This is a genomic window from bacterium, from assembly GCA_040755755.1.
In the GTDB taxonomy this organism is placed as follows: Bacteria; SZUA-182; SZUA-182; order DTGQ01; family DTGQ01; genus DTGQ01.
This window is the reverse complement of the sequence record JBFLZW010000002.1, coordinates 1-57,671: the sequence shown is the minus strand read 5'-3', so window position 1 is coordinate 57,671 and position 57,671 is coordinate 1. Positions and strand designations below refer to the sequence as shown.

The window sequence follows — 57,671 nt, the reverse complement described above, 5'->3', positions numbered from 1 at the left end:
TGAATTCGGAGTAAGGGTTGCTGTCGGGTATCCGGGCACACCGAGCACGGAGATCCTGGAAAATATCGTCCAGTATCCGGAAATTTACGCTCAGTGGTCGCCAAATGAAAAAGTGGCTCTGGAGATGGGCATCGGAGCGAGTCTGGCCGGGGCCAGAACCCTGGTGACCATGAAGCATGTAGGGTTGAATGTGGCTGCCGATCCCCTGATGACTTTGGCTTACACGGGAGTGAATGGCGGGCTGGTTATCATCACGGCTGATGATCCGGGGATGCACAGCTCGCAGAACGAGCAGGATAACCGCTTTTTCGCCAAATTTGCCCAGATTCCCCTTCTTGAGCCTGCGGACAGCCATGAGGCCAAGGAGATGGTCGGGTTTGGCATGGTGATCAGCGAGAGTTTTGACACCCCTGTCCTGCTGCGTCTCACTACCCGGATTTCCCATTCCAAATCCCTGACCTGGGTGGAGGAGGATTTCAGGGCAGACCTCCACCGCAAGCCTTTTGCCAGAGATCCGCAAAAATATGTGATGATACCGGCCTACAGCCGCAAGCGGCGGGCGTTAATCAATAAGCGGACCGAAACGATCAGGGACGAAATTTCAGAGACCACCATATGGAACAGCAGCCAGATCAATGACACTTCGATCGGCATCATTACCGGAGGTGTCGCCTACCAGTATGCCCGCGAAGTGCTGCCGCATGCCTCCTTTTTGAAGCTTGGCATGAGCTATCCCCTGCCGGAAAAGCGCATCAGGAAATTTGCCGCCCAGGTCGAGAAGCTGTATGTGGTTGAAGAGCTGACCCCCTTTATCGAGGATCAGGTCCGGCTTATGGGCCTTGCTGTCGAAGGGGGGCGATCGATCCTTCCGGATACCGGAGAGTTGTCGCCGGATATCGTCGCCAGAGCCTTTGGCAAAGAGTCTTCGCGGGATGTATTTAACCCCGGGGTGGCCATTCCTCCCCGGCCCCCGGCCATGTGTCCGGGCTGTCCTCACCGGGGCCTGTTCTATACCCTGAACCGGAAAAAGATCAGAGCCATGGGTGATATCGGCTGCTATACCCTGTCCGTGATGCCGCCTCTTGAGGCCATGGACATGTGCATCTGCATGGGTGCCAGTATCGGGGCTGCGCACGGGTTTAACAAAGCCATCGAGGGATCGGACACCCGGCCGGTAGTCGGCGTGATCGGCGATTCAACCTTTTGCCACTCCGGAATAACCGGCCTTTTGGATATCGCTTATAATCAGGGGACCACGACGGTCATCATTCTCGATAACCGGACCACGGCCATGACCGGGTTTCAGCAGCATCCCGGCACAGGCCGCACGCTCAAGGGTCGGGAAACACGGGCGGTGGACCTGGTCGCCCTGGCAAAAGCCATGGGTATCAGCCGGGTGGAAGTGGTTGACCCATATGACCTTGCTCAATTAGGGCAGGTAATAGATCAGGAAACAGCAACCGCCGAGCCCTCCCTGATCATCTCCCGCAGGCCCTGTGTGCTGCTGGAAAGAAATGCCAAACGCATTCAGCGCCAGGTGGATCCTCGAGCTTGTACCGGATGCAGGATGTGCCTGAAATTAGGATGCCCGGCCATGAGTTCGGGCAGTGAAGGAAAAGCGCAGATCGACCCGCTCCTGTGCAATGGCTGTCCGGTCTGCGAGCAGGTCTGCAAGGCTCAGGCCATCAAACCGGCTTGCGCGTAATTATTTGCGCTCATATGGGATACATGGCATACATCCGAAGGGCTGTGCTATTTAAGGATGGAAGAACGATTTCCCGCAGAGACGCAGAGGCGCAGAGAATAACCGAAAATGATATCCTCTGCGTCTCAGCGTCTCTGCGGGAGAAATACAACACTGCCGTGTCGTCTTTCCCATAAGAGCGATTATTTGAACCTAACTATTAGGTAGTAGAGCAGGCGTATATGGATCACGCTGGTAGTTCAAATCTATTCCCCTTCTTGGTGCCTATCCGAAAAGCAGGTACAACTATTCTCCTCCAGCAGGGTGGAGAACTCTATATAAGGTGCAACATACCATGAACGAGAACATGAGCGGCAAAAAAGACATTTTGATCGTTGGTGTAGGTGGTCAGGGGATTATCCTGGCCAGTAAAATTCTGGCCAATGCGGGAAAGGAGGCGGGATTTGAGGTTAAACAGAGTGAAGTTCACGGTATGTCTCAGCGGGGTGGAAGTGTTTCCACGCACGTTCGCTTTGGCCGCCAGGTTGCATCTCCCCTGATCAGGGAGGGTGAGGCTGACTTTTTGCTTTCTTTCGAGCTGCTGGAAGCGCTGCGATGGGTGAATTCCGTCCGGCCTCAAGGGCATATCCTGGTAAACAACCTGAAAATCAATCCCGCTCCGGTCAGCGCCGGCCTTGCGGAGTACCCTGCTGACATCGAGCTGATTTTATCAAAGAGCGGGCGCCAGGTCCGCCTGATCGAGGGTGTCGGGCTGGCTGAGCAGGCAGGAAGCAGGAAAGCCATGAACATGGTTCTCCTCGGTGCTCTGTCCGGGCTTTTGCCGGATATTGGCGAGGATATATGGCTTGGGACAATTCGGGCGCAGGTTCCGGCCACAACCCGGCAGATTAATGAACAGGCCTTTCAGTTGGGACGAAAAAGTATGGAGAAAAATATATGAAAGGTGATATAGCTCAAGGATTTTGGGATGAAAAATATGAGTGTATGGATCGAAAGGAGATGGAAGCGCTTCAGACGGAGCGGCTGCGCAATCTGGTTCACCGGGTCCATGCAGCCGTTCCCTTTCATCAGAAACGGTTTGCCGAGCATGGCGTGAAGCCGGAGGATATCAAGAGTCTGAAGGATTTAAGCCGCCTGCCCTTCATGACCAAGCAGGACCTTCGGGATACTTATCCCTTCGGCCTGTTCAGCAAGCCCATGCATGAGGTGGTGGAGATTCACTCCTCGTCCGGAACCACAGGGAAGCCGGTTGTCGTGGGCTACACCCGAAACGACCTGGACCTTTGGGCTACGGTCATGGCCCGGACGCTTCGCTGCGGCGGTGTGACCGAAAAGGATGTGGTTCAGAACGCCTATGGCTATGGACTGTTCACCGGCGGTTTGGGCGTGCACTATGGCGCGCAGAAGGTGGGTGCCTCGGTCGTGCCCATTTCCGGGGGAAATTCCAAACGGCAGATCATGATCATGCAGGACTTTGGAACCGATGCCCTCGGCTGCACTCCCTCCTACAGCCTCTGTCTGGCTGAGGTGGCCGAAGAGATGGGGGTGGATGTCAAGTCACTGAACCTGAGAGTGGGATTTTTCGGGGCCGAGCCCTGGTCCGACAGCATGCGCCTTGAGATCGAGAAAAAGCTGGACATCCTGGCCCTTGACATTTACGGCCTGACCGAGATCATCGGCCCCGGAGTGGCCAGCGAGTGCCCGCACAAAAACGGCCTGCACATCAATGAGGACTTTTTCCTGCCGGAGGTGATCGATTCCGAGACCGGCGAGGTACTGCCGTACGGAGAAGAGGGCGAACTGGTGATCACCACCCTGACCAAGGAGGCCTTTCCGGTCATCAGGTTCAGAACCCGCGATATTACGGTTCTCAATCCTGAACCCTGTGAATGCGGACGGACCCTGGTCCGGATGCGAAGAGTTACCGGCAGGACCGACGACATGCTGATCATCCGGGGAGTGAACGTCTTCCCCTCGCAGATCGAGGATGTTCTGGTCAGGATCGAAGGGGTATCTCCCCATTACCTGATAGTGGTTGACCGCAAAGGAACCCTGGACGACATCGAAATCCGGGTCGAGGTTGCGGAGGGGAACCTGTTCGACGAGATCAAGAAGTTTGAGGAGATGGAACGAAAGATCAAGAATGAGCTGGAAAGTGTCCTGGGCATCAATACCAGGATTAAACTGATGGAGCCGCACGCCATCGAGCGAAGCATGGGCAAGGCGGTGCGGGTTCAGGACAGAAGGAACCTGAAGGAAGACTAGAGAGAGGGGGGAAGATTATGATCGTCAAGCAAATCTCCATTTTCCTGGAAAACAGAAGGGGCCGTCTGGCCGAAGTAACCCAGTTGCTCGGAGAGCAGAAGATCAACATCCGGGCTATTTCCCTGGCCGACACCTCGGACTTTGGCATTGTCCGCCTGATCGTCAATGATACGGAAAAAGCCTACAGGGTGCTGAAAGGCGCCGGTCTGACCGTCAACAAAAACGAGGTCATCGCGGTAGAAATTCCCGACGAACCCGGAGGGCTCTCCTCGGTGCTCAATGTTCTGAAATCCGCAGGACTCAATGTGGAATATCTCTACGGATTTCTGGAGAAAAAGACGGACAAGGCCATTATGATCTTTCGCTTCGATGACATGAACGAAGCCCTGCGGGTGTTGCAGCAAAGCGGCATATCAACTATTACCGATGAGGAATTGAGCAATCTGTAATAAACAGTTCGTATGAACTGGCAACATCTAACACTTTAAGGGAGGTTCTGAAATGAAACAAAGAATGACCAGGTTTTTGGTAGTTCTGGCAGTTTTCGTATGTGCAGGTTTACTCTTGGCCAAGACCGTTTTTTCCGCTGAAAGTGCCAAACCGTACAAGATCGGGGCCATTTTCGATATTTCGGGCAAGGCTTCCGCCCTTGGCACTCCGGAAAAACAGACAGCCGAGATGGTGGTGGAGGAGGTCAACAAGGCTGGCGGAATCAACGGCCATCCGGTGGAACTGGTTTTCTACGATACGGCCATGGACAATCAACGGGCACTTGAGAGCGTGAACAAGCTGGTCAAAAAGGACAAGGTCCTGGCCATCATCGGCCCCAGCACCAGCGGAGAGAGCATGGCCATCATCGAAACTATTCAAAACAGTGAAGTCCCCAATATTTCCTGTGCGGCCCGGATTGAAATCACCGATCCTCCGAAGAAATGGGTCTTCAAGACTCCCCAGACCGACCGGCAGGCCATGACCAAGATCCTGGGCTATCTGAAGAAACAGGACATCAAGAAGATCGCCTTTATGTCGGTTGAAGGGGGATTTGGCTCCGGCGGGCTGGTCCAGGTTGACTCCCTGGCTCCGGAATTCGGGATCGAGATTGTAGCCAGGGAAAAATTCTCCGAGGATGACACCAATATGACCACCCAGCTCACCAAGATCCGGGGGACCGATGCCAAGGCCCTGATCGTCTGGTGCACGGACAAGGGGTCGGCCAAGGTGGCTGCCAACATCCGTCAGCTCGGCATGACGATTCCCATCTTCATGAGCCACGGCATCGCCAGCATGAAATTCATCGAACAGGCCAAAGAGGCAGCCGAGGGAATAATCTTTCCGGCAGGCCGTCTCCTGGTGGTCGATTCTCTGCCGGAGACTGATCCGCAGAAAAAGATACTGGCCAAGTATGCCGCTGATTTTAAGGCCAAATATAACGCTACGGCTGATACCTTCGGCGGTCATGCCTGGGATGCCATCAATCTGGTGATCCAGGCTATCAAGAAGGCGGGCGACGATATAGACCGCATCCGGGATGAGATTGAAAAGACCAAAAATTTTGCCGGTATCGGCGGTGTATTCAACTTCTCGGACAAGGACCACCACGGCCTTGGCCCCGAATCGCTGGTCATGATCAAGATCGTCAATGGAAAATGGACTTATCTGGAGTAATGGAAAAAGGAGTCAGAATTCAGGAGTCAGAATTCAGAAGAGAGCAGGCTTGCTCATTCTGAATTCTGACTCCTCTAAAAACGAAAGCTGGTTGACTCATGAACTTCACTGATCAACTCCTTCAGTATCTGGTTAACGGCATTACCAACGGCGGGATTTACGCCCTCATTGCCCTTGGCTTCACCATCATCTACAAATCGACCGACATCATCAATTTCGCGCAGGGTGAATTCGTGATGCTGGGTGCGGTTTTCATGTCCACGTTGTACCACCATGTCCACCTGAATCTGGCAATTTCCTTTGGACTGAGTGTTCTGGCTGTGGCCATCATCGGCATCCTGATGGAGGTGCTCATGATTCGCCCTCTCCGGGAAAGCAGCGTGGTCAGCCAGATTATGGCTACGATCGGTGCCTCGATCTTTCTGCGGGGCGCTGTCATGTTAATCTGGGGACGAAACGATCTGTTCGTCCCCTTTTTTTCTTCCGGCCAGCCGTACCGGTTCTTCAGTGCCATTTTCGACCGGCAGTATGTATGGATTCTGGCCATCGCCCTCCTGGCCATGAGCGGATTGCATCTGTTTTACGAAAAGACGATCCACGGCAAGGCCATGACCGCCTGTGCAGCCAATAAAAAGGCCTCCATGCTGGTCGGTATCAATGTCGAGACCATGGTCATCCTCTCCTTTGGACTCAGTGCGGCCCTGGGTGCTCTGGCTGGCGGCGTTCTGGCACCCTTCGGGATGAAATACGACACCGGCGTCACCTTCGGGCTCAAAGGGTTTTGCGCGGCCATTGTCGGCGGGCTGGGCAACAATGTCGGGGCCATTGTCGGGGGATTTGTGCTGGGCGTGGTCGAAGAGCTTGGAGCCGGTCTGATCTCATCGAGCTATAAAAATGCCATTTCCTTCTGTATCCTGCTGGCGGTCCTGCTGATCCGTCCGCAGGGAATTCTCTTCATCAGGAGCGGGGAGCGGGTTTAATGGTCAAGAGTATCTGGAAACGAATCGAGCAGGCCCACTTTTTCCTGTTTTGCCTTGTGGTACTGGCAGCGCCCCTGGCCCTGCGCCGGTTCGATGCGGGCGATTATTATCTCAGCGTGCTGGTGCTGGCTGGAATCAACAGCATCGTGGTCATTGGCCTGAATCTGCTCATGGGCTATGCCGGCCAGATATCGCTGGGGCACGCTGCCTTTTTCGGCCTGGGTGCCTATTCATCGGGAATCGTCACCACCCGGTTCGGCCTTTCCCCCTGGCTCGGATTTGCCCTCTCCATCGGCCTGAACGCTGCCGTAGCCTACCTTCTGGCTGAACCCATTTTGAAGCTGAAGGGTCATTATCTGGCCATGGCCACGCTTGGCATGGGGATGATCTTTTCGAGCCTGTTCGCCAACCTTGGGATTACCGGAGGCTCGGAGGGGATTGGTGTGGCCAAACTGAGCATCCTGGGCTATGTTATGAACAGCCGTGACCTGAAAGAGGTCAACTATTACTACTTCACCTGGATCGTGGCCCTGGTGCTGGTTTACCTGGCCGTCAATCTGGTTAATTCGCGGGTGGGCAGGGCCTTGCGGGCCATCCATTCCAGTGAAGTGGCAGCTCATTCCATTGGCGTGGATATTGCAAAATTCAAAACACAGGTTTTTGTTATCAGTGCCATGTATGCCGGAATTGCGGGCAGTATCTTCGCTCATTACTCCACCTTTCTCTGCCCGCCGGACTTTGGGTTGACCCAGTCGATCCGGCTTTTGACCATGGGCGTTATCGGCGGGATGAGCAGTATCTGGGGCGGATTGCTGGGAGCGTCGATCCTGACCATGCTGCCGCAGGTCCTGGATGTGTTCGCCGAGTACGATATTCTGGTCTATGGGCTGCTCCTGATCCTGGCGATCGTCTTCATGCCGCAGGGCATGAGCCGGAAGATCGCCCTGGGATGGAAAAAATTGACAAGGCAGGAATCGTAAGGTATGCCGGATAAGCCTCTCCTTGAAGTCAAGGGCCTCGGAAAAGACTTTGGCGGCGTTAAGGCCATTCAGAATCTGAGCTTTAGTGTCAAGCCAAAGAGCATCAAAGGGTTCATCGGACCCAATGGGGCCGGTAAGACTACGGTCTACAATGTGATCAGCGGGATTCTCCCTCCCTCCTGCGGGGAGATTCACTTTCAGGGGCAGAGGATTACCGGCTCAAAGCCGTATCGCATTGCCGAGCTGGGGCTGGTGCGGACTTTTCAGAATATCCAGTTGTTCACCAACATGACGGTTCTGGAAAATGTCATGATGGGCCGTCATATCAGGTCAATCAGCGGTATTTTCGCCTCTTCCCTGCGGCTTCCCGGCATGCGGGCAGAAGAAAAGAACATCCGTGAGCAGGCTCTGCAAACCCTGGCCTTCGTGGGGCTTGCGGACAAGGCCCAGGCAGCCGCAGGCAGCCTCCCCTTCGGGCACCAGCGGCTTCTGGAGATTGCCAGGGCACTGGCCACCGAGCCAAAGCTGATCCTGCTCGATGAGCCTGCCGCCGGTCTGAACACCAAAGAAACCGGCCAACTGGCCGAGCTGATTTTCCGGATCCGCAAGCGGGGAATCGCCATGATGGTGGTCGAACATGACATGGAGCTGGTCATGGAGGTCTCGGATGAGATCATGGTTTTAGAGTACGGCCAGAAGATTGCCGAGGATATCCCCAGGAATATTCAGGCCAATCCGAAGGTAATTGCCGCCTACCTGGGCGAGATGGAGACCCAAAGCAATGCTGAGGCTCAAGAGTATTAATGCCTGCTACGGGCAGGTGCATGTTCTGAAAAATGTCTCTCTCCACGTCGCACCGGGAGAAATCGTCACCCTCCTTGGGGCCAACGGTGCGGGCAAGACCACCCTGTTAAACCTGATTTGCGGTCTGATGAAGAACCGGGAAGGTGAGGTCTCTTTTGAAAAGCAGGACATCACCCGCCTTACTCCCCACAGGATCGTTCAGTGCGGAATCAGCCACGTCCCGGAGGGGCGGCAGGTTTTTAATCCCCTGACGGTTATCGATAATCTCAAACTGGGGGCCTATCACCGGCTCGGCAGGATAAAGAAAAAAACCATCGAGCAGGACATAGAGGTCATTTTTTCCCTGTTTCCTTCCCTGGATCGGCGCAGGCACCTGCCAGCCGGTAATCTGAGCGGAGGAGAGGCCCAGATGCTGGCCATTGGCCGGGCGCTCATGTCATCGCCAAAGCTTTTGCTCCTGGACGAGCCCTCCATGGGGCTGGCCCCGAAAGTCGTCAATGAGATCATGCAGGTAATCGAAAAGCTGCGCCAGCGGGGCACCACGATCCTTCTGGTAGAGCAGAACGCCATGCGGGCCCTGAAGATCGCTGACCGGGCTTATGTGATGGAAACGGGCAAAGTTGTTTTGGAGGAAAAGGCAGCCACTATCCTGGGGAATCAGGAGATTGTCCGGGCATATCTGGGAAAATCCAAAAAAGAGGTTTGGGAATAACGAGTAAGGAGCATGCCTATGTGGGAGAAAGACTATGAATCCATGGATCGGACGGATCTGGAACAACTGCAGCTTGAGAGATTGCAGGCAACGCTGAACCGGGCTTACCGGAGCGTGCGCTTCTATAACCGGCTCTTTGATGAGGCTGGCATCATCCCTGAAGAAATAAAAACCATGGATGATCTGGCCCGGATACCCTTTACCCGAAAATCAGCCCTGCGGGACAATTACCCTTACGGCATGTTCGCCGTACCACTGCGGGAAGTGGTGCGCATCCATTCTTCTTCCGGAACATCGGGCAAACCCACGGTGGTCGGCTATACCCGAAACGACCTGCTGCACTGGAGCAATCTTGTGGCCCGTATTCTGGTTTCCGCCGGGGTAACCTCGGAAGACGTCATCCAGATCGCTTTCGGCTACGGGCTTTTCACTGGAGCCTTCGGCCTCCACTACGGTGCGGAGCGGCTCGGTGCCTCGGTCATCCCCGTTTCCAGCGGCAATACGGAAAAGCAGGTCATGATCATGAAGGATTACAAGACCACGGTCCTGGTCTGCACCCCCTCCTATGCCCTGCATATCGGCGAGGTCATGAAGGAAATGAATGTCCATCCCAACGAGCTGTCCTTAAAAATCGGCTGCTTCGGCGCGGAAGTATGGTCGGAAGGCATCCGGAAGAAAATCGAGGAAAATCTCTATATCAGCGCCACCGATAATTATGGCCTGAGTGAAATCGTCGGCCCCGGTGTGGCTGGAGAGTGCCACCATAAGTGCGGCCTGCATATCCAGGAAGACCACTTCATTCCGGAGATCATCAATCCGGAGACCGGCGAGCGGCTGCCGGTGGGCGAGATGGGAGAGCTGGTGCTGACCACCATCACCAAAGAGGCCCTGCCCATGATCCGCTACCGGACCGGCGACATCACCCGCCTTATCAAAGAGCCCTGCCCCTGCGGACGGACCCTCATGCGCATGGAGCGGGTCACGGGCCGTTCCGACGATATGCTGATCATCCGGGGAGTAAATGTTTTCCCCTCCCAGATCGAATATGTCCTGCTGGAAGAAGAAGGGGCCGAGCCTCACTATCAGTTGATCGTGGACCGGGAAGGCGCTCTCGATACCCTGGAAGTGCGGCTGGAAGTGTCCGACAAGATATTCTACGATGAAATGAAGCTTCAGCAGGAATTCCAAAAGCGCGTCCAGAAGAAAATCTCCTCCCTGCTGGGCCTCAATGTCAGGATCACCCTGGTCGAGCCCCGCTCCCTGGAGCGAACCACGGGCAAGGCCAGGAGGGTTGTCGATAACCGGAAGCTGTAAGGGTACGCGCCTGGAGGCGGAAGGCAGGGGAAGGATATCCCTCATAGCGATAGCCGCAGAAAGCGGGAGCATTATCTTGAGGGTGTGATAGCAACAGTGCTCTAGCGTTGAGTTGTAACACTGTGTAGAGTTTTGCATACTTGTCTTCATATAGGCAATATTATGCATAGTATGCATAATATTGCCTATATGACACCCTTCACTACGATAAAATAGCGAAGTCTTTTAATCCCTTATCTCTCCCACAACTTGGGTACAGTTATTGCAACCTTCAAGCAGAGAAATATTTTCCTGGAAGCAGCAAGAGCTTTGTACCATTTCCCCAATGGAGAGATAATGACCAGACTGATCAGGCTTGTGATCATCACCCTCATACTCTTTGGAGCACTCTGTGCTTTTGCCGGAACAGCTCAATCCCAGTGGACTGTTCTGCCTCCCGCCGCCGTACTGCCTCCAGTAATTGCCAGCCCTTTTCCGGATCCCTTCGGGTATCCGGGATTGTTATCCCTGGGATTGGAGGGGTATGGGCAGGCATGGCCGGTATCTGCGATTCCCTATTCTTCTCTTGCGGGCCTTGCTTCTCCCGCTCTGACCAATCTGCCTCCTCAAAGCATCTACCCGAATGGAGTTATCCCCTTTGCCCCCTCCTGGCAGCCTGCAAATCCGGTTTATGGTTCCGGATGGAATGCTCCTTACCTGCCGTCACAGGGCCAGGCAGGAATAATTCCGCCATATGCAGTGTATGGCAATCCTCTGCCAGGGTATACAAACCCCGCTCCCCCGTCAGTTTATTATCCTCCTGTTTCCGGCTATCCATCGGCTTCTTCCGGTTACCCGCCGGTTTCTTCCGGCTATCCTGTTCAGGGAGGGCTCATCCCCGGGATTTCTTATCTCCCCGGCTCTACTCTGGCTCCTTACCCGTATTCCTATTATCCTGATTATTCCGGCTATTACAACCCGGCACCATCAGGCCAGCAGAGTGATCCCAATACTGCTTCCTCAACTTCCACCAGTCAGGACCCTCCTGCACAGGTGGGTGGAGTATGGATCGGTACCTGGACATCGAGCTTTAACTCACAGCAGAACCAGACCAGCGGTTCCGCTTCGATTAACCTGGCTCAGGAAGGGACAGCAGCCAGTGGAGTTTTTCTTTTTGTAGATCATCCTACTATCAACGCCCTCAGCGCGACCGGTCTTATCCAGGGGGATCAGATTCAGGTGAGCACTGTCACCGGAGAGGGGAATTCCACACTGACCATTTCGTTTGAGGGAAAGGTCAAAGGTGATACCTGGAGCGGAGAGTACCTGATCATCAACAAGGCAGGCGCAGCCATAGAGGCGGGAGAATTTGTGGTCAGCAGGATATGGTAGCCTGATTGCCGGAGGATTTCTCTTGTATTTATGCTGTTTTTCGGTCACAGTGCAGGATAACGCCGTGCACCACACTGGTCACTGATCACTGGCCACTGGCCACTGACCACTGACCTCCTTGCGCTGATTCATGGGAAAAGGCCGAACTATAGGTAAGTTGGACGACACTCCGGCATCATGGATGAGCTTTATAGTTTGAAGATGCTTGCAGGAGCGGTCAGCCTGACTTGACGAAGCACGTGGAAGTATGATTTAATAATATTTTCAAGTTGAATCCTTATCTTTTAGCAAACGAAGGGGGGTATGAAATTGCCAAAAAAATTTATCCTTATCCTCGCCCTGGGCGGCGTGATTCCGGTCCTTACGATACTTACCTTCTTTATCTTCTATTTCAATGCCCGTTCCCGAGTCGCACAAAGAGAGGGTATCCAGAATCCTTCTGCGATCCAGAACCTCTCCTCCTCTCCGGATTGGGTCCAGAGGTCACAATCGGCCTTGCGGCAGTTGGCTGAAGACCCTCAGCTCGTGCAGTACCTCCAGCAGACAGACTGGTTCCTGGCCGGCGAAAGAAATCCCCGGAGGCAGGGAGAGCGGCATATTGTCTTTCAGTACCTTGAACGGTTTCAGGATCAGCATCCGGAATTTGAAGAGATTATGCTGAAAAATCCGCAAACGGGAGAAAAGTACCTCACTGTTCCGAAAGGGGCCCTGGGAGAGCAGTTCATCGGGGTCCGCCTGCTGATTACTATTCCTGTCAAGTCCAATGGCCAGGGCACGCTTGCCCTGCTGCAGGGGTTTGTCAATCTCAGCAGGCCCGGCATGCCTAACCGGCTTAATCAGCCCAGCCAGTTCCTGCCGCCATCAGGTGGGAAAGTTGCGGAGCGTACGGTCAGACCGACTGCCGATCGGACTGTTACCAGAAAAATTGCCGGAGTTTTTGTCCTGGTCCTTACCTTTATCGTTATTTCCATCCCTACCGCCATGTTTTTCCTGTATCGAAAAATGAAAAAAACGGTCAATCCCCCCGCCCCGCCGCCATCCTATTCCTCAATGGCTTATCAAAACCGGCGGAATCCGGCCTCGCGAAGAGGAAGAAGACAGTGACTCAAAACCCTTCGATTATTGCCCTGTGCGGAAGCCCCCGGCTCGGGGGGAACACTGATTCGCTGGTTGACGTCTGTCTGCAGAGCGCTCAGGAGGCCGGCCTTGCGGGGAAAAAGTTTCAGCTCAACCAATTGCGGATTAAACCCTGCCAGGAATGTGGAGGGTGTTTGAAGACCGGCGAATGTGTAATCCGGGATGATATGCAAAATATTTATTCTCACCTTCGGCAGGCAGCCGGAATTATCCTCGCTTCCCCCGTGTTCTTCGGGAGTCTGACGGCTCAAACCAAGGCCCTCGTTGACCGGGGCCAGTGCTGCTGGGTATCCAAATACCTGCTGAAGACACCCTTTTTCCCATCAGAATCAAAGATCCCGGGAGTGTTCTTATGTGTGGGAGGAATGAACAAATATCAATTCTTTCAAAATGCCCAGCAGATTGTCAAAATCTGGTTCACCATCATGAACATCCGCTATATTTCCGAACTTTTTTATCCGGGTGTTGAGCACAAAGGGGAAATTCTCCAGCATCCACTGGCTGTGCAGCAAGCCTCCCGCCTGGGGAAATATCTGGCTCAAACAATTCTGGAGAAATGATGTAATGCGAGTCAGGGTGTTTTTCGTATCATTCTCTATGCTCCTGTTTCTTCTCGTGCCTGCCCTGTTTCCTGCCAGGGGGAACCTTGACGCCGATACTCGGCTTCGGGCTGGAAAGAAAATTCCCGCTATTCCCCTGCTGAACACTTTGACTCAGGAGGAGCGCCGATATCTTGGCCTTCGTCGTGGGTTTTTCAGTTTTCGTGAAGAAAGTTTTTTTTCTCTCGATGATATTCAGGCCGATTACATCGTCCTGGAATTCCTCAACCGGTACTGTGTTTCCTGTCTGGCGCAGGCCCCTCTCCTGAATACTCTCTATCAGAAAATATCCCGGGATAGCAGCTTACAGGGCCGGATCAAGTTTCTGGCTGTTGGTGCCGGGAATAATAAACGGGAGACTCAGCGGTTTCGGGCGGAAAAAAAAGTCCCTTTTCCAATTATCCCTGATCCGGAATTTGAGGCTTATGAAGCCCTGGGAAATCCCGGCGGTACCCCCTACCTCCTCATCCTGCGGCAATCGCCGGAGGGAGTGCTGCTGGCCAAATCGCACCTTGGGCTCATTCAAAATGCTGATACCCTGTTTGCCGAATTAAAAGAGCTCGTCTCACTTGACCTGGCCTCGTTCCAGAGAAAAATTCAGGAACATCGGCATCTCGAAGTTGTCCAGGCACGACCTCGATCTATCCAACTATCCTGGTCGGAAAAAGAAATCCGGGGAAAGATCCAACAGGCCATCCTTCACGGCGATACAAAGCAGCGGTTATCCTTCCAGAAAAAAAACTTGCCGGAGTACCAGGATATCTATATTGTCGATTCTCTCCCTCTGGCAGGAAGAAAGCGATGGGTTGCCAAAGTGTATACCCGCCCTCCCCTCTGCGACGTCTGCCACCCCATCTATTTTCTGCTCATTTTTAATGGTCAGGGCGTGGTCACAAACTTTATTCCTCTGCATATTACCAAGTATGATAATCTTTCCATAACTGCAGCAGATGCCGAGAATTTGGAAAAGCGGATCGTGGGCAGGCATCTGACGAAAAATTATCAGTTTCGTCCGGAGTACGATTCTATCAGCGGGGCTACCATGAGCATTTCGCTCATCTTCGACAGCCTGAATAAAGCCGGTGGATTATACCGCAAGTTGCAGCAGGCAGGGTACCTTCCCGACTAGGGCGGGTGGGGAGTCTGGGAGGCTGTCGCAGTAAGGTGCACCTCCTCCATGCCTTTTGGGATTCCGGGATATTTCTTGTTCTTGACAATTGGGGGGAATTCTTGTAAATTCAATCCACAACCTGATATTTTATCAATTCCTTGCGCTTTAACGGCAGGGAAATAGAGAAAAAGCGAACAGCCTGGAGAAAATAGCGGTGGATTTGGAGAGTTTACGAAAAAAAATCGATGAAATTGATAATCAGATCCTGGATCTGCTAAATGCCCGCGCCGAAGTGGTCAAGGAAGTCGGCAGATCCAAAGCCAAAAGCAGCAGGGCTTATTACGATCCCAGCCGGGAAGAGCAGATTTTAAGCAGGCTCCAGAGGATCAATAAAGGCCCCTTTCCTGCATCGTCCGTCAAGTCGGTATTCCGGGAGATTATTTCCGCCTCCCTGTCCCTGGAAAAGCCCATGAGAATCGCCTACCTGGGGCCGGAGGCTACCTTTACCCATATCGCGGCCCTGAAAAAGTTCGGCCTCTCGGCCTCTTTGATTCCAATGACAAGCCTTGGCCGGGTGTTTTCCGCTGTGGAACGGGACCAGGCTGATTACGGGGTGCTTCCGCTGGAAAATTCCACCGAAGGGCTGGCCAGTCATACCCTGGATCTTTTTATCGATTCGGAGCTCAAAACCTGCACGGAAATTATCCTCAATATCCGGCACGATCTCCTGGGGCATCATACGGAGCTTGATAAAATCGAAAAGGTTTATGCGCACCCACAGTCCATTGCTCAGTGCAGCGAGTGGCTGCGGGAGAATATGTCGGGCAAGCCGGTAATCGAGGTCCCCAGCACCTACCGGGCCGTCGAACTGGTCCGCGAGGATGCTTCTGCCGCTCTCATTGCCGAAGAAACCATCCGTGGATTGTACCAGCTTCACACGATATGCAAGAGGATTGAAGATAATACCCATAACTTTGCCCGGTTCCTGGTCTTATGGAAGGGAATGAGTGCGCCGAGCGGAGATGATCAGACTTCGATTCTGTTTTCCATGAAAGACCAGATCGGAGCGCTTTCGTTACTTCTCCAGCCCTTTGTCCACCACCAGATCAGCCTGCACCGGATCGAATCCCGCCCCATTCCGAATCGTCCCTGGGAGTCGGTATTCCTGGTAGACTTCGATGGCCATGTCCAGGAGGAGCGGGTAGTCCGGCTGCTCGATGACCTCAAGGTTCACTGTGATTTTTTCAAGATTCTGGGATCATACCCAAAAAGTAAACTCAACACAGGGTAGGGCACGCACACAATAAAACACGCTTTCAATACACCCAAAATGCAACCCCAGGCTTTGCCCTCACGGCTCATTACTGCTCTTTATTCATAAGGACAAACACAATGAAAGATCTAGCCCAAAAACATATCCATCAGCTTCAACCATACTTGCCCGGCAAGCCCATTTCAGAAGTGCAGCGGGAATTGGGTCTGTGCGAAGTGATCAAACTGGCCTCCAACGAAACTCCCTGCGGACCATCACCCAGGGCTGTTCAGGCCATGCAGGGGGCGCTGTCCGAGATTCACCGCTACCCCGACGGGAGCGGATTCTATCTCAAGAAAGCGCTGGCCGGAAAACTCGGAGTTTCCAGCGATCAGATTATTCTGGGCAACGGCACCAATGAAATCCTGGAACTGGTTGTCCGCACCTTTCTTGCTCCCGGCGAAGAGGCTGTCAGCGGCCATCCGGCCTTCATTATCTACAGCCTGCTGGTTCAGGCCGCCAATGGGAAAAATGTCCTGGTGCCGATGAAAGAGTATACCCATGACCTTCGGAGCATGGCTGACGCGATAACTCCGAAAACCAAACTGATTTTCATCGCCAACCCCAATAATCCCACGGGAACTATGGTCACTGCCGACGAATTGGCCTGGTTCCTCGATCAGGTGCCGAAAACCGCGATTGTAGTTATCGATGAGGCCTATTATGAGTACGTGGAAGATGCGGCTTTTCCCGATTCCCTTGCCTGGCTGCGAGCCCATCCTGACCATCCGGTTCTGATCGCCCGGACCTTTTCGAAAATCTATGGCCTGGCCGGATTGCGCGTCGGCTATGGGATCGGCTCTCCTGATCTGATATCGCTGATGAACCGCGTCCGCCAACCCTTCAACGTGAATTCCCTGGCCCTGGTGGCTGCCGAGGCAGCCTTGCAGGATGATGAATTCCTGAACCGGAACCGGGAGGTAAACCGCCGTGGCTATGAGTACCTGTGCCGGGAATTCGACCGGCTGCAGGTGCCCCATGTTCCCTCGGTGGCTAACTTTATCCTCGTGGATGTGGGCCGGGACGGAAAAGCCTTCAGCGACCGGATGCTGGGCGAAGGAGTAATCGTGCGCCCGGTGAAGGAATATGGCCTGCCGAACTCGGTGCGGATCACCATCGGGCTGGAAGAGGAGAACCGGAAACTGATCCAGGCGATGGAGAAGGTTCTGTATTTGTAGTTGATAGGATGGTTAATACAGAAAATTGGATTCAAATATAGGGATCACGAATGGACTCGAATGAACACAAGCTGAGAGCTTTAAAAATTTAGTTGGCACCATCCGGCAGGTTCATGATGAACTGGCCGCCCGGCTGGGCGGGCCGTTAATATTAGCCTTACGCTACGCAACTGGCTGATCGGCTTGTATATCCGAGAATATGAACAAAATGGCGCGGATAGAGCGCAATATGGCGAGGTTTTGCTGGAGAAACTTGCTGAGGAGCTTGGAAAGGCAGGAATCTCAAGAGTTGATGTCCGTGAATTGCGGCGTTATCGATTGTTTTACACCACATACCCCCGAATTCGGGATGCCCTGACTCCCGAATTCGGAAATCGAATCTTCAATGTCCTGTATAGGAGCGTCTAATACACTCCTCCCCCCTTGAGGGGCAATGGTATTAAGTTAAGAACAGGCGTGGGGCTCAAGGGCAGTGTTTTTCTCCCTCGCCCCTGAAGGGGAGAGGGTCGGGGTGAGGGGCGTTGGTCGCGGTTAATCCTTAAGTTAATGACATTGCCCCTTGAGGGGGGAGGCTGGGTGGGGGTGATGGTTATTGCCACCTTTCCTCTCGAGAAAAGGAAAATGGGGAACATCTGTTTGAAATAAAGATAAGTCTTTATCTCTTGACCTTTATGCTCACTCGGCATTATATTGAAGAGTATGAGAATGTACAGTTACTCTACAAGGTGCACCAAGATTAGAGAGGAGGTGATTTACATGCCAACAACAAAGGATGCGGTTATTTCCTTAGTGAAACAATTGCCTGATGATTCTACCTTGGAAGATATTATGGAACATCTCTATGTAAAGCAAAAGATATTAAAGGGACAGAGGCAATTAGAAACAGGGCAGTTTTATACTCATGAGGAAGCAAAGGAAATCATGAAAGAATGGCTAAAATAAGGTGGTCAGAGGATGCGATTGAAGATTTAAAAGAAATATGCAAGTTTATCGCCTCAGATTCTCCCTACTACGCCAAGATATTCAACGATAGAGTTTTTGAGATGGTCGAACATTTGGAGTCATTTCCTGAAATAGGCCGGCGAGTTCCCGAAGCGGATAACCCCAAGGTAAGGGAGCTGATCTATAAGGGCTATAGGATTATTTACCAAATTAAAGATGATTATTTGGAAATCATTACCGTCATTCATGGGAGTAAGCTATTGAAGTTGGAGAGCTAACCTCCTGCTCTTAATAATATCTGTCTGATGCAGAGTGGAGTATGGAGATATTCCTCAGCATACATGCGCGAAAACAGATGAAAAGGAAATAAAGAGGAAAATGCCTTGAAAATTGAATACGATAGAGAGGTAGATGCACTCTATATTGGTCTCCCATACCCAGGAAGTAGAAGAAGGAGTTACTCTGGACTTTGACAAAGAGGGCAAAGTCATTGGCCTTGAAATCATCGGTGCTACTGAAAGGTATAGCCTGAAAGATATATTTAATCTGTCAACCGAAAACCTGGTGTTGGAAACGACGCCTTGAGCTGAAGGTCGATAGTCCGTATGATGATAGAAAATTTTTTGACTTCTTTGCGGGCAATTCAGAATGAGGATGAGTTAGTAGACTTTTGTCGAAAAAAAGTACTCCATGGTACCCCATTTATTTTTGCCTCCAAAGAAGATGATTACTATGAGTTTAGAAAAAGAATCGCAAATAACTTCAATATTGATTTCCATGAAATTTTCATCACCGGTTCCGCTAAACTCGGTTTTAGCCCATATAAGAGCAAGGATTTCGATTATGACTCAGATATCGATGTAGCCATTGTTTCAGAGAGACTTTTTAGCCGTATAATGGAAGCGGTACATAATTACCAAATGAACCTGAGAAACTATAGCTAATAAAAACAATTCTAAATCAGAATTCAGTCAATATTATTCATACATGTATCAAGCGACGCATGGTCGCACCGCTAGGGTTACACGATCTGAATTTTTCAAAAAATATGTGTTAGAAGATACAACCGCTCGACGTAACTTATGCGTTGCAGATGCCAAACCCTGAAAAGAGGCTAAAGGAGGCACTCAACTTTGTTAACCCGCAGTAAACTGGATGAAATTCTCCCCCGGATCAGCCAGCAGAATATCCTGGTTGTAGGAGATGTCATGCTCGATGAATATCTCTGGGGAGAGGTGGAGCGGATCTCTCCGGAGGCCCCGGTGCAGGTGGTGGATGTGCAGCGGGAGTTCACGACCCTGGGAGGTGCGGGCAATGTTGTGGCCAACATCATCAGCCTGGGGGGACAGGTGCGCATGTGCAGTGTTATCGGCCAGGATGCAGGCGGTGAGGCACTGCTTTCGGAATTTGCCCGCAAGGGAGTTTCCACCGATGGCATCTTTCAGGACCCGGCCCGGCCAACCACCAGAAAAAGCCGGGTGCTGGCAGGCAATCAGCAGGTTCTGCGCATCGACCGGGAGGTCCGCCGTCCCATCGATCCGGTGTGGGAAGAAAAAATCGTGGATTATCTCCGGCAGCACCTTCCGGAAAGTGCGGCCATTATCCTGTCCGATTATCAGAAAGGGGTCCTGACCGAGGGGCTGCTCCCAAAAATCATCAGCCTGGGACGGGACCAGGGAAAGCCGGTGTTTGTCGATCCCAAGGGGATGTCCTACCGGAAATACCGCAAGGCCCATTATATCACCCCCAACCAGAAGGAGGCTGGCCAGGCCACGGGCATGGTGATCCGCACCGAAGAAGATGTCCGCACAGCCGGAGAAAAGCTCCTGCGGGAGCTGGAGCTTGATGGTGTCATTATAACCAGGGGAAAGGACGGGATTTCCCTTTTCCGGCTGGGGCATGAGCCGGTGACGTTACCTACCCGTGCCAGAGAAGTGTTTGATGTTTCGGGGGCCGGAGATACCGCTTTAGCTGCCCTGACGCTTGGGTACCTTGCCGGGCTGCCATTGGATGAGGCTGCGGAACTGGCCAACCTGGCTGCCGGTGTGGTGGTCGGCAAGGTCGGGACAGCCACCGTGACCGCTGCGGAGATTCTGGCTGCCTGCGGGGGCGGCCAGTATTCGACCGATCAGAAGGTCAAAACCTTTTTGGAATTGCAGGACCTTGTTTCCCGCCACAGGCTGAAAGGGCAGCGGATTGTCTTTACCAACGGATGCTTTGACCTTCTCCATATCGGCCATATCAAGCTGCTCCATGAAGCCAGAGGCTTTGGAGACGTGCTCGTTGTGGCCATCAACGACGATGATTCGGTACGGCGGCTGAAAGGCCCCAACCGCCCCTGCATGACTCAAGGGGAGCGGGCCAGGCTGCTTTCAGCTTTGAATTGTGTGGATTATGTCGTGATTTTTCCGGAAGATACCCCGCACAATCTTATCGCCGCTTTACAGCCGGAAGTGCTGGTCAAGGGTGGAGACTACCGCAAGACCGAGGTCGTGGGCTGGCAAATCGTGGAAGGCTATGGAGGCTCGGTCAAACTGGTGGATCTTGAGCAGGATATTTCCACCAGCAGCCTGATTGCCAGAATCCTCAGCAATCACCGGCAGGAGAGAGTGGTCAGTGGTCAGTAAAGAGAGTGGTCAGTGGTCAGGAGATACAGTGGCCACCTGGTGTTTTTCTCTGTGCCTCAGTGTCTCTGTGGTGTCCTTTGTCTTTGTTTTTTTGCCTCTGTCTTTGTATTTCACTTGGGGACAGCCCCTTAAGGATGATTAGCCGTGGAAATGTATAGACGTCTTCTCAGATTCGTACGACCGTACTGGAAAAAAATGGCCATTGCCATGGTGTGCATGACACTGACCGCTGGTCTTAATTCCTCGATTGCGTATATGGTCAAGCCGGTATTGGATGATATTTTTATCAACAAGCGATGGATCATGCTCAAGCTGCTGCCGATAGCCCTGCTCATTCTTTATTTACTGAAAGGTACGTTCACCTATATCCAGGGCTATCTGATGATGTATATTGGAGAGAAGGTGGTCATGAGCCTGCGGGGCGAGCTTTTTGCCCATGTTCACTCACTATCCATGGATTTTTTCACCAAGCGGTCTACGGGTCTGATTATGGCCCGGATTAACAATGACGTAGGGCTGGTTCAGCGGGCCATTACCCATTCCCTTGCGGATCTGTTGCGGGAGCCGCTCGACATTATCGGTTTTCTGGCGGTGATGTTTTACTGCAACTGGTTCTGGGCTATCCTGTCCGTCTTGGTGCTGCCCTTTGTGGCCCTTCTGATCTCGAAGATGGGATTGAAGCTCCGGCGCATCAGCGGCAAGGTCCAGCAAAAGGTCGCTGACCTGAATGTCATCCTGCACGAGACCCTGTCCGGGGCACTGATTGTCAAAGCCTTTCATATGGAAGAGCGGGAAGTCGAACGTTACCGGCGGGAAAATCAGCGGTTCTTCAACGAGCAGATGCGGGCCGGCCGGGTGGCGATACTTTCTACCCCCTTGATGGAGCTGCTGGCATCTTTCGGTATTGCCTTTATCGTCTGGTTTGGCGGGGCACAGGTCATTGCCGGAAAATCCACGCCGGGCAATTTTTTCTCCTTTATGACCGCCCTGCTGATGATGTACAGTCCGATCAAAAAGCTGACCCATGTTAATAACGATATTCAGCATGGGATTGCCGCCTCACAGCGGATCTTCGAGTTTCTCGATGCTCAGCCGAGTGTCCGGGAGGCCGAAGATGCGGTGGAGATGCCTCCCCTTCGCCAGAGTATCGAGTATCGGGATGTCAGTTTTCGATATGAGAAACAGCCTGTACTGCAGAATATCAACCTCCGGGTATCCCGCGGAGAGATTATAGCTATCGTCGGAACCAGCGGTGCGGGCAAGACCACGCTGGTCAGCCTGCTTCCCCGGTTTTACGAGGCCACCTCAGGGGACATCCTCATTGACGGCCAGGACATCAAAAAGGCTACCCTGCGCTCCCTGAGACAGCAAATCGGCATTGTTACCCAGGAAACGATCCTCTTTAATGATACGGTACGGAATAATATCCTGTATGGAAGGCCGGACGCCGGTGATGCTGAAGTGATCGAGGCGGCTAAGGCAGCCCTGGCCCATGATTTCATCAGCCAGATGCCGGATGGGTATGATGCGCGAATCGGTGAGCGGGGAGTTAAACTTTCGGGCGGGCAGAAACAGCGGATAGCCATTGCCCGTGCAATTCTCAAGAATCCCGCCATTTTGATCCTCGACGAGGCCACCTCGTCACTGGACTCCAAGTCCGAAGCCCTGGTCCAGCAGGCCCTGGATAACCTGATGCAGGACCGGACCACGTTTATTATCGCCCATCGCCTGTCTACCGTGCGCGGGGCCCACAGGATCGTGGTTCTGAATCAAGGCAGGATTCAGGAAATCGGGGACCATGTCACCCTCCTGGCCCAAAAAGGTATCTATGCTCATCTGTACCAGACACAATTTGCCACCCAGGAGCCGCTGCCGCTGCCGTCGGTTGCCCAGGATATGGCTGCCTGTGATGAAATAATATCATGAGCAGGAGAGTACGTGGATTACTTCTGCCCGATGCCCTTCTTTTCTTCGGGCTGGCCTTTGGGCTCAGCCTGATCTTCTTCGGGCTGTTTCGCCTGTTCTTTTTGCTCCGCTACCTGAAGCTCACATCAGGTATCCCTGCCGGAGAGATTGTGCAGGCCTTTCTGGTTGGACTGCGGTTTGACATGGTGATTACCTCCTATATCCTGATCCTGTTCTTTCTGCCCGCCCCGTTTCTTCCCCTGTCCCGGAGTCGGGGCATCCGCACGGTCTTCCTTCTGACATTGGGCGCGGTTTTCGGGTTTTTCTTTCTCTTGTCCACGATCGACCTGGAATTTTTCGGCGCTTACAATTCCCGGCTCAACCTGCTGGCTGTTCAGTATCTGGAAACTATGGGGCCGGCCCTCCGGACTGTCTGGCAGGAGTATCCGGTGATCCCCTATCTCCTGGGGTGGGCTTTCCTGGCCGCCCTGTTCGGCTGGGTGATTTTCCAGTCCGGGCAGGCGCTCCTCAGCCGGGCGAAGGAGCGGTCCTTTCGGCACCAGGCCCTTTCACTCCTGGCCGGTATTGGCATGCTGGTTCTTGGTGCACGGGGAACTTTAGCCTCATCACCGATAAACTGGGGACATGCCTATTTCAGCAAACATAACTTTTCAAACCAAATGGCTTTGAATGGTATCTTCACTCTGGGCCGGTCCCTGTACCAGGAGCTTCTGGAAGATAACCGCTCCCTGGAAAAAAAACTGCGCATCACCTCACCCGAAGAGGCCATTCGTCTGGTTCAGCGATCCGTGGCCCATCAGGGAGAAACCTTTCTGTCACCAAAGGAGTATCCTCTGGTCCGGCGGCGGGACTTTCCTCCTGACTCTGTTCCCCGGCGGCCCAATATCGTGGTTTTCATGATGGAAAGCTTCAGCGGAGCCTATGTCGGGGCCCTGGGCGGCCCGTATCAGGTGACTCCGGAATTCGACCGCCTGTGCCGTGAAGGCATCCTCTTTGACCGCTTCTACGCCAATGGATGCCGCACCAACCGGGGGCTGACCGCCATCCTGTGCTCATATCCCTGTCTGATCGGCCTTTCGATGATGCAAAAAGTAGAGAGTCAGCAGCCCATGCTCAATCTGGCCAGTGTGTTAAAGCCGCTCGGCTATCAGAACTGCTTTATCTATGGTGGCGATCTGAACTTTGACAATATGGAAGGCTATTTCCGCCGCCACGGTTTTGACCGCTTTGTCGGCCACAAGGACTTTCCGAAAGAGGATTTTCAGACCGAGTGGGGCATATCGGATGAGGCGGTCTTCAGCCGCGCCAATCAGGAATTTTCCCGGCTGCCGCAGCCCTTTACCGGCGTGGTGCTTACCGTAAGCAATCACGAACCCTATCGCATTCCCAAACCGTATGCCTACTATCCCCCTGACCATGTCCAGAGCAAGTATCTCAATTCCTTTAAATATTCCGACTATGCCCTGGGGAAGTTTTTTCAGGAGGCCAGAAAGCAGCCCTATTTCAATAATACGATCTTTGTGATCGTGGCTGATCATGGGAAAAACCTTGACTACAGGACTGATCTCAGTCTCAGCCAGTTTCATATCCCCTGCCTCCTGTATGCACCAAAGATCCTGGGCAGTACGCCGCGCAGAATTCATACCATCGGCGCACAAATCGACATCCTTCCTACCCTGCTGGGAATTCTGAAGCAGCCGGTCGTTCATCACTGCTGGGGGAGAGATCTTCTTGGCATCCCCGAAGATGCGGGGTACGCCATGCTTACTGCAAATGATGAGAAGCTGGGCTTTGTACAGGGAGGCTATTATCTGGTTGCCCGGTTAAACGCCCCATCATCTCTCTATCTTGTGGGTCAGCCTGACAGGGACCGGGCCGATGAATTTCCCGAAGTCGTGAGCCGCCTGGAGCGCCAGGTGAAAATCATTGCTCATGCAGGCTCGTATATCTTCAGCCATCAGCGATGCTTCAACCCTGAGCTCACTGCGCACACAGAGGAGCGGCTGTTGCACGGTGCAGCAACAGGGAGTGGTGATTGAGGGAAGATGGACCAGGCCAGGAGGTTTTCGAGGCATATCTATTGAACAGGGCTATCAAAGGCCCGGCATCAATAATGACCATCTTTCTCATGTAATTTCGCTCTCAGGTATTTTCCCCTGTTGCAGGATAAATCCTCTTGGCCGCTTTCATATTTGCCAAACAAATCTTTGCCGGTCCGTCTTGGCTATCTGTTTCCATTTCCTTATCTGTCCTGGATGCACTTGGTACTCTCCAGCCAACTCTGCTGAGGTCTTCTCCTCACTTGAGTGCTTCCAGGGCCACTTTCGCTTTAAATACTGGGGTATGTTTGGTTCGTAAACCCATCTGCGGACCTCCTTATCTTTCAGCTCCAGTATAGCTCAATTCCGCCTCCAGTGTAACTTAATCCGCTGTCCGAATTTCCGAATCCATTATAATTGGTTGTTTTCATTCAAAACCAGACACCACAGTTGTACTTGACCAGTTGCTGGCGGTGCGTTTCGAGTAAATGGTAAGGTGGATTTCGCATCATCTGGAACTCATACCGAAAGAACCCGCCCCAGTCGCTATATATAACTACTGAAACGCGGACTCGATCATCCTCAAAATGCACTTTTGGCATACAATCAATGAGTCTTGCCCGCAACTGCACCCCAATTGGAAGGAAACATTCGTTGATACGCCTGGAAAAAAGTAAACGTTCAAGTGCAAATCTATCGCATAGAATAGTTATGTAATTATAGTATGCATGCCAATCCAGATAGAACTGATCTCCCAGCAGCCGAAGGACGACCAGCTCAAAGAAGCCTTCAGCGGTTCCGTCTGTACTGACCTTATCGAGATAATCATATTGAGCGTTAAAAGCTTCTTTAAACCCGCCATGCAAGTCTGCGAACCTTTTGAATGTTTTGATCGGCTGCTGATGCTCACTCCTTGCATAGAGAATCGGATACCCGCTGAACCCATTGTATGCATAGACATAATCGAGTGCAGTTTCAGGAGCCATCTTAAGGTGTCTTAGTATACGGAAATACTCATTGACATCTAATTTTCCTGCCTCTGGGCCAGACCTGCTGAGTTCATCAGGGGAAACATGATTTGGTAAGGATTGGACATCAAGCAGATTTTGCATTCGATCTACTACTCGCTGCTGATCGCTGCCAGTCATATGTACTATCACAGGATATATTACAATGATAAACAGCATTATGGCAGCGATGCGATAGAACCATTGCCATTTTTCCTTAATAATCTTCATTTTTCTTTCCTTAATCCCATTGCCCGCAATGATTTTGGACAAAGAAAAGGGCAAGGTCATTGTTAACCTTGCACTTGATACTACCTCACTCGATTTGAGCAATCACGGTTTTAACCTTCAGATATCTTGCGTATCAAGTCGAGACCTGACACCATCTTTTCATTTTGTTTTCTCCGGGAAAGGTTTTTAAGAAGTTCAGATACTTCTTTCATATCCTTACCCCAAAATGCTCCGTCCAAAAAGTGCAAAAGTATAAAAGGATTCATGCTGGCCTTCATGCTCCTTGGAGGGAGCCGCAAATGTGTAACCAATATCGCCAGGGTCTGTTTTTTCTGGACAGACACATCTCCAGTTGGGAACGTTTCTTGTCCCAATACCAGTAGGATATAACTCTCATTCAAAGCAAGGTTCTGACTCTGATCAGGGAAAAGATTGACTTTACTGTAACGCATTATTCCTGAACTGTCAAATTCTTCTTTGGCATTCCACTGCTCTCAATAACTTCCTTATGATATTCATTACTATATAATTAGAATAAAATAAAAGTAATTTACTTTACACAAGGCACTGATTCTGGTATTCAAATCCATTTTCCAAGTGGTTAAATACCAAACTTATCAACTTATCCACAAGTTATTCACAGTTTTTGGGGAAAACCCAAGTAACTTTTTGTTTTATTGATACTAAATTTTACCTGCCCGGAAAGCTCCATCCGCTGTATCTCTCTCCATCGGGCTCAATCTCAGCCATCGCATACTACTCCTGGCCTGACGGGTATGCCCTTACCTCTTTTCCCTTGACATCTCCGGGAAAACAGATAAAATTGGTAGCCAATATCAATGACCCTGGACATACATCCTGGATATTTGAATATTCGACCCAATTTCAGGCAGTCAATCAAGGGAATGGACATTGGCCTGGACCCGAAACACGAGAGTACCGGCGAGAGTAACCCATGAAGACATACGAAGAGATAAATGAGAAGATCAAGCAGGGAAAGGCTGTGGTGGTCACAGCCGATGAGGTGTGTGAGCTTGCCGATGCAGAGGGGATCAAGGCTGTAGCGGACAAGGTTGATGTAGTGACCACTGCCACTTTTGGCCCGATGTGTTCTTCGGGGGTTTTTTTGAATTTCGGGCACGCCGATCCTCCGATCAAGATGGATAAAATCTGGCTGAATGACGTACCTGCCTACCAGGGGCTTGCTGCGGTGGATACCTACCTGGGGGCTACTGCCGCTTCGGAGACGGAAGGGATCCAGTATGGAGGAGGGCATGTCATTGAAGACCTTCTTTCGGGCAAAACCATTCGACTGGAAGCCGAAGGCTACAAGACGGATTGCTATCCTGCGGAACGAGTGACGGTTCAGATCACGCTGGACAGCATCAATCAGGCCACGCTGCTGAACCCCCGGAACGCCTATCAAAACTATGCGGCAGCCACCAATTCTTCCCCAAGGACTCTGCACACCTATATGGGCACCCTGCTGCCAAGGCTCGGAAATGTCGCCTACTCCACCTCAGGGCAACTGAACCCCCTCATCAATGATCCTGAGTACCGCACGATCGGCTTTGGGACGAAGATATTCCTGGGCGGAGGGATCGGCTATGTCCTGGGCGAGGGGACTCAGCACAATCCCAATCAGCTTCGGGCGGCTAACAAGGTTCCGCTCAGCAGCGCCGCAACCTTGATGCTCATGGGTGACCTGAAGCAGATGAATGCCCGCTATCTGCGGGGAGCAACCATAAAACAGTACGGAGTATCTCTCATGGTGGGAGTCGGAATTCCAATCCCTGTTCTCGATGAGGGAATAGCCGAATCAGTATCTATCCGGGACAAGGATATTTACACTACCATTTATGACTACAGCATACAAAAATTATCCAGGCCGACTTATGGCAGGGCCAGTTACCAGGAATTGCGGTCCGGATCAGTCCAGATCAACGGGAATGCGGTGCCGACAAACCCGGTTTCCAGTCTCTTCATGGCCAGGGAGATCGCCGCTATCCTCAAGGACTGGATCAGGCGGGGAGAGTTTTTCCTGGTGGAGCCGATCCGGCTTCTTTCGCGGGACACCCGGTTTAAGCCCCTGCCCCAGAAGGATACTGCCGCATCCCAGAAGGATAGCGTAAAATCATGAATACTGTCACCAGAAGAGTTATCTTGACCTTTCCGCCAAACCTTGTGGAAGATACGGCTATCTACCACCTGATCAAGGACTATGACCTGATTGTCAATATCCTGCGGGCCAAGATCATTCCCAAGGAGATTGGACGGATTGTCCTGGAGCTGCGCGGAAAACTCGACAACATTAAAAAAGGGTTGAGCTATGTCGAAAGTAAAGGCATCGAGGTCAAGTCTCTGGCCCAGGACATCCAGCTCAACGAGGACAAGTGCGTAAGTTGCGGGATGTGTCTGGCTGTATGCCATCAGAAGGCCCTGACATTAAATGCAGTCACCTGGAAAATTGAGTTCAATCGGGATGACTGTGTTCTGTGCGAGCAGTGCGTGTCAGTCTGCCCTCTCAAAGTGATCCAGGTTTCCTTTTAATAAGGATAATCCATTCATTGTGCAGCCCTGGCGGTTACTTGACCTGACAGCCTATGATGCCTGCATGAACATGGCCATTGATGAGGCCATGCTGAAGGCATGTGCCCGCAAGAGTGATGCTGTCTCAACTATCCGGTTTTATACCTGGACCCCTGCGGCTGTTTCGATTGGATGTTTGCAGAAAATTTCTGACCATTTTGACCTGAATCAGGCACAAGAATCAGGTCTTGCCGTGGTCCGCAGGCCAACGGGCGGAAGGGCGGTGCTCCATAAGGGGGATATTTCCTGCTCCCTGGTTCTTGCTGAAAGCAATCCGGTAATTCCCCGGGGGGTGCTGGCCAGTTATCAAAAGATCAGTCAGGCTATCCAGCGGGGATTAGGAATTCTGGGGATTGAGGCTCAGTTATGTCCTGAGCGGAGAATCAGCCGGACCCCGTTTTGTTTTTCCGGAGCAGCCAGGTATGAAATTCTGGTCCAGGGGAAAAAGGTTATGGGTAACGCCCAAAGGCGAGAGGAGGGGGCTCTGTTACAGCAGGGCTCAATTATGATAGAAGACCAGCGGGAATTGATCTGTCGATTGTTCCCTCAGCCTGAGCGATTCTCCCGGTCGGGAGGAAAGGCGATCTCAGGAGAAGAATCCGGGCAGTCCACAACGGCTGGCTTGGAATTCATCTCCCTGGAGGAAGCGGCTGGTGGCCCCGTGACTGCCTCGCTGGTCAAGGATGCCCTGATCCAGGGATTCGAGGAGGTGCTTCACATCTCCTTAGTCCCCGGCTCATTGACCTTTTGGGAGCATGAGGAAGCCATCAGGCTCAGTCAGGAAAAATATTCCCAGGATATCTGGACGAGGAAGGGACAGCATTGGTGAATATCATGAATTCGAGAAATTCCGCCAGTCTTTTGGCTATCGATAGTATTGTCCCCGCCTGGCGGGAGTTGATCACGCAAGCCGGGCAGGCCAAAGAGAAAGCCATTGCCCTGCTCTCCGGATTTAGAGTAGGAGCAGCCCTGCTCACCGCCGAAGACCGGTGCTATCAGGGGTGTAATATCGAAAACATCTCCCTGAGCCTCAGCATCTGCGCTGAACGGGTGGCTTTCCTGAAGGCCCTGTCCGAGGGGGAAAAACGATTCAAAGCTCTGGCTATTGTCAGTGACAGCCCGCGAGTGATTACCCCCTGCGGAGCATGCCGGCAACTGATCTGGGAATTTGCACCTGATATCACGATCATTATGGACAATCCACAGGGAGATGTTCAGTGGGCCAGGATAGGAGACCTGCTGCCACAGGCATTCTATTATCTGAACAGCAGCCGCCCATAGTCAGAGGGGGAACCAGGATTTTGGCGATACCCGAACCGAAGCGTCAGTTACCGATCCTGATTCTGGCGGTTGCCGGACTGCTCTGGAGCCAATTGCCAGCTTTTCAGAGCCGTTGTTCTGCTCAGGGCTCTCTCTATTTTTCGGCTCAAAAATCCTGGGAAGACCAGGGCCAACAGGTTTCCAGACCGTGCATGGCGGGGAATTGGCTCTACCTCTCCACCGATGTCCAGGATGAGAAGTTCCGTCTCTGGCGACACGATCCGAATGTTCCGACTCAGGGGTGGACGGAAGTTACTATCGATGGCATCAGTGACCCTGATTCCACTGCTCTTGGCTCGCATAAAGGATATCTGTATGTGGCTACCCGGGCTCAAGACAGCAGCCCTCACCTGTGGCGGCTGGAGAACCCCGGTCAGGGAATATGGAAACAAGTCGGCCCTTCGGGACTTGGTTCAGCAGAAATAATCACTGTGCTCTCTTCATTTGGTGAGCATCTCTATCTGGGAATCGCGAGCGGGGGAGATTCGGGGGGCTTGGTTCAATTGTGGCGATCCACCGAGACCGGAACCAATAATCCGGAAATTACCTCCAATACCTGGGAGCGGATTGGCGAAAGCACATCCGCCTTGATATCGAGTGCTTTTCAGGAATTTGATGCCAGGCTGTACCTTGGGATCGAGAATACGGCAAACAGCCAGAATAAAGCCGAAGTCTGGAGGCTGGATAGCAGCAGTGCGAGTAATTCCTTCTATCGCTATAACGCCTTCGGCTGGATGGAGAGCAACCTGAGCATACCAGCCCTGGCTGTCTGTGACCAGGTGCTCTATGCAGTTGCCCGGAATGGAAAAGGTGCTCAGGTGTGGTCCCTGCTCAAGGGAGGAGCGGAATTCAGCCGGACATCCTCCTGGAATGGTTTCATCGATCCCAGCCGGTCCCTTCCCCTGTCGATGGTGAGCCTGGGCTCATACCTTTTTCTGAGCTTCGATACCAATGGAAAAGGAGAGGTTTTCCGGTTATGGTATGATCCAGGCAATTTGGAGCAGCGGGAAAAGCAGTGGGGAGCGGTTACCATCAATGACCCGAACACAGGGAAATCGCTCTTTACCGATGCGTCCAACCGCTTACGCTGGCTGTATGCAGACCCGAACAATGGCTATCTCTTTCTGGGAACTCAGGATTCCGGCGGGAGGTTCAAGCTCTGGAAATCATCCCGGCTTCCGATCATTACCCTTACATCGCCCCAGATGTATCAGACACACCCTTACGCCTACTTTGGCGCTTTTCAGTCAAAGGTGCAGGTCGGCTGGCGATCAACCAGGAGCGGTGAATACGTGATTCGCCAGGTTCAGTTAAAAGACCCCAACAGCCGGATAAGCCAGGATCCGGGATTTGTGATCAACAAGTCAAATGCCGAAAAATTGACAACATACACTACTCAGCCGCTTCCGCCCGATGACCGGCAGGGGACCTACATTGCCGAAATTGCCTGGAATAAAGCCGGAGATCAGGAGCGCTATCCGGTGTTGTTCTCCTTTATTTATGATACCGATAAACCAGAGCAATTGCCGGTGGTAACTTCGGTGGAATCAGGGAGCAAAAAACTGAGAGTGAAATGGGCCAAAGCCCACGATAAGCTCTCAGGTATTGCCCAATACCGGGTCTGGTGGAAACAAGTACCTGTGGGATCGGATGCCAATACCGGCACGTTTTCCGGCCAAAGCGATCTTCTTGACGGAAGCAAATATGAGCATGATATCAGCGGCCTCATGAATGGCCGAAGATATGCGGTGGCGGTTTCAGCCAGGGATACTGCGGGTAATGAATCCGATCCGTCGGATATCACGGACTTAAGCTTTGGAACGCCGCAAATGGGGCGAGGCTTGACTGATCTTGTCGGTGAGACTGGCGGCTGTTTTGTAAAAAACTTGCAGGGAAAATTTATCAGACAATTCTCCGAAGCAGAAAAATCGAGGTAGAAGAGTATGGCCAAGGAGTTGGGATTGAGATTTGCTGTTTGGAAGTGGTGCCGGTGGTGTTTGGTATGGCTGGTTATCGGTGTTTTCGGGTTTTGCGGCCGGAATTCCTGGGCTGCTGCTGACCCATCCCGCAACCTGTCGGCTTCTCTCTGGGCAGGGTACTACCTGCCCCAGGATATTAATTTCCAGAGAGTTTACAGCGACGATGGACAACTGGCCTGGTTTGTGGAATTTTCCAAGACCTGGTTTGGTCAAATCGAGGCAGCCGCGGGAGCAGGGGGGACTAACTTCAATGGGTATAAGCTCCGTGATGAGGGAGATTCCAGTATCAGCAAGGCACAGATGAGCCTTGGCGCTGGATATATCCAATGCTCATACCTTTTCCGGTATACTGAAGGACAGCGGCTGGTTCCCTACTTTGGGGGAGGTATGGATGCCTGGGGATATCGGGAGAAGAAGGAAGGAGATAAAACTATCAAAGGCGACAAATACGGCTATCATGGCCTGGCTGGCATCCGGTTTCTGCTGGATTGGCTCGATCCCGAAGCAGCGGGAAGCTCAGAACAGGAGTATGGCATTAATAATACCTACCTGGTTCTTGAGGCACGATGGCTGAAGATCGACAATTTTGGAGAGAATAAACTCGATCTCAGCGGACGGCTCTACCGGCTCGGATTATTATGGGAATTTTAACGCACACTGCTTGACCGAATTGGCTTATTCATTGTTCAGGCAATCTTATGGAGAACCTTACGAGGAGAAATATATGCCGATATCATGCCCCAAATGCAACATCTTCAATCCCCGCGGGGCTGAAATCTGCGGTGAATGCGGATGGATTTTAGCCTCCAGCCCGGCATCCCCCCCCAGAGGAAGCCAGCCTGCTCACACTTCTCAGTCCTCGGCGGGAAAGGCGGACCTGACCGGCGCTTCGGTTTCATCAAGGAAAGAAAAGAAAAAGGCCCCCTTCTCAGCCCAAATCCTGTCAGGAGTCCTGTGGGTTTTGAGCGCCGCACTGATTGCCCTGTCCATCTTTCTGGTAAAACCCGGTAAATCGATTACTCTTCCGATACCTTTGCTTCCATCCAATCTTCCCTACGCATCCCGGATGCTTGCCGCTCTTTTGATTCTGGCTGGCGGAATCTTCACCCTGATTGTCGCCTACGGGATTTCCAGCCTCAAACGCTGGGGCCTGAAAGCCTATCTCAGTTGGGTAATGATTCAGGTAGTGCTGGAGATTCTGGCCCGGGTATACCGTCTGAAACCTGGGACGTATCTATCAGCCGTGATCCTAGCGGAACTCATCGTCATTCCCCTCCTGTGGAAGATGAAACACCGGTTCTCCGCATAGACCGGCGTAAAGCCTTCCCTTGTCTAAAGATGAAAAGTGTACTATACTAACCCTGATACGTAAATTTACCCCCTTTTGCTGAAAGCCTCTGCAATTTCCTTCCGGAAAGATAAAAACATGCAGAATAATGCCTGACTTAGTGAGGAGGAATGAAGATTCATGATTAAGGCGATTCGAGGGGTCAAGGACATACTCCCCCAAGAAGTAGGAATCTGGCAATACGTGGAAGCAATTGGTCGGAAGATGCTCCAGGACTACGGGTTTTCGGAGCTTCGGATCCCGGTTTTCGAGGACACGGCCCTCTTTATTCGAAGCATTGGTGAAGAGACGGACATTGTCTCCAAGGAGATGTATACTTTTCCAGACCGCAAGGGCAACAGCCTCTCCCTGCGGCCTGAAGGAACAGCCCCGGTGGTGCGGGCCTTTGTGGAGCACAGGATGTATGCGGAAAGTCCTTATCAGAAGCTCTATTACCAGGGGCCGATGTTCCGCTATGAGCGGCCGCAGGCCGGGCGTACCCGGCAGTTTCATCAGATCGGAGCCGAGGTCTTTGGCCTGGCTGAGCCGGGTGTGGATGCCGAGATGCTGATCCTGCTGAATGATCTGTTCTCAAAGCTGGGGCTTGCCGGTGTTACTCTGTTCCTCAATTCGGTAGGATGCCCGGAGAATTGCCGCCCTCAGTATAAAAAGATCCTGCAGGAATTCATACGGAAGGATTTCGAGAGCCTGTGCCCCGACTGCCAGACGCGATACGAGAAAAACCCCCTCCGTATCATGGATTGTAAAAATGAAGCCTGCCAGGCTATCCTCGCTCAGGCTCCAGTCATTCTCGAACACCTGTGCCCGGACTGCCGGAAGCACCATGAGGAGGTCGAGCGCCTGCTCAAACTGGCTGATATTCCCTACCGGATCAACCACCGGCTGGTCCGTGGGCTTGATTACTATACCCGGACCGCCTTCGAGGTCACCGCCAGCGGGCTTGGTGCTCAGAATGCCATCGCCGGCGGGGGGCGGTATGACCGCCTGGTTGAAGAATTCGGCGGACCGCCGACCCCGGCCATCGGTTTTGCCCTCGGCATGGAACGGGTGATCATGGCCCTGCAGGGACAGGGGATTGCCCCACAACCTCAGCCCCTGATCTATCTGGCAGCTTTAGGGCAGAAAGCCAGGGAAGAGGCATTCCTGTTGATCCGGACCCTGCGGAGCAGGGGCCTGCGGGTAATCATGAATTACCAGGACCGGTCGCTGAAGGCTTTACTCAAACAGGCCGATCAAATGGGAGCCCGCCTCACCCTTATTCTTGGTGAAAACGAACTGGCCAGCCGCCTCCTGCTGCTGCGGGACATGACCCGCTCCGTGCAGGAGGAAATAGCCCTGGATAGTGATATTGCCGCTGTGCTGGAAGCAAAGGTTCTGGGGTGATAGGCGGTTTTAATGGTGCTCTGGCACCAGAGTGTTGAAAGGAGCCTGCCTGCACCTTGACAGTACAGGGGTTCCAGGAGTATAAATATTTGTAAAAGAGGAGAAAGGCCCCTTAATGAAGTTTTCCTCTTGAAAGCATGGATGGTGGTTTATTCATGGAAATCGAAGAAATTAAAGAGATAATAAGAGAGCAATTACCCAAAATAATGCAGACCGATGAGGAAATAGCACGGTTTATCCTGCGGCTTTCCTCGCAGTACTATGCCGGAAAACTCGAAACCGAAGATCGGTTTGACCGTATACTTAATGAGCTCCAAAGGGATAGAGAAGAGCAGAGGCAAAAATGGGAAGCTGATGACCGTAAATGGGAAGCCAATGAACGTAAATGGGAAGAGCAAGTCAAGAAATGGGAAGCTAATGACCGTAAATGGGAAGCCAATGAACGTAAATGGGAAGAGCAAGTCAAGAAATGGGAAGTTAATGACCGTAAATGGGAAGCCAATGAACGTAAATGGGAAGCTAATGACCGTAAATGGGAAGCCAATGAACGAAAATGGGAAGCCAATGAACGAAAATGGGAGGAGCAGAACAAAAAGTGGTGGGAAAACCAGAAAGTTATTGATAGGGTACTTGAAGAGCTCAAGGTGCTAAACCGCAAACATGATCAGTCGATCGGAGCACTTGGTGCCCGCTGGGGGCTCCACACGGAAGCTTCATTCCGCAACGCTCTGGCAGGGATCCTCAAAGATACTTTCAATATCCAGGTACTCAATATTACTGAGTTTGATGACCAGGGAGAGGTATTTGGCCATCCAGATCAGGTTGAGCTCGATCTGATCATAAAAAACGGGCTCTTGATCATTTGTGAGATCAAGTCTTCCATGAGTAAGGCAGATATGTATGCCTTTGAGCGAAAGATCAAATATTACGAGAAGCGACATGAATGTAAGGCTAACCGGAAGATAGTCATCTCACCAATGGTAGATGATAAAGCAAAGGACATAGCCGCAGGGGCCGGGATCGAAGTATATTCTTTTGCTGAAGATGTGGAAAAGATATAGGGTTCGTTGACAGTATGAAGACGATATGAGGATTGGTTTGCATTATACCAATTGACAATTAACCCATCAAAAAATCCTGCTATGATGAAAATAATGCTTTACTGAGGCAAGGGACTTGGCTTTAAACCAAGGAGCTAACAATGGTAGCTTATAAACTGGATATGAAAATCTAAGAAAGGCTTAATAGAATTAAAAAATCTTCCTTTCAATGAAGGAGATGGGGGTTGTGGAGTTGGAGTACAGAGGATATTCAAGCTGTTGAGGAAGGAAGGAACATAATTAACCAATGGAAGATATCCTCTTAGTATTACAACGAGACTTTTCTGTAGTGATAGAGGAATGGTCATAATACATCACCCCCACCCAGCCTCCCCCCTTCAGGGGGGAGGAGTGTAAAGAATGCTCCCTCCCCTCAAGGGGAGGAGTTAGAAGACGCCTCCCTTGCCACAGAGGGCTTCCCTGTCTCTTGAGGAGTATCCTCAATCCCTCCCCCCCTTGAGGGGGGATGTTAGGTAGGGGTGAATACAACCATGGAGTCCTTTAACCACTCCTCTTCTGTGAAGGAAAAGGGAAAAGTCTCATTGTAATATTAAAAGGCAATTATTTAATAGTATGAGCAACGAAAAATGAAAAATCAAAACCTTGATAGCAGCAATGGATCTACCTTTTTAAAGAATTCGGAGGACCAAGGAAGGTACAGTATGGATTACTTAGATGGATGGAAACGAACAGGAAGCTGTAATTCACTCAATAAATCCCATGTGGGCCAGCAGGCTACCCTGATGGGCTGGGTCCAGCGGAGAAGAGATCATGGGGGGGTTATTTTTATCGACTTGCGGGACCGGGAAGGGATGACGCAGGTGGTGTTCAACCCGGAGTATGCACCGCACAGCCACCAGAAGGCGCATGAGATCCGGAATGAATATGTTGTCGCCGTCAGGGGGAAAGTTGCCCTGCGGCCCGAAGGGATGGCCAATCCGAATCTGGCCACGGGAGAGATCGAGCTGATGGTCGAAGAGGTAAAAATTCTCAATCAGGCCAAGAGCATGCCCTTTCAGATCGAAGACCAGATCGATACCGCTGAGGATGTCCGGCTGCGTTACCGGTATCTTGACCTTCGGCGGCCTGCCCTCCAGAAAATCCTGATGCTGCGCCACCGGATTTATCAGCAGGTTCGCCGCTACCTTACGCAACAGGGTTTCCTGGAGATCGAAACCCCGGTCCTGGGCAAGAGCACGCCGGAGGGGGCCCGTGATTACCTGGTCCCAAGCCGGGTCAATCCGCACAGCTTTTATGCCCTGCCCCAATCCCCCCAGCTCTTTAAGCAGATCCTGATGGTTTCCGGTTACGACCGGTATTTCCAGATCGTGAAATGCTTCCGGGATGAGGACCTGCGGGCTGACCGGCAGCCGGAATTCACCCAGATCGATCTTGAGATGTCATTTGTGGAGCGGGACGATGTCATGCAGGTTGTTGAAGGGATGGTCCGGGAAATATTCGAGGAAGAAAAACAGCTTGTCTTTTCCGCCCCGTTCCCCCGGATGACCTACCAGGAGGCCATGAGCCGCTATGGCGTTGACCGGCCGGATACCCGCTTCGGGCTTGAGCTGGTGGATATCGGGGACCTGGTTCAAAATTCCCGGTTCAAGGTTTTTGCCGAGGTGGTGCAAAAAGGCGGTCAGGTCAAGGGCATTAACGGTCAGGGGTGCGGGAAGTTTTCCCGCAGTGAAATTGATGACCTTGCCAAGGTGGTCCAGATCTATGGGGCCAAAGGGCTGGCCTGGATCAAAATCAATGAGGATGATATCCAGTCCCCGCTGAAGAAATTTCTCTCTGAAGAAGAAGTGGCCAATATCCGCACCCGTATGCAGGCCAGGCCAGGAGATGTGTTGTTCTTCGTGGCCGATACTCCGGCTGTGGTGGCTGCAAGCCTTGGTGCTCTTCGCCTTACGCTGGGGCAAAAACTCAACCTGATCGACTCCAGCCGGTATGATTTCCTGTGGGTAATCGACTTTCCCCTGCTGGAATACGACAATGAAGAGGGCCGCTATGTGGCCATGCACCATCCTTTCACTGCCCCGATGCCTGAAGACCTTCCACTCCTGGAGAGTGACCCCTTAAAAGCCCGGGCCCAGGCTTATGACCTGGTTTTAAATGGCCAGGAAATCGGCGGCGGAAGCATCAGAATCCACACCAAGGAGATGCAGACCAGACTCTTTGACAGGATTGGCATCAAGGAGGAAGAGGCACGGCAAAAATTCGGCTTCCTGATGGAAGCCCTGGAATACGGCGCTCCTCCTCATGGCGGATTGGCCCTGGGACTGGACCGGCTGATTATGATTCTGGCCGGTACCACTTCTATCCGGGACGTAATCGCCTTCCCCAAGACCCAGAAGGCTACCTGCCTGATGACCAATGCCCCCGGTGAGGCCATGCCAAAGCAGTTGAAGGAGCTTCGAATCAAGCTCGACCATTCGTGATTGAGGAGGGAGCAAATGTTCCCTCCTGCCCCGGTTTTCCGGATCAGTCCACCTTGAGGATTTTTCGAACCACCAGCCCGAAGGAGATGGCCAGAATGGGAAGCATCAGCAGCCAATGGATTTTCCAGCCAAAGAAGATACAGGTAAAGTGTTTCGGCTGGTAGCCAATGTCAATGCTCTGAAGCCTGGCTGTTTTGGGCAGTGGCGGTTCCGCGGCATTTACCAGGGGAGCCCAGAAACTCTCCCGGATGAGCTGTGAGCCAAAAGGCGCGCTGCTCCTGCCGATAACGATCTCCTTGGTATATGTCTGATCGCAGAGCTTGAAGCCCAGTTGATACTTGCCTTCCATCGAAGCCTGCAATTGCCAACTGACTTCGTCTTCGTTTCCAAGGTGCATGGCAGGGGTAAGCGCCTCAAGCCCTTCAGGGAGGATAAGCTCCGGCTCAGGCCGCCGGTCAGCATCCCTGGCGTAAGTGACTTTGACATCGAAGGGCTCGCCCGGCATGATGGGAGCATAACCGTACCGCAGGTTTATCTGAGAGAGCGTGACCAGAAACAGGAGAATAACAGGCACTGCCCCTTGAGTATTGTAGGCAATGTAGCGGAAATTGTTTTTCAGGATTTCCTTCTGGGCTTTCAAAACCTCCCGGAAGTCGTCCTTGTAGATTCTGATTTCCAGAAAGTGCAGCTTGATCCGGCTTTTTACGGCTTTGATTTTCTTCTGATTGGATACATACTTGAAGATAATGACGACAATCGTCCCCATGACCAGACAGATGGCCGTAAAGCCCCAGAAGGGCTCAAAGCGCTTGAAGGGGAGTGCGACAATGTCGAGGAAGCTTCCGATAAGATGTAAAATGGTCAGCATGATGTTTCCTTGAGATTATCCTTGTTACATTCTATATTACGTTCTTTGAGCAGGGCATCAACAAGCCTGCCATTACCCGAACCTTTCAGCTTTTTCATAGCTTCCAAAGCCTTTTGCTTATCCCAGGTTTTCTTGGTTTCTTCCTTTTTTTCAATAGTTACAACTAAATCTGTATCACCAGGTAGTTGTAATGAATTCAACTTTTCTTTCAATTCCGACAAGGTCATATTCTCAATAATAGCCATAATGGATTTCTCCTTTTGGATATTACCCAATGTGTACTTAAATAGTATAGCACCTCTTTACTTGTATCCACTAGATTGGATTCTCTCTTCAGGCGCTTAGTTTATCTTCAATAACCTCAAATAAATCAAACACTCCGGGAATATTTTTAATGTCAGAGATTTCGCTGTCTTTCGAAGTGGCAATCACTCCCTTGATCCGTGCTTCTGTAGATTGAGAAACGAGAATCTGTCCGGATTTAGAACGGGATTCAATTCTTGAGGCAAAGTTTACCTGCGGGCCGAGCGCAGTAAACTGATCTCTGAACTCGGTCCCAACATTTCCAACAAGTACCTCCCCGGTATGTATTCCACAACCGAGACCTATGTTGATCTTATCCGGGACATAAAGCTGCCATTGCTTCAGCCATTTTTTTGAAATCTCATCAAACTTGGAACGTAAGGTAATGGCTGCTTGAATGGCTGCAATAGCATCAGTCTTTCCCTGGTCATCCTTGTGGTTGAGGACACCAAACAGCGCCATAATCCCATCACCGATGAATTTATCAAGTACACCATTATTATCGAAAATTATTTTAGCGGCTGCTTCGCAGTAATCTTTAAGAAAACCAGCTATAAGATCCGAATGCGCTTTCAGAATCTCACATAAGAGCGAGAAACCCCTTATGTCCCAGAAAGCTATCGTAAGAGTCCGCCTTCTCACTGATAGGAGTGAGGGATCTTTTTCAATAGTATCAAATACCTTTGGATCAAAATATTTGCGTAAAAAATTGATTCGTTGGGACCATTCTCTATAGCGGAGAGCTGCACTTGTTTTAATGCTTATCTCCCGTACCGCAGTTGTACCACGGATATTTTTTTCGACAACATCAAAAGCTCCAATATCAAATGCTGCATAGCGGTCGAGGCTTTTTTCTTTTGCTGTGAATAAAATTGCCATGATCAGTGGATCCAGTCGCCTTGCTTCCTGTAAAATGTTCATGCCGCTTTGTTCACTATCCATTACCAGGTCAGTTAAAACTACGTCTACGGGTTGTTTTTCAATAAGCTGCCGTTCCAGGATGCTTTTACCTTCAGTCTCATTCATGGCGGTCAGAATATCCCAATCTGGATTCATATCTCCCAGCGCGCGCTTAAGTGAATTAAGATTTTCAATCTCATCATCCACAATCAAAACACGAGCCATTTTTTTTCTCCTTTTCAAATATTCAAAGAAGATTTGCTCTCATTATTCTTCTGATCAGGAAGAGGAAGGTAAACCTCAAAATCAGCTCCCTGATTAGGAATGCCAGTTTCAATGATCCCGCCTCCATGTCCATCAATGATACGTCGCACCAAAGCTAAACCCAGGCCTGTACCATGGTCATAGGTAGTAAAGAAGGCATCAAAGATTTTTTGTTTGTTAAGAATTGGAATCCCGCAGCCATTGTCTTTTACATGGACTAAAACGTATATCTTACTGGAATCAACAAAACTCGGCAACGGTTCTGGAACTGGATAAACAGTCTTTATTTCAATCTTTTTTTCTGGCTTATCAAACCAATGTGCCGCATTCGCAACCAATTCATCGAAGCATTCGGCCAATCTCTCAGGGTCTGCCAGGACAGCCAATTCTGGTGAGCATTCTATTTTGCACGAGATATCTTTGCTACAGAGAGAACGACATGCATCTTCGAGGATAGGATATAAAAGAGTAGAAATTGGTTTGATTTCTTGAGCACGTGCTAAGGATTTGAACTGCTCAACGAATGCTTTTGCCTTTTCGACTGAGGAATGAATATTTTTTACAACTTCTTCCACCTCATCAATTCTTTGCTCTCGAATCCTTTTAACTAATGGATCGAGATCAGTTTCTATAGCAAAGATAGGATTACCGATTTTATGGGCTGCGGAAAAGGAGATATCCTTCCAGACCGCATCCCTTTCAGCACGTATTCTCCTGTTTTTCTCTCCTTCAAGGTCAGTAATAAGTTTTGTTTGATTAGCCAATAAGTTAGAATTCTCTTTGTATAATTCCTCATAGGACTTTCTCGTTTTAGAACGAATTCTTCCCTGGTCGGAGAAGTATTTATACCCGATTTGTGGAAATCGATGGATGAGAGAAGTAAGGTATTCCTGGTCCCAAACCCGAATACGGAGGTTGTGTCCAGGCAGCCCTTTTTGACGGCGTTTCTCAAGGCGCTCACGAAGTTCTTTAAATTCCTCTAGCTTCGAATCCTTGCGGTAAGTGATAAAGAGGAACGTAACTGGGGCTTCAATGGCTTTGCTAAAATATTTATCAAATTGCTCTGAATATTTTTTTACACGATGAATAAGAAAATCAGGATCATGAGTAATTATCTCCAGCAAAATTTCAACTGGCGCGTGAAGTCCCATTGAAATTAGCCAGAGCTCTCGATATTCATAGCCATCAGGATCTTTTTTTGGAATTTCCGCAACCAAATCAACTTCCGGTGAAATTTTACCCCATTCAAGTCGCTGAAATCCCATTTGTGCCAATAGCTCACGACAAAGGTTCTCCACCTCTCTTTCGCTCAACAGCTCCCACTCAATGAAGAATGGCGATGAATATGAAAACCCAGGATAAATAATGGAAGGGCGAGGAAAGCGACGGTATTCGCGAAGAGAAAGGCTAATTTTTTTTGATAGACTGTCAAGGCTTACTGAATCATAACTATAAATAATTACCCGGAATTCTCGAAGATCGAATGGTATATCATTGAAGTTCTTTTCTCGAGATATAAGAAGCAATCCCTTGCCCATTGCCTGTGCCAGACCTAATTCAAAAAAAATATTGGGATTGCGATCCGTTATGTCAGCAATAATGCAATCAGCCTGCGTGAGTTCGCCGATAATTGCTTCTCGAATGGTACCGCTTGGTAAAACGGGACCTTGATCGAGAGATACAACCTGAAACCCGGCTTGCTTTGCACCTGCAATAATAGCCTCTCGCACGGGAACAAAGTTCTGGGTAAATGGTAAAGCGAGAAAGCATTTATTACCTAACTGATCTTCTTTAGGCATTAATTCTGCCTTTCTTGCTAACATTACTCTCTACACGAGCGTAGCGATAAAGCCTGCTATCAGGAAATATAGCCTAATCCCTGTAATTTTTTCTTCAATTCTTCCTGCGATTCGGAGGATTCATCTTCCGCCCGCATTTCCTTTTCCAGCACATGACTGATGAATTCTTCTACTGAAGGATAACCTTTGCGGCTGGCATATTCTTCGGCGCGTTTTAACAAGTCCTTATCGATTTTTACCTTGCTTCCAAACATAGCGAACACCTCTTCAGCTTTTTGCCTCGCTTATCTTACTTCTCACATAAGCTTGAACTTCTTGTACAATTTCAATAGCAGCCTTAATTTCCTCCTGAGAGGGTGTGAGGTGACTTTCCGGATATCTTATCTCAACAGCATAATCAGTAAGTGCATCAGCCCCCTCTTTAAGGTATGTAATCTCAGGGTCTTTTCCCTCTATTACGGCTATAAGACCTCCTATTTCATGAGTTTTGGTAAATGCCAAACCAAGATGTATCATGTATCCTTTAAGATACTTTTCAACTGCCTGCTGGCAATGAAATGCAATTACATCGTTTAATGGTTCTTCTGCTTTGAGCAGTGATCCTGCTGCTATTAAATCATGGTCAGCCTTGGTGAACCATTCTTTTACCAGGTCAGCCCTTTTTTTCATACAGCACCTTTCCTCGCTCCAAGATCGAGGTTATAAAGGCCTGTTTTACATTTTCCCATTCCCGTATCTCATCAACCGTATAGATTAATATATCCTTTGGAACCGAAACCTTACCCCATAAACACTTTCTGATTTCCCGTGCCCTCTTATACCTTGGCTGATCATGCTTTTGAACTACTACAAGAATGTCAAGATCACTATCCTGAGTAGGTTGTCCATAGGCATAAGAACCAAAAAGTACGATTTTTTCAGGAGATAGTCTCTCGATAATTGTATTGACGATAAGGTTTATCTCCGTATCTATAGGCAATTTGCTTTCTCCCTTGCCCGGCTCGGCCTTTGTTGCACTTAACTGATCTTACCGAGTCTCAGGATTTCTACGGAATGCCAAGTCCCTTGTGGAGTCTCCGTTACCTTAAGATTAAATTCTCTATTTCCTTACAGCTTGATGCTGTTCTTATCGCTTCATTAATCTTTTCTAACTGTTCAACTGAATCCATCCTGCTGATCCGATCATAAAGTTGCAGGCATTCCCTGCCAAACTTGAGCTCCAACCCCAGGGAGATAGCTTCAAGGAGTCCCCGCTTAAATCCCTGTTCATCCGCTTTGGCAATTGCTCCCCGCTGGTCCTGGATGAACATCTCCCGCCGTTCCTGATCATCAAGTTCCTCACGGGTCAGGTTGGCCTTATTGGCTATCTTGAAGGCTTTGGATATGGGCTTCTCGACTTTCAGGGTATGCGGGACAATATCCAGTGAGCGCGCATGCTTCAGGAAATATAGCCATTTGTCGGTGATATCGGCTAACTGCTCTTCGGTCTTATCAAACTTTGGCAGCTCAACGAATACCAGCTCAAGATCGGAATTGAGACAGGGGAAAAAATCATCCTTTTCCGTGAGGCAGAATTTACTGATGATCTTCGGCTCATCGAACATGATAAAGTCAGTAATGGTAAGGGCTATGACCGGATTGAGCTTGGGGTAATCGTCTCCCTCATCCAGTTGGTTGGAATAGGATTTGGCTGCATTGTAGAGAATCCTCTTCTCAAAGCCAGCCACATTCAATACCTGCATCTCGATGATAATCTCTCTGCCGTCTTTGCTTCTGGCCTTGACATCCAGGCAGGTATCCTTCATTCCCTTGATCTGTGGTGCCTGATAAGGGTCAATAATCGTCAGGTTGATAATCTCATGCTCAGGGCTGAAGCGCAGCATGGCATTGATAAAGGAAATCAGAATATCCTTACTCTGCCTGCTGCCGAATATCTTCTTGAAGGCAAAATCCGTCTTGGGATTGAGAAAGCGCATATTCTCCTGCTCCCTTACTCCTGTGCTCATTAGGCCTGAGAATGCCCTGCTATTGCTATACAATATCTTATACTTTATCTTTCGGATACCTGCCACCAAGATATCCGATCTACCCACTTGGCACTGGGCGCTGGCCCCCAGCCCCATTATCCCCCCCTAAAATATCACCCGTCCGGTCATCTCCGGTTTTTTGCCCACCTTGAACTCGTTCAGGATCGTGGGTGCCAGGTCGATGATGGCCGGATCATTGACTTTGATTTTCTTATTGGCCAGCACGATACCCGGAACCAGTTGTCCGGCAATGCAGTGATCGCCGCTCCACTTGGTGGTATTGTCCCCCATGATATCTTCCGGAGCCTGTCCCAGGGCTGTCCACCAGGAGGCCCGGTATCCCCGGTTATAGCCGATGATCAGGTCAGGGGCACTATTGCGGTATTTCCCCCGGTAGGCTTTCTCCGGTATATCCACATGGCTGATGACCTGCTGGCCGTTTTCAGGATCCCGGTAATTCAATAATCCTTTTCGAATCTCTTCCAGCAGGGCGGTTTTTTGAGCCGGATTGACAATCCCCTGGACCTCCCTCCCCTTCAGGTTGATATAGAGGGCGTTCAGGCCCATGGCATAAGCCCTGGTGCGTTTCCAGTCCACATTTTCAAAGAACTCACCGCTTACTCTCTGGAATTCATCGATAAATTTCATATAGCCCTGCTGATGCAGCCAGGTATTCAGATTAAAATATCGGCTGTAGGTAGCGAAGCCATGATCGGAAAGAATAAGCAGGGTAGTTCCCGGATCCATCCGCTTCAGGGTTTCAGCCACAATCTGGTCCATTTTCTGATACAGATCGGGAATAACCTGGCCATACTTTTTATTTTTTTCTTCGGTATAGCCGGGGAATTGAGGGTCCATATAGCCGGTGAACATGTGCTGGATCGTATCAGTGGCCGAGAAATAGCAAAAGAGCAGTCCGGTTTTCTGCTTTTTCAGGTTGGCCAGCTCAAGCCGGTACATTCTCAGCCGCTCCTGCTGTGATACTTCACTCTGTGCCAGGAACTCTTCTTCATTCAGCCGTCCTTCGTTCAAGGCCCAGGTATCTTCCGGTATTCCCTGAGTATGGAACAGGCCGATCCGCTCCGCCAGCTCTTTGGCATACTCTTGTGGGCAGGAAATGTCAAACGGAGGCTGGCGGGGGTCAACGTTGATGGGGCTTAAGTAGAGCTGAAACTCAGGCCGCACCTGCTTAAGGTAAAACCTTCCGATCCCGCAGGCCCTGGAAAAACTCATTTTAAAGGTAAAGGGGAGCCATCCGGTCCATGCACCCTGTTTCAGGATAATATCCTGGTCGTCAAACTTCAGCCGGGCTATCGGGTTTTTAGGATCGAGCTTAATGGTTAAGGGTATTGTGGATATCGGGCGCTCTTCCTTGAAGGTATTGACCGGGCCCTGGATCTCGGTTTCTATGACGTTGTTTTTGACTACTACCTGGTAGACCCGCCCGCCCTGTTCCGCTCCGCCCTCTCCGGGCTTTGAGGTAAAGAACTGAAAGGTTCCGTAGGTACCGATGATATCCGGAGTGCCCATCCCGCTCAAGGATTTCCCCTTGTGCTGCACCGGCGGAAAATTGGAGGGGACCTGAAGGATCGTGGATGGAACGGAAACCTCATCCAGGTATTCCCAGAAGGTTTTGCCCTTGCGGTAGAGTTTTGCTTCGACTTTGGAAATGGGCACAACCCATTTCAAAAGAGGGATCTTTACCTCCTTTTTGGGAGGGCAGATTTCGCCGATGGAAAGGTACGGCAGGTAGGTATTGGGATCACGGGCGATGAAGTCATAAATATTGGTGCCGCCTGGATCCTGGCCAGTGATGAAGGTGGCCCAGGCCACCGGGCTCTGCGGCGGAATGGTGGTCGAAAGGGGCTTAAAGTCCCCGGTTTCAGCCAGTTTCCTGAAGTTGGGAAGCTTTCCCGCATCCATATATTTTTGCAGTAATTGCGGATCCATGCCGTCAAATCCCAGAACGATCATCTTCTTCGAGCCTGCCTCGGCCAAACCGATGCAGGAGCAGAAAGCGAGGAGGAGCACTCCCTCCAGCACGATGAATCTCAGCAGGCCGCATATGGAGGCATATTTTCTTTGCTTGCTAATCACGATATTCCTTTCCATAATTCTCCTTAATTCTCCTTCAATTTCAATCAAAGAGCGGCTTTCCTTCCATAGACGGGGGGACGTGCAGGTTGAATTCCCGCAGGATAGTCGGTGCAATGTCAACCATACCGGCAGATCTGGCCGTGTTCTTGCGGTTAGTGAATAAAACCCCCGGAACTTCCTTGGGGTCGATGCAGTGATCACCGCTCCAGCTCTTGAGATTATCTTCAAAGACCAGGTCATTGACTTTGCCCACCACCGAGTCCCAGGATATCCGATACCCCTGTGCGTAGCCGATGACCAGATCCGGTCCATTGTCAGTATAGGGGCCATGATAGATGCGCTGGCAGTCATAGACCTCGTTAACGGCCACCATCCCCTGGGCAGTATCTTTCAGGCCGCTCAGCCTGGTTGAAAGCTCATCTTTGAGCTGCCTGAACTCCGTCCCCGGCTGAACAATACCCTGTGATTCCCTCCCCTTGAGGTTGATAAAAACTCCTCCAAGCCCCAGTGCATAGGCCCGCGTTTTTGACCAGTCCACCTGGGCAAACCATTCACCGCTCTCTTTGGCTCCTTCCTTCAGAGCCAGGTAATGGTTCAGGTAGAGCCAGGAGTTCAGATTAACGCACCGGCGGAAGGATTTGAATCCGTGGTCGGACATCACCATCAGCAGGGTATTGCCATCGATTTTCCGGCGCACCCGGCCCAGCAGGTCGTCCATGTTTTTATATAATTCCTCGATGGTTTTTTCATATCCCGGATTTCCGGCAGCCCGGTGGGCAGGATGGTCTTTTTCCAGATACCGCCAGAACATGTGCTGAATCCGGTCTGTGGTGTCAAAGACACAGGCACAAACGCCTTTTCGCACTTTGTCCAGCTCATGGAAAAACATCGTTTCCCGCTCCCGGTGATTCGCGTAGGTCTGGTCCAGAAAACCCTGCTCGTCAAGGACCCGCTCGTTCAAAGCCCAGGTGTCTTCCGCCAGGCCCAGAGTGGCATAACTGTTCATGAGCCGGGCAAGATACATGGCGTAGACAAAGGGGTGTGAAATCGGCAGGATGGGGCTTTCCGGATCGATATTGATCGGCGTGACGTACAGCTCAAAATCAGGCACCGCTTCCAGAAGCATAAACCGGCACAGGCCATAGATTTTTTTCTTGCCGATGGGAAAAGGAAGCCGGACCCAGGGAGTAAACTCTCTTTGTTTGAGCGCAAACTTCTGGTCTGCAACCCTCAGCTCCGCATCGCCGCCTCCCGGAGGCAGGATCACCTCAAAGGGCAGTTGGCTTTCCGGAGCGCCCTGCTTATAAGGATCCTCCGGCCCATAAAGGAAGGAGGAAATTTTACCATTGGATTTTGCCACTTTGAAACATGCCCCCCCGGTTCGCTTTTCCAGCCGGTCATCACGGGTGGTATAGAAGGAGAAAGTCCCCTGAGTTCCCTTAAGGTCTGGAACGCACATGGCAGACAGGAGCCTGCCGTTGAATTTTACCGGCGGAAAGGTGACCGGCACCCGGATAATGGAGCTGGAAATGCCGACATCTCCCAGGATTTCCCAGAAAGCCCGCCCCTTTTTGAGAGATTTGATCTTCGGCCCCGTGAACCTGCCTTCGGATTTGCGAATATCTACCGAAGAGAGGACCGGCAGATAGGTCGATGGATCGCGGGTGAAAAAGTCAAAAATAGCATGCCTGGCCGGTGTCATGCCGGTGGCAAAGGTGGACCAGGCCACCGGAGAAATAGCCGGACAGGTGGTCTGGAGGCGGGTATAGCTGCCCTCTTCCTTCAGTGCGGAAAAGTTTGGCAAAAGCCCCTGCTGCATGAATTTTTCCGTCAACCCGGGGTCCATTCCGTCAAGACCCAGGATAACCACCCTTTGGGTCGTGCGGTGAGACTTCTGGTCAAAATATTTCCGGTATTTGAAGCGATGCCTGACCCCATGAACGATCATCCGGATCGGCCAGAAGAGAATGACGAGCAGGGCGAGAGAAAACGTTGCCAGGAGAATGAAAAATGAGCTGAAGAAAGCGATTCCCGCTCCCGGACCGATATAAGCCGCTGCCTCCCGGACCAGGACAGGAGAAAACAAAATCCCGACCGATGCCAAGACCCGAACCGAAAACTTTTTTACTCTTTCTATCATATCTCCATAATCACCATAATCACCAAGATTGCGTGTCACCAGTGAATTCCGTTCCTGTTTCCCGGTAAAATAAGATAAAGTTTACCCTGTTTTTTGCCTCTGTCAACTAATCATGACCGCCGTGAAGGCAAGAGGACTACCATGAGAGGGATGACTGCGGAGTAGCGGAATAAGAGTGCTAGATTTCCATTTTCTTGGGAACAACCACGATCCCTGAACCGCTGACCGTGTATTTCTTTGCATCCTCTTCCAGGTTGTAGCCGATGGTGGTATTGGGGGGAATGATAACCCCCTTATCAATGATGGCATTTCGAATCCGGGAGTACCTGCCGACCTCAACCCCTTCCATCAGCACCGATCGATAGATATACGAGTAGCTATGGATATAGACATTCGGTGACAGCACCGAATTCTGAACCCGTCCGCCACTTAATATGCACCCTTCAGAAATGAGCGAATCAACAGCTACCCCGAAGCGGGGCTCATGCCGTTCCCCATCGCCGAATTCTTCCGCAAACACGGTTTTGGCAGGAGGTGCCTGGATATGGTGTGTCCGCATAGGCCATTCCCGGTCATACAGGTTAAACAGCGGATTTACGGACACCAGGTCCATATTGGCTTCCCAGTAAGCCTCGATGGTCCCGACATCCCGCCAGTATTTGGCATGTTTTTTATTTTCGTCCTTGAAATTATACGCAACCACCTGATGATTGGGAATGGACATGGGAATAATGTTCTTGCCAAAATCGTGTTCGGATTCCCTCCAGGCATCTTCTTTCAGGACCTCGCGAAGCACGTTGGTCGTGAATACGTACACTCCCATGGAAGCAAAGCACAGGCTGGGGTCATGAGGCAGCGTTTTGGGATCACGGGGCTTTTCCTCAAAGCCGATAATCTTGTTATTCTCGTCAATCTCGACGATTCCCAGTTGCAGGGCAGCCTGCTGTTTTTCAACCTCAATGGCGGCCACGGTGATATCTGCCTTTTTGTCGATGTGGTATTGAATCATTTCCGCATAGTTCATCTTATAAATGTGATCACCGGAAAGGATGAGGATATACTCGGGATTTTCTTCGTTGAGAGTATAGAGGTTCTGAAAGATGGCATTGGCTGTGCCCTGATACCAGTTTTCATCGATTCTCATCTGCGGAGGGATCGAGATGATGAATTCTCCAAGCTCCGGCGAAAAGATATTCCAGCCCAGCCGAAGGTGGCGCTCAAGGGATTCATATTTATACTGGGGCAAGATATAAATGCGGCGGATATTGGAGTTGACGCAATTACTCAGCACAATGTCGATGATCCGGTAAATGCCTCCAAAAGGGACTGCCGGCTTGGCCCGATCTCTGGTTAACGGGTAAAGCCGCTTCCCCGCGCCTCCAGCCAGAATAAAGGTTAAGACTTTTTTTAAATTCACCATCTAACCACTCTCTCCCCTGCACCAGGTATACTTTAAAGACATACTCATCCATACTCAAAAGTTATTTCCTCGAGAGACTTCCATTTTTCCTTTAATCTTTTCAGCGTCTCAAGTTCTCCTTCCCATTCCAAAAGCTCCATGTCATCAACTTTACCATAAAGGGAGTCTCTATCGAGGGGCCGTATCTGGTTTCGTAATCCCTCAGTTTTGTCTGGATACGAAAAATTGCCTTTTTGAGGATCTCGATCTCTGGGTGAATTGCATCTTTCCCTTTTTCTTTGTCCACTCGTTATCTGCTTCTCCATTGAGCTTTGTTATCTGTCATCTCATTCTAACCTTGCACCATAACTATACCTTGAGTGCAACACCCGTCCGCATAAGCCTAATCTTACCACAAGAAGAAATTTCCCCGCAAGAGAAAATCACGGTGCAGAAACGTACGGTAAAATGACCTGCTGGCGGTATTCGGAAAATGATCGAGGCCCTCATAGAGGGTGATAAGGAGCCGGGCTTGTGATAAGACGGGGACACAAGCGAACCATAGTAGCAGTGGGGCATAAGATTTTGGAAGTGGTATGGGCCATATTGAAACACAAAGAGCCATACATAGATCAATGTGTGAACCATGAGGCAATGGCTGTTCAGCGCAATGCCCCTCGGTGGTAAAAAAACCCAAACTTGGAAGACTATAATTGCTTATCTTCCCGCCCATCACCTCAAATTCCATCTCCACTATCCGGGGAGGGAGCTTATCGGCACTGACCCTGACCTCATAGGGGATGACGATCCTTCCGCGGAGGACATCGAGGGGCCGTATCCGATCCAGCCGCAGGGCAGGGGAATATTCCAAATCTTCCCGGTCGTGTGAGGATGCATAGACAGCGAATGGGTCCTTCGGTCTGCACCGTGCTTTGATCCTGCTCAGTATCTCATCCAGAAATCCGCTTCTGAACCTCTTGAATTCTCCCTCGGTGCCAAGCCTTCTCGACAGGTCACTGCTCAACAAACCGGACAGCCTGGCATGCTTTTCAGCCATCAGGTATTTCCAGAATTTTTCACAGGTTTCCGCAGCCTTGCCGTACTGAGCATCCTGCACATCGTCAATGATAATGAAATTGTAGATAACAGCAGGATTCTGTTCGTAATTGAAAGCATAGTATCCGCTTTCCAGAGGAGGATCAATGACAATCTCGAACATGCGGGGCTTTCCCCGGTAGTTGGGGGCGATGTGGAAGGGAATACTCTTTTCAGCCATGAATGATTGCCGGGCTTCCGACCACTCCAGGCGGGTCAGGGTAAGCTCGTCGATAGTGCTCTCATCTCCCTTGAAATAGACGAATCCCAGACCCTGCCTGACAATCGGAGCAGGGTCCAGGCCACTGAATTCAAAGGCATTCTCCCCCTGCACTCTCTGTATTCTCTGGCACTTCGGGATCTGTGTGCCATCTTTTGTCCACAGGCCGAGATACCTGGGGGTAAAGTCGGATTTCGTCCGGGAGACCGAACCCCTGTTGATAAGAAAGCCGACGATATTCCCATGAGTGGCAAAGTCGGCTATCTCATACAGGGTGATGAGCACCGCGAGTATGAATACGAGAAATATTCCCTTTCTCATCTTTTCGCCTCTTTACGTACCCTCTTCATGACGAATAGGAACATGGCTCAATAAGAACATAACTCCAGTTGGTTGAAGAAGAAGGGAATTTCATATGCTGCCGACTCCGGAGAGTCTGACCCGTGGACTGCATTTCGCTCCACATTTTCCGCCAGGCTGCTGCGGATAGTACCGGGTTTGGCATCCTTGGGATTGGTTGCCCCCATGATTTCCCGAACACGGCTGATGGCATTCTCCCCTTCCAGAACCACGGCCATAATCGGAGCTGAGGACATAAAATCGGTCAGAGATTCATAAAAAGGACGTTCACGATGGACATAATAGAACTTTTTTGCCTCTTCCCTGCTCAGGTGCACCATCCTGGCGGCGATAATTTTCAATCCCTTGTCTTCAAAATGGGTCAGGACCTTGCCGATAGAGCCTTTAATTACTGCATCAGGTTTAACCATAATCAGTGTCTTTTCCATCACTCCTCCTTGTGGTTTTATTTCCGGTGTTCTCGGATTGCTCGATATTGCTATCGGGAAAGAATATTCGCACCTCTCAGGACCTGGATCATTCCTCTTATTGATTCGGCGGATTTCTCAAAGGCTGCCTTTTCAGAAGGGTCGAGCTCTATCTCCACGATCTTTTCAAGCCCCTGATAACCCAGCCGTACCGGAACCCCCAGGTAAATGTCCCTCTGCCCATATTCACCATCGAGGCAGGCTGCGCAGGGGAGGACTTTATTTCTTCCCTGCAGGATGCACCTCAGCATCTCCACGATCGCGGCTGCCGGCGCAAAGTAGGCGCTGCCGCTCTGAAGAAGCTTGACAATCCTGGCCCCGCCGTTAACCGTCTGGCTGACCAGTTCTTCAATCTCCTGCCGAGAAAGCAGACTGGTGAGCGGCTGGCCGTAAACGGTAGAATAGCGGGGCAGCGGGATCATCAAATCTCCATGCATGCCGATGACCAGGGCATAGATCTGGCTTGTCGATACTCCGGTTTTCCCGGCGATGGCGGCTGCAAACCGGCCGCTGTCCAGAACGCCTCCCATGCCAAGAACCCGGTCCGGCGGGATCCGGCTCACGTTTTGCACCAGATAGGTCATGACATCCATCGGATTGGTGACATTGATAATAATAGCCTCAGGAGCATAGGCGGCGATTTTCTCGGCGACTCCCCGGACGATTTCGCCATTGATTCTGAGCAGGTCATCACGGCTCATGCCGGGTTTTCGGGCAAGACCGGCCGTAATGACTACAACCCGGGAGCCAGCTATCCGGGAAAAATCAGTTGTTCCGCTGATGGTGGCATCCCGTTGCAGGACCGCCAGGGACTGCTCAATATCCAGGGCTTTCCCTTGAGGCAGGCCCTCAATGATATCGACCAGGCTCACCTCGCCAAGTTCCTCCAGGCTGCACAGATATGCCGTCGTGGCACCTACATGACCTGCACCGATGATAGAAATCTTTTCTCGTGGCATCGTTTTTTCCCTTGTTTCCATATTGTATTGATGGTTCAGGTGTTCGAGGACAACTCCTCGATTACCGCCTCGGCTACTTCCGTGGTCGAGGCTGCCCTGGTTATATCCAGATCGGGTAAGAGATCGTAGGTTACCCGCTCACCTTTCCGGATCACGGCGGCAATGGCCTTTTCCAGGCGGTCTGCCGCCTTCTGCTCTTTCAGATAGCGCAGCATCATCACCCCGGAAAGCATCATGGCCATGGGATTGACCTTGTTCATCCCCTTATACTTGGGGGCACTGCCGTGAGTCGGTTCAAAAACAGCCACTCCATCCCCGATATTGGCCCCCGGTGCCACCCCCAGGCCGCCAACAAGTCCTGCTCCAAGGTCAGAAATAATATCCCCATAGAGGTTCGGCAGGACAAGGACATCATACAGGTTCGGCTTTTGAACCAGTTGCATGCAGATATTATCCACGATCCGGTCCTCCACCTCTATGTCCGGATACTGCTCGCCTACCTGACGCCCGACCTTGAGGAAAAGCCCATCCGAATATTTGAGGATGTTGGCTTTATGGATAATCGTAACCTTGCGCCGGTTATTTTCCCGCGCATACCGAAAGGCATGGTGAACAATCCGCTCGGTAGCCCTGACCGAAATGTTCTTGAGGCTGATGCCCGAATCCTCACCGACATTTACTCCCCTGGTCTGACTGATGAACTGAATGAGCCGGAGGGTATCCTCCTTTCCCTGCTCGAACTCGATTCCTGCATACAAGTCCTCGGTGTTTTCCCGGACAATGACCAGGTCGATGTCCTGATATCTGGACCTCACACCCGGATAGGTTTTGCACGGACGCACGCAGGCATATAAATTCAATTCCTTGCGCAGGGCGACATTGACACTCCGAAATCCGCTCCCCACCGGCGTAGTGATCGGCCCCTTCAGGGCCACCTTGTTCTTCCGGATAGATTCCAGCACCGCATCCGGCAGCGGTGTACCATACTGGTCCATCACCTCGGCACCGGCCAGAGCGATTTCCCAATCAAAAGAGACCCCGGTCGCTTCCAGGACCATTCTGGCAGCCTGGCTGATCTCCGGTCCAATGCCATCTCCGGGGATTAACGTAATTTGATAACTCATCGGTCAACTCCTTATATTTATATTTCAGCCTGAATTAGCAACCAGGCCAACTGGTCGCGTAATTCCTGCGCTGTGTAATTAAGCCTCGCGCGTCTTGCGCTTTTTCCAGTAGACCAGCTTGCTCCCTACGATACTGATCTCATACAGAATGGTAAGTGGAATCGCCATCAGGAACTGGGAGAAGATATCCGGAGGAGTGAAGATTGCGGAGACGATAAAAATGACCAGAATAGCCCATTTATGATTCTTGGTCAACATTTCCGGTTTAACCAGACCAATCTTGGTAAGGAATAAAACAACGAACGGCAGCTCGAAGATAATCCCGTTTATTAATACCGTCATACTGTAAAAGCTCAGGTATTCACTGATCTTGATTTTCGGGGCTATTAAATCGGGTGTAACCTTGTAGGTCATCAGGAATCGAACGCCGAATGGTACCACCACCAGAGAGCCGAAGGCAATGCCGATGATGAAAAAGACCGAGGTGAACAGGATAATCGGCAGGGTGTATCTTTTTTCGTTTTGGTGCAGTCCAGGGGCAACAAAGGCCCAGATTTCGTAAAAGATAAGGGGAGCCGATAAGAACAGGGCCACGAAAAACGACATCTTCATATGGGCATAAAAAACTTCGGTCGGTGAGGTAAAGATAAATTCACAATAATCCTGAAGAGGCTTCTTGATAAAGGTCAGAATATATTCTGAAAAAGTATAAGCTATCGAAAAGAAAATCGTCCCGACAATAATAATAACGATTAACCGCTGCCGAAGCTCTGCCAGATGATGAGTGACAGGAAGCTTATCATCAAAGGAGATCTTTGGGTTTTTCAGCATCCGTGGCTACAGGTCCTTTCTCTTCTCGTTGAGTTTCTGTCTCTTCTTGAGTTTTGGTCAGCATGGCCGTTTCATCAGGGGCTTTGGCCTGATCCCCGGTATTCTCCTGATCAATTGTCTTTGGACTATTCTGGTCAATTACCTTCGGACTATTATAGACCTCTAATAACTTCCGCTTCTCTTCCTCGACCTTCATTTCTCTGGTTACAGAATCTTTGAGATCATCCGCGGCCTTTCGGAATTCCGCAAGGCCCTTACCCAGAATTCTTGCCAGTTCCGGGAGTTTATTCGGCCCGATAATTACCAGAGCAATAACGAGAATGATAAGAAGCTCTCCTGTCCCGATGCCAAACATACCGATTTTCCCTCCTTAAAAATCCAGGGCTCATTACCATGATGGCCAAGGACCTCAAAGTAGCGATGCTTTTCCTGCCTTTTCAGATACTATACGAACATCTTATGGTAAACGCCGGTGAATTGTCAAGCTCTGCTTTAATTTTCCTATCGCCCGAAAAGGACAGAGAGGGCATAAGCCTTTTCTGCCAATAAAATAGAGCTGTTGCTGGAGTAAAGGGGGAGTGGAAAAACGGACTACTTCAGGAATACAAATTCCGGCAAGAAAAATAAGGGTACAGCGCTACTTCTGACCTTGAATCTGTTCGAGTTCTATTTTTGCATATTCATATTCCGAGATGATATTCATCTGCGTCTCGATTGCCTGCTGCAAGTGCTGAATAGCCTCTTTCCGTTTATTCTGGAAAAAATAGCTCATTCCCAGATAGTAATGTACCTGACAGATAATAACGGGATTTTTGATAGATAACAGGTCCTTTTCAGAGTATGTTCCCAGAAGACATTCCATAAGGTGAGCAATATCCGTGTACGATGAATCAGCCAGGAGAGACCTTGTTTTGAAGGCAGCAAGGCCATTTCTGAGTGTCTCGGCAGCCTCCAGTTTTCTCTTCGATTTCTCGAGAGTGACATAGAGGAACAGATAGGTGTACAGGTTGTTCCTGTCAGTTCCGATAGCCAGGTGAAAGTGCTCGATAGCCTTGTCAAACTGCCGGTTGATCTCATAAGCCTTGCCGATCTTCTGATGAATCTCCGCCGTTTCATTACCCTTGGCTAATCCATCGAGATAGGCTTGAATGGCTTCGGGTGCCATTTTTTTATCCGACAGATAGCTGTTACCCAGGTTCAGGTAAGCGTTCGTGTCATTGGGATCGAGAGCGATGACCTTTTTCAGCTCCGCAATTCCTTCATCATACTTCCCCTGCTGCCGGTAAGCCCACCAAAGATTGAGGTGAGCCAGGGTCAATTTCGGATTTATCTGGATGGCCTTATGCAATTCCCGGACAGCAGCATCAAACTCTTTCTTTTGAATATGGCTCATGCCCAGGTTTACATGGGCCATGATGAAATTAGGATCAAGTTCCAGAGCCGTGCGGTACTCCTTGATAGCCAGATCCACTTGATTGGACTGAGTGTATTCCACCCCTTTCTGGAAATGCTCCTTCGCCTGATTTGGCTTGTCTGGCGAGGAGAGAATGCCGCTCTTTTTCCCCGGTGGGTTTTTATCCAGACCGGAAGCAGTTACCCTGGCCAGGACAGATCGAGAGAAGAATACGATTATTATGATTACCAGGAAAGAAATCAGAGAGAACAAAGTTTTGGTTGTTCGAGTAGCCGCTTTTTTCATTGCTGTTCCTTGTTCATGAATAACTGCATTACCAGTAAGGGAACTCACAAAAAAATAGTTTACCCCTTTTGATAAGGGTAAGCCTGCCTCATCCTTAATAATAAGTGACACGGATCTAAAAAGCAGGCATATTTATATATCATAATGGCAAAACGATGCAAGAAAGTCAATAAATAAAAAGAACCGTCAACCGCCCATCTTTCGCTCGCCAGCAGTATAACTATACACTCAAAGTTGATAGATTTTTAATCTTGATCTCTTCTGACTATCGATATATTATTACATCAAAGCTGCCAAAATTGGCAAAAACTGCCGCTTTTCAAAAAAGAGCTAACTGAATTTATAGAGCAGGGAGAGTAAAGCGAAGATGAATGACCCATTAGCCACAACAGCCAAGGTATTTAAGAGAGTTACCCTGGACGATATTTATTCGGCCATTGATGAGGTTAAAACCCGGCAAGAGGAAAGCTCCCGGTATCTCAATCAACGGATCGATATTATAGGCCAGAGGGTTGATAACCTGGGAACTAGGATTGATAGCTTGAGTGCTCAATTAAATCAGAAGATTGATTCCCAGATCGGGCAAGTCAGGCAGGAGATAGGCCAATTAAACCAGAGATTCGATACGGTCATGCAGATGCTCATGGAATTGAATAAGCAGATGGTAAATATTAATAAATAGAAAAATTCGTAAGTTCACAAGCGTGCTTCTTACCGTGAAAATATTGGGGGACCAAGGGCAAACTCCTCCCTTCCCGTCAACCTGCCGGTTTACAGGCTGGATTGCAGCCCACGGAGAGTGGGGTTAACTCATTGATTTACCTGTGCTTGTACAGGCCAATAGCCATACTTCTTCAGTGCCTTTATCCACCGAGGGCATTGCGCTGAACAGCCATTGCCTCAGAGGCTGTCTGAAAAATACCAAGGCTTGGTAATGTCAATCGAAAATTCCCCCACCGTGACAGCCGAAAATTCCCCCACCCCCAAATTATAAATTTATAAAATAGTTAACAAGTGAAATTAGTTGTTGAGATTGTGAATAGGGTGGAAACCT

Annotated in this window: 56 protein-coding genes (1 of these 56 running past the window's edge); 35 read left to right on the top strand and 21 right to left on the bottom strand. The window is 50.6% G+C overall.

The annotated features are described in order from the left end of the window. From iorA to AB1611_01395, 24 genes are all read left to right on the top strand, one after another. Positions 1-1,705 carry the 3' portion of an indolepyruvate ferredoxin oxidoreductase subunit alpha gene (gene iorA / locus AB1611_01510; protein MEW6378262.1) on the top strand. 47 nt of this gene lie to the left of the window's left edge, so the window shows 1,705 of its 1,752 coding nt (coding positions 48-1,752); its start codon lies beyond the left edge, outside the window; it ends in the stop codon at positions 1,703-1,705. Positions 1,706-2,039: 334 nt separating this feature from the next. Then, complete coding sequence (locus tag AB1611_01505) at positions 2,040-2,645, top strand: indolepyruvate oxidoreductase subunit beta (GenBank protein ID MEW6378261.1); 606 nt, start codon at positions 2,040-2,042, stop codon at positions 2,643-2,645. Continuing rightward, positions 2,642-3,970, top strand: coding sequence for a phenylacetate--CoA ligase (locus tag AB1611_01500; protein MEW6378260.1), 1,329 nt, complete (start codon positions 2,642-2,644; stop codon positions 3,968-3,970). Before AB1611_01505 ends, AB1611_01500 begins: the two co-directional genes overlap by 4 nt. Positions 3,971-3,987: 17 nt before the next feature. Continuing rightward, complete coding sequence (locus AB1611_01495) at positions 3,988-4,419, top strand: ACT domain-containing protein (protein MEW6378259.1); 432 nt, start codon at positions 3,988-3,990, stop codon at positions 4,417-4,419. Positions 4,420-4,471: 52 nt separating this feature from the next. After that, positions 4,472-5,635, top strand: a complete 1,164-nt coding sequence (locus tag AB1611_01490) for an ABC transporter substrate-binding protein (GenBank protein ID MEW6378258.1) — start codon at positions 4,472-4,474, stop codon at positions 5,633-5,635. A 98-nt stretch (positions 5,636-5,733) separates the two neighbouring features. Next, a complete protein-coding gene (locus AB1611_01485; protein ID MEW6378257.1) occupies positions 5,734-6,615 on the top strand; it encodes a branched-chain amino acid ABC transporter permease in 882 nt (293 codons plus the stop codon). After that, the gene (locus tag AB1611_01480) at positions 6,615-7,595 is read left to right on the top strand and encodes a branched-chain amino acid ABC transporter permease (protein ID MEW6378256.1); all 981 of its coding nucleotides are present in this window, start codon (positions 6,615-6,617) and stop codon (positions 7,593-7,595) included. Before AB1611_01485 ends, AB1611_01480 begins: the two co-directional genes overlap by 1 nt. A 3-nt stretch (positions 7,596-7,598) precedes the next feature. After that, a complete protein-coding gene (locus AB1611_01475; GenBank protein ID MEW6378255.1) occupies positions 7,599-8,399 on the top strand; it encodes an ABC transporter ATP-binding protein in 801 nt (266 codons plus the stop codon). Continuing rightward, positions 8,377-9,111 carry an ABC transporter ATP-binding protein gene (locus AB1611_01470; GenBank protein ID MEW6378254.1) on the top strand — a complete coding sequence of 245 codons (735 nt, stop codon included), beginning with the start codon at positions 8,377-8,379 and terminating at the stop codon, positions 9,109-9,111. Before AB1611_01475 ends, AB1611_01470 begins: the two co-directional genes overlap by 23 nt. A gap of 12 nt (positions 9,112-9,123) precedes the next feature. After that, positions 9,124-10,425, top strand: coding sequence for a phenylacetate--CoA ligase (locus AB1611_01465; protein MEW6378253.1), 1,302 nt, complete (start codon positions 9,124-9,126; stop codon positions 10,423-10,425). 336 nt (positions 10,426-10,761) lie between these two features. After that, positions 10,762-11,796: a hypothetical protein gene (locus AB1611_01460; protein ID MEW6378252.1), complete on the top strand. Its 1,035-nt coding sequence runs from the start codon at positions 10,762-10,764 to the stop codon at positions 11,794-11,796. Between the two features lie 309 nt (positions 11,797-12,105). Further along, positions 12,106-12,900, top strand: coding sequence for a hypothetical protein (locus tag AB1611_01455; protein MEW6378251.1), 795 nt, complete (start codon positions 12,106-12,108; stop codon positions 12,898-12,900). Continuing rightward, a complete protein-coding gene (locus tag AB1611_01450) occupies positions 12,897-13,493 on the top strand; it encodes a flavodoxin family protein (GenBank protein ID MEW6378250.1) in 597 nt (198 codons plus the stop codon). The genes AB1611_01455 and AB1611_01450 overlap by 4 nt, the downstream gene beginning before the upstream one ends. 37 nt (positions 13,494-13,530) lie before the next feature. Continuing rightward, a complete protein-coding gene (locus AB1611_01445) occupies positions 13,531-14,661 on the top strand; it encodes a TlpA disulfide reductase family protein (protein MEW6378249.1) in 1,131 nt (376 codons plus the stop codon). Between the two features lie 196 nt (positions 14,662-14,857). After that, positions 14,858-15,934 (top strand): prephenate dehydratase, encoded by a 1,077-nt coding sequence (gene pheA, locus AB1611_01440; protein MEW6378248.1) that lies wholly within the window; start codon positions 14,858-14,860, stop codon positions 15,932-15,934. A 101-nt stretch (positions 15,935-16,035) separates the two neighbouring features. Continuing rightward, complete coding sequence (hisC, locus tag AB1611_01435; protein MEW6378247.1) at positions 16,036-17,133, top strand: histidinol-phosphate transaminase; 1,098 nt, start codon at positions 16,036-16,038, stop codon at positions 17,131-17,133. A 183-nt stretch (positions 17,134-17,316) separates the two neighbouring features. Further along, positions 17,317-17,541 carry a hypothetical protein gene (locus AB1611_01430; GenBank protein ID MEW6378246.1) on the top strand — a complete coding sequence of 75 codons (225 nt, stop codon included), beginning with the start codon at positions 17,317-17,319 and terminating at the stop codon, positions 17,539-17,541. A 348-nt stretch (positions 17,542-17,889) separates the two neighbouring features. Continuing rightward, on the top strand, positions 17,890-18,075 hold the full coding sequence (locus AB1611_01425; GenBank protein MEW6378245.1) for a hypothetical protein: 186 nt from the start codon (positions 17,890-17,892) through the stop codon (positions 18,073-18,075). Then, on the top strand, positions 18,063-18,353 hold the full coding sequence (locus AB1611_01420; protein MEW6378244.1) for a type II toxin-antitoxin system RelE/ParE family toxin: 291 nt from the start codon (positions 18,063-18,065) through the stop codon (positions 18,351-18,353). Before AB1611_01425 ends, AB1611_01420 begins: the two co-directional genes overlap by 13 nt. A 133-nt stretch (positions 18,354-18,486) precedes the next feature. Beyond that, positions 18,487-18,660 carry a DUF2283 domain-containing protein gene (locus tag AB1611_01415; GenBank protein MEW6378243.1) on the top strand — a complete coding sequence of 58 codons (174 nt, stop codon included), beginning with the start codon at positions 18,487-18,489 and terminating at the stop codon, positions 18,658-18,660. A gap of 20 nt (positions 18,661-18,680) precedes the next feature. Then, positions 18,681-19,019, top strand: a complete 339-nt coding sequence (locus tag AB1611_01410; GenBank protein ID MEW6378242.1) for a hypothetical protein — start codon at positions 18,681-18,683, stop codon at positions 19,017-19,019. Between the two features lie 189 nt (positions 19,020-19,208). Beyond that, complete coding sequence (gene rfaE1, locus AB1611_01405) at positions 19,209-20,702, top strand: D-glycero-beta-D-manno-heptose-7-phosphate kinase (protein MEW6378241.1); 1,494 nt, start codon at positions 19,209-19,211, stop codon at positions 20,700-20,702. Positions 20,703-20,852: 150 nt separating this feature from the next. Then, positions 20,853-22,628 (top strand): ABC transporter ATP-binding protein, encoded by a 1,776-nt coding sequence (locus AB1611_01400; GenBank protein ID MEW6378240.1) that lies wholly within the window; start codon positions 20,853-20,855, stop codon positions 22,626-22,628. Further along, positions 22,625-24,667, top strand: a complete 2,043-nt coding sequence (locus tag AB1611_01395) for an LTA synthase family protein (GenBank protein ID MEW6378239.1) — start codon at positions 22,625-22,627, stop codon at positions 24,665-24,667. The genes AB1611_01400 and AB1611_01395 overlap by 4 nt, the downstream gene beginning before the upstream one ends. A 431-nt stretch (positions 24,668-25,098) precedes the next feature. Here the strand turns inward: AB1611_01395 and AB1611_01390 are convergent, their stop codons facing one another. Both AB1611_01390 and AB1611_01385 read right to left on the bottom strand, forming a co-directional pair. Then, the gene (locus tag AB1611_01390) at positions 25,099-25,905 is read right to left on the bottom strand and encodes a hypothetical protein (protein ID MEW6378238.1); all 807 of its coding nucleotides are present in this window, start codon (positions 25,903-25,905) and stop codon (positions 25,099-25,101) included. Positions 25,906-26,015: 110 nt separating this feature from the next. Then, entirely contained in the window at positions 26,016-26,357 is a 342-nt protein-coding gene (locus AB1611_01385) for a hypothetical protein (protein ID MEW6378237.1), read from the bottom strand. Positions 26,358-26,860: 503 nt separating this feature from the next. On the opposite strand from AB1611_01385, the gene AB1611_01380 reads away from it, so the two are divergent. The 10 genes from AB1611_01380 to aspS all read left to right on the top strand — a co-directional run bounded on the left by AB1611_01380 (position 26,861) and on the right by aspS (position 38,065). Next, a complete protein-coding gene (locus tag AB1611_01380) occupies positions 26,861-28,045 on the top strand; it encodes a homocysteine biosynthesis protein (protein MEW6378236.1) in 1,185 nt (394 codons plus the stop codon). Further along, entirely contained in the window at positions 28,042-28,455 is a 414-nt protein-coding gene (locus AB1611_01375; GenBank protein MEW6378235.1) for an NIL domain-containing protein, read from the top strand. Before AB1611_01380 ends, AB1611_01375 begins: the two co-directional genes overlap by 4 nt. Before the next feature lie 19 nt (positions 28,456-28,474). After that, the gene (locus AB1611_01370; GenBank protein MEW6378234.1) at positions 28,475-29,323 is read left to right on the top strand and encodes a lipoate--protein ligase family protein; all 849 of its coding nucleotides are present in this window, start codon (positions 28,475-28,477) and stop codon (positions 29,321-29,323) included. Positions 29,324-29,328: 5 nt separating this feature from the next. Beyond that, entirely contained in the window at positions 29,329-29,775 is a 447-nt protein-coding gene (locus AB1611_01365; GenBank protein MEW6378233.1) for a cytidine deaminase, read from the top strand. A 20-nt stretch (positions 29,776-29,795) separates the two neighbouring features. Continuing rightward, the gene (locus AB1611_01360) at positions 29,796-31,751 is read left to right on the top strand and encodes a fibronectin type III domain-containing protein (GenBank protein ID MEW6378232.1); all 1,956 of its coding nucleotides are present in this window, start codon (positions 29,796-29,798) and stop codon (positions 31,749-31,751) included. Between the two features lie 6 nt (positions 31,752-31,757). After that, complete coding sequence (locus AB1611_01355; protein MEW6378231.1) at positions 31,758-32,444, top strand: hypothetical protein; 687 nt, start codon at positions 31,758-31,760, stop codon at positions 32,442-32,444. A 73-nt stretch (positions 32,445-32,517) separates the two neighbouring features. Further along, entirely contained in the window at positions 32,518-33,102 is a 585-nt protein-coding gene (locus tag AB1611_01350) for a hypothetical protein (protein ID MEW6378230.1), read from the top strand. A 159-nt stretch (positions 33,103-33,261) separates the two neighbouring features. Next, positions 33,262-34,524 (top strand): histidine--tRNA ligase, encoded by a 1,263-nt coding sequence (gene hisS, locus AB1611_01345; GenBank protein ID MEW6378229.1) that lies wholly within the window; start codon positions 33,262-33,264, stop codon positions 34,522-34,524. A 155-nt stretch (positions 34,525-34,679) separates the two neighbouring features. Then, a complete protein-coding gene (locus AB1611_01340; GenBank protein MEW6378228.1) occupies positions 34,680-35,585 on the top strand; it encodes a DUF3782 domain-containing protein in 906 nt (301 codons plus the stop codon). A gap of 701 nt (positions 35,586-36,286) precedes the next feature. Beyond that, positions 36,287-38,065 (top strand): aspartate--tRNA ligase, encoded by a 1,779-nt coding sequence (gene aspS / locus AB1611_01335; GenBank protein ID MEW6378227.1) that lies wholly within the window; start codon positions 36,287-36,289, stop codon positions 38,063-38,065. A 43-nt stretch (positions 38,066-38,108) separates the two neighbouring features. Here aspS and AB1611_01330 read toward each other — a convergent pair whose 3' ends face one another. The 19 genes from AB1611_01330 to AB1611_01240 all read right to left on the bottom strand — a co-directional run bounded on the left by AB1611_01330 (position 38,109) and on the right by AB1611_01240 (position 56,617). Beyond that, positions 38,109-38,933 (bottom strand): hypothetical protein, encoded by an 825-nt coding sequence (locus tag AB1611_01330; protein ID MEW6378226.1) that lies wholly within the window; start codon positions 38,931-38,933, stop codon positions 38,109-38,111. Next, complete coding sequence (locus AB1611_01325) at positions 38,927-39,178, bottom strand: hypothetical protein (protein ID MEW6378225.1); 252 nt, start codon at positions 39,176-39,178, stop codon at positions 38,927-38,929. Before AB1611_01325 ends, AB1611_01330 begins: the two co-directional genes overlap by 7 nt. A gap of 88 nt (positions 39,179-39,266) precedes the next feature. Then, the gene (locus AB1611_01320) at positions 39,267-40,361 is read right to left on the bottom strand and encodes an adenylate/guanylate cyclase domain-containing protein (GenBank protein MEW6378224.1); all 1,095 of its coding nucleotides are present in this window, start codon (positions 40,359-40,361) and stop codon (positions 39,267-39,269) included. 14 nt (positions 40,362-40,375) lie between these two features. Then, positions 40,376-42,199: an ATP-binding protein gene (locus tag AB1611_01315; protein ID MEW6378223.1), complete on the bottom strand. Its 1,824-nt coding sequence runs from the start codon at positions 42,197-42,199 to the stop codon at positions 40,376-40,378. Between the two features lie 59 nt (positions 42,200-42,258). After that, the gene (locus tag AB1611_01310) at positions 42,259-42,453 is read right to left on the bottom strand and encodes a hypothetical protein (GenBank protein MEW6378222.1); all 195 of its coding nucleotides are present in this window, start codon (positions 42,451-42,453) and stop codon (positions 42,259-42,261) included. Between the two features lie 13 nt (positions 42,454-42,466). After that, positions 42,467-42,868 (bottom strand): HEPN domain-containing protein, encoded by a 402-nt coding sequence (locus AB1611_01305; protein ID MEW6378221.1) that lies wholly within the window; start codon positions 42,866-42,868, stop codon positions 42,467-42,469. Then, a complete protein-coding gene (locus AB1611_01300) occupies positions 42,852-43,178 on the bottom strand; it encodes a nucleotidyltransferase domain-containing protein (GenBank protein ID MEW6378220.1) in 327 nt (108 codons plus the stop codon). Before AB1611_01300 ends, AB1611_01305 begins: the two co-directional genes overlap by 17 nt. Positions 43,179-43,278: 100 nt before the next feature. Continuing rightward, complete coding sequence (locus tag AB1611_01295; GenBank protein MEW6378219.1) at positions 43,279-44,205, bottom strand: Rpn family recombination-promoting nuclease/putative transposase; 927 nt, start codon at positions 44,203-44,205, stop codon at positions 43,279-43,281. A 126-nt stretch (positions 44,206-44,331) separates the two neighbouring features. Continuing rightward, positions 44,332-46,338, bottom strand: coding sequence for an alkaline phosphatase family protein (locus tag AB1611_01290; GenBank protein ID MEW6378218.1), 2,007 nt, complete (start codon positions 46,336-46,338; stop codon positions 44,332-44,334). 25 nt (positions 46,339-46,363) lie between these two features. Then, positions 46,364-48,463 carry an alkaline phosphatase family protein gene (locus tag AB1611_01285; GenBank protein ID MEW6378217.1) on the bottom strand — a complete coding sequence of 700 codons (2,100 nt, stop codon included), beginning with the start codon at positions 48,461-48,463 and terminating at the stop codon, positions 46,364-46,366. A 178-nt stretch (positions 48,464-48,641) separates the two neighbouring features. Beyond that, positions 48,642-49,883, bottom strand: coding sequence for a glucose-1-phosphate adenylyltransferase (glgC, locus tag AB1611_01280; protein MEW6378216.1), 1,242 nt, complete (start codon positions 49,881-49,883; stop codon positions 48,642-48,644). Positions 49,884-49,927: 44 nt separating this feature from the next. Beyond that, the gene (locus AB1611_01275; protein MEW6378215.1) at positions 49,928-50,188 is read right to left on the bottom strand and encodes a hypothetical protein; all 261 of its coding nucleotides are present in this window, start codon (positions 50,186-50,188) and stop codon (positions 49,928-49,930) included. Positions 50,189-50,271: 83 nt separating this feature from the next. After that, positions 50,272-51,498: a hypothetical protein gene (locus AB1611_01270; protein MEW6378214.1), complete on the bottom strand. Its 1,227-nt coding sequence runs from the start codon at positions 51,496-51,498 to the stop codon at positions 50,272-50,274. Positions 51,499-51,545: 47 nt separating this feature from the next. Next, positions 51,546-51,965, bottom strand: coding sequence for a nucleoside-diphosphate kinase (ndk, locus tag AB1611_01265; GenBank protein MEW6378213.1), 420 nt, complete (start codon positions 51,963-51,965; stop codon positions 51,546-51,548). 50 nt (positions 51,966-52,015) lie between these two features. Next, complete coding sequence (gene mdh / locus AB1611_01260; GenBank protein MEW6378212.1) at positions 52,016-52,963, bottom strand: malate dehydrogenase; 948 nt, start codon at positions 52,961-52,963, stop codon at positions 52,016-52,018. Positions 52,964-52,998: 35 nt separating this feature from the next. Continuing rightward, entirely contained in the window at positions 52,999-54,087 is a 1,089-nt protein-coding gene (locus AB1611_01255) for an isocitrate/isopropylmalate dehydrogenase family protein (GenBank protein MEW6378211.1), read from the bottom strand. 78 nt (positions 54,088-54,165) lie between these two features. Then, positions 54,166-54,918, bottom strand: a complete 753-nt coding sequence (tatC, locus tag AB1611_01250; protein ID MEW6378210.1) for a twin-arginine translocase subunit TatC — start codon at positions 54,916-54,918, stop codon at positions 54,166-54,168. Then, positions 54,890-55,273 (bottom strand): Sec-independent protein translocase protein TatB, encoded by a 384-nt coding sequence (gene tatB / locus AB1611_01245; protein ID MEW6378209.1) that lies wholly within the window; start codon positions 55,271-55,273, stop codon positions 54,890-54,892. Before tatB ends, tatC begins: the two co-directional genes overlap by 29 nt. Before the next feature lie 282 nt (positions 55,274-55,555). Then, positions 55,556-56,617, bottom strand: a complete 1,062-nt coding sequence (locus AB1611_01240) for a tetratricopeptide repeat protein (GenBank protein MEW6378208.1) — start codon at positions 56,615-56,617, stop codon at positions 55,556-55,558. A gap of 367 nt (positions 56,618-56,984) precedes the next feature. Between AB1611_01240 and AB1611_01235 the strand changes: the two genes are divergently transcribed. After that, entirely contained in the window at positions 56,985-57,299 is a 315-nt protein-coding gene (locus AB1611_01235; GenBank protein ID MEW6378207.1) for a hypothetical protein, read from the top strand. The last annotated feature ends 372 nt before the right edge of the window (positions 57,300-57,671 follow it).

What these genes read in the sequence shown, in the direction of transcription:
- AB1611_01505 (MEW6378261.1), top strand. Translation starts at nt 2,040, where the DNA reads ATGAACGAGAACATGAGCGGCAAAAAAGACATTTTGATCGTTGGTGTA.
- AB1611_01500 (MEW6378260.1), top strand. Translation starts at nt 2,642, where the DNA reads ATGAAAGGTGATATAGCTCAAGGATTTTGGGATGAAAAATATGAGTGT.
- AB1611_01495 (MEW6378259.1), top strand. Translation starts at nt 3,988, where the DNA reads ATGATCGTCAAGCAAATCTCCATTTTCCTGGAAAACAGAAGGGGCCGT.
- AB1611_01490 (MEW6378258.1), top strand. Translation starts at nt 4,472, where the DNA reads ATGAAACAAAGAATGACCAGGTTTTTGGTAGTTCTGGCAGTTTTCGTA.
- AB1611_01485 (MEW6378257.1), top strand. Translation starts at nt 5,734, where the DNA reads ATGAACTTCACTGATCAACTCCTTCAGTATCTGGTTAACGGCATTACC.
- AB1611_01480 (MEW6378256.1), top strand. Translation starts at nt 6,615, where the DNA reads ATGGTCAAGAGTATCTGGAAACGAATCGAGCAGGCCCACTTTTTCCTG.
- AB1611_01475 (MEW6378255.1), top strand. Translation starts at nt 7,599, where the DNA reads ATGCCGGATAAGCCTCTCCTTGAAGTCAAGGGCCTCGGAAAAGACTTT.
- AB1611_01470 (MEW6378254.1), top strand. Translation starts at nt 8,377, where the DNA reads ATGCTGAGGCTCAAGAGTATTAATGCCTGCTACGGGCAGGTGCATGTT.
- AB1611_01465 (MEW6378253.1), top strand. Translation starts at nt 9,124, where the DNA reads ATGCCTATGTGGGAGAAAGACTATGAATCCATGGATCGGACGGATCTG.
- AB1611_01460 (MEW6378252.1), top strand. Translation starts at nt 10,762, where the DNA reads ATGACCAGACTGATCAGGCTTGTGATCATCACCCTCATACTCTTTGGA.
- AB1611_01445 (MEW6378249.1), top strand. Translation starts at nt 13,531, where the DNA reads ATGCTCCTGTTTCTTCTCGTGCCTGCCCTGTTTCCTGCCAGGGGGAAC.
- hisC (MEW6378247.1), top strand. Translation starts at nt 16,036, where the DNA reads ATGAAAGATCTAGCCCAAAAACATATCCATCAGCTTCAACCATACTTG.
- AB1611_01425 (MEW6378245.1), top strand. Translation starts at nt 17,890, where the DNA reads ATGCCAACAACAAAGGATGCGGTTATTTCCTTAGTGAAACAATTGCCT.
- AB1611_01420 (MEW6378244.1), top strand. Translation starts at nt 18,063, where the DNA reads ATGGCTAAAATAAGGTGGTCAGAGGATGCGATTGAAGATTTAAAAGAA.
- AB1611_01415 (MEW6378243.1), top strand. Translation starts at nt 18,487, where the DNA reads ATGCACTCTATATTGGTCTCCCATACCCAGGAAGTAGAAGAAGGAGTT.
- AB1611_01410 (MEW6378242.1), top strand. Translation starts at nt 18,681, where the DNA reads ATGATGATAGAAAATTTTTTGACTTCTTTGCGGGCAATTCAGAATGAG.
- AB1611_01400 (MEW6378240.1), top strand. Translation starts at nt 20,853, where the DNA reads ATGTATAGACGTCTTCTCAGATTCGTACGACCGTACTGGAAAAAAATG.
- AB1611_01395 (MEW6378239.1), top strand. Translation starts at nt 22,625, where the DNA reads ATGAGCAGGAGAGTACGTGGATTACTTCTGCCCGATGCCCTTCTTTTC.
- AB1611_01390 (MEW6378238.1), bottom strand. Translation starts at nt 25,905, where the DNA reads ATGAAGATTATTAAGGAAAAATGGCAATGGTTCTATCGCATCGCTGCC.
- AB1611_01385 (MEW6378237.1), bottom strand. Translation starts at nt 26,357, where the DNA reads ATGCGTTACAGTAAAGTCAATCTTTTCCCTGATCAGAGTCAGAACCTT.
- AB1611_01380 (MEW6378236.1), top strand. Translation starts at nt 26,861, where the DNA reads ATGAAGACATACGAAGAGATAAATGAGAAGATCAAGCAGGGAAAGGCT.
- AB1611_01375 (MEW6378235.1), top strand. Translation starts at nt 28,042, where the DNA reads ATGAATACTGTCACCAGAAGAGTTATCTTGACCTTTCCGCCAAACCTT.
- AB1611_01365 (MEW6378233.1), top strand. Translation starts at nt 29,329, where the DNA reads ATGAATTCGAGAAATTCCGCCAGTCTTTTGGCTATCGATAGTATTGTC.
- AB1611_01355 (MEW6378231.1), top strand. Translation starts at nt 31,758, where the DNA reads ATGGCCAAGGAGTTGGGATTGAGATTTGCTGTTTGGAAGTGGTGCCGG.
- AB1611_01350 (MEW6378230.1), top strand. Translation starts at nt 32,518, where the DNA reads ATGCCGATATCATGCCCCAAATGCAACATCTTCAATCCCCGCGGGGCT.
- hisS (MEW6378229.1), top strand. Translation starts at nt 33,262, where the DNA reads ATGATTAAGGCGATTCGAGGGGTCAAGGACATACTCCCCCAAGAAGTA.
- AB1611_01340 (MEW6378228.1), top strand. Translation starts at nt 34,680, where the DNA reads ATGGAAATCGAAGAAATTAAAGAGATAATAAGAGAGCAATTACCCAAA.
- aspS (MEW6378227.1), top strand. Translation starts at nt 36,287, where the DNA reads ATGGATTACTTAGATGGATGGAAACGAACAGGAAGCTGTAATTCACTC.
- AB1611_01330 (MEW6378226.1), bottom strand. Translation starts at nt 38,933, where the DNA reads ATGCTGACCATTTTACATCTTATCGGAAGCTTCCTCGACATTGTCGCA.
- AB1611_01325 (MEW6378225.1), bottom strand. Translation starts at nt 39,178, where the DNA reads ATGGCTATTATTGAGAATATGACCTTGTCGGAATTGAAAGAAAAGTTG.
- AB1611_01320 (MEW6378224.1), bottom strand. Translation starts at nt 40,361, where the DNA reads ATGGCTCGTGTTTTGATTGTGGATGATGAGATTGAAAATCTTAATTCA.
- AB1611_01315 (MEW6378223.1), bottom strand. Translation starts at nt 42,199, where the DNA reads ATGCCTAAAGAAGATCAGTTAGGTAATAAATGCTTTCTCGCTTTACCA.
- AB1611_01310 (MEW6378222.1), bottom strand. Translation starts at nt 42,453, where the DNA reads ATGTTTGGAAGCAAGGTAAAAATCGATAAGGACTTGTTAAAACGCGCC.
- AB1611_01305 (MEW6378221.1), bottom strand. Translation starts at nt 42,868, where the DNA reads ATGAAAAAAAGGGCTGACCTGGTAAAAGAATGGTTCACCAAGGCTGAC.
- AB1611_01295 (MEW6378219.1), bottom strand. Translation starts at nt 44,205, where the DNA reads ATGAGCACAGGAGTAAGGGAGCAGGAGAATATGCGCTTTCTCAATCCC.
- AB1611_01290 (MEW6378218.1), bottom strand. Translation starts at nt 46,338, where the DNA reads ATGGAAAGGAATATCGTGATTAGCAAGCAAAGAAAATATGCCTCCATA.
- AB1611_01285 (MEW6378217.1), bottom strand. Translation starts at nt 48,463, where the DNA reads ATGATAGAAAGAGTAAAAAAGTTTTCGGTTCGGGTCTTGGCATCGGTC.
- glgC (MEW6378216.1), bottom strand. Translation starts at nt 49,883, where the DNA reads ATGGTGAATTTAAAAAAAGTCTTAACCTTTATTCTGGCTGGAGGCGCG.
- AB1611_01275 (MEW6378215.1), bottom strand. Translation starts at nt 50,188, where the DNA reads ATGGAGAAGCAGATAACGAGTGGACAAAGAAAAAGGGAAAGATGCAAT.
- AB1611_01270 (MEW6378214.1), bottom strand. Translation starts at nt 51,498, where the DNA reads ATGAGAAAGGGAATATTTCTCGTATTCATACTCGCGGTGCTCATCACC.
- ndk (MEW6378213.1), bottom strand. Translation starts at nt 51,965, where the DNA reads ATGGAAAAGACACTGATTATGGTTAAACCTGATGCAGTAATTAAAGGC.
- mdh (MEW6378212.1), bottom strand. Translation starts at nt 52,963, where the DNA reads ATGCCACGAGAAAAGATTTCTATCATCGGTGCAGGTCATGTAGGTGCC.
- AB1611_01255 (MEW6378211.1), bottom strand. Translation starts at nt 54,087, where the DNA reads ATGAGTTATCAAATTACGTTAATCCCCGGAGATGGCATTGGACCGGAG.
- tatC (MEW6378210.1), bottom strand. Translation starts at nt 54,918, where the DNA reads ATGCTGAAAAACCCAAAGATCTCCTTTGATGATAAGCTTCCTGTCACT.
- tatB (MEW6378209.1), bottom strand. Translation starts at nt 55,273, where the DNA reads ATGTTTGGCATCGGGACAGGAGAGCTTCTTATCATTCTCGTTATTGCT.
- AB1611_01240 (MEW6378208.1), bottom strand. Translation starts at nt 56,617, where the DNA reads ATGAAAAAAGCGGCTACTCGAACAACCAAAACTTTGTTCTCTCTGATT.
- AB1611_01235 (MEW6378207.1), top strand. Translation starts at nt 56,985, where the DNA reads ATGAATGACCCATTAGCCACAACAGCCAAGGTATTTAAGAGAGTTACC.